This window comes from Microcoleus sp. K1-B1 (genome assembly GCF_036704705.1).
Taxonomy (GTDB): domain Bacteria; phylum Cyanobacteriota; class Cyanobacteriia; order Cyanobacteriales; family Microcoleaceae; genus Microcoleus.
In genome coordinates this window covers 1-57,671 of the sequence record NZ_JAUBSH010000024.1, presented here as the reverse complement: position 1 = coordinate 57,671, position 57,671 = coordinate 1, and the positions used below count along the sequence as shown (strand labels likewise).

The window sequence follows — 57,671 nt, the reverse complement described above, 5'->3', positions numbered from 1 at the left end:
ATCAGACTGTCAGCTTTCAATTTGACGTGGAAATCCCAGAAAAACCCGATCGCCTTTGTAGCTAAATCTCCCTTAAGTTTGAGTTTGAAAAACTTCATCTTGTCGTCATTCTTGCGGGGAGCTTGCTTGATTTTGACGATGACATATTTTTCTTCGTCTTGGGATTGATAAATCACCTCACCTCTAATCGAAAAATAGCCATCTTCAACATCAGGTTCCGAGGGCGACAAAGATGCGGTCGATGCTTCGCCACTAGCCTCAATCTCCGCTGCTTCCTGATTTTCCTCATCAGAGGACGGTTCGGGAGGTTTCTTGAGCGTTTCCGGCTCCCAAACCCCCATAATCTGGGCGTGCAAGTTGCCGTCTTCTTGCCTGGTGCGGGGATAGACCACCCACAAGTGTTCTTGTTCCAGCTCCAAGTGATTTTTGACTAAACTCATGACTCTACCCAGCAAAACTGCGTCGATGGCAGTTCCGTCGGCAGCTATCAGCATACCCCGGGTGAATTGCTCTTCTGATGGCGTGTAGCGGCCCCGCACCAAACCAACAGCTCGGTACTGTCTGGGTTCGCTGGGGGGGGGAATGGGATGTTGGCGCATGACGGAGGGTATGTCCTCAGTGGCCTGACTTTCGTTAGCGGCTGGCTCGGCGTTTGCCGGCGGTGCGACTGCTAGGGCTGGAGTATCGCTGACAGGTGTCGAGGACGCTGCTGGCGCCGGGGGTGCAGGAGCATTGCTAGGCTGGTCTTGTGGCTTTGTTTTGTCCTTGTCGGGGGCAGAACTGTAGCGTGGTCGTTGCAGCCTATCCTTAGACGCTGGGGCGTCTGTTGGCGTTGCCGGTTGATTTGGGTCAACAGGTGCAGCCAACGCCGAAGGCACCGAACTTTCGTCTGGTGTCTCAGGAATGGAATCTGTATCTTTAGGCGGATTGACGGCCAACTCGCTCGGCTGAGCCTTGCGATTTGAAGTAGATTTGGACGATTTGGAAGACCGGTTGGGAGAGGGGTTCATAAAAACTCCTTGCAGCGGAGACACATCCCTTAAGGGAAATTAGGAATAAACTGAAGAAACTGCTTTAAAAACTACTAGCACCTGACAGGCGGGCTTGCGCCCGGATGTCTGGTTGTGACCCGTCAACGCCAAGTTTCAACGCTACGAGTGCCGATCGGTTCGCTGGCTGCTAAAATCCTTGCGAGCAAGGACTTTGGCAGTTGCTGACCGATAGATCGCCGATCGCGCTGAGCTGGAGTTGCTGGCTAATAGCATTTAGGATATTCAGCTTGCCTATTTTACTTAATCCAATTACCTAACGGCCTGATCCGCCATATTTTCGGTAATTTTTAGCTTGACCAGACTAAATTGGACAGACACCGCAGTCCTTGGGGCTGCGGGTCTGAGTGTCCAAAATTGTTTAGCTAGCATGGAGTTGTGGGTCTGTTACCATATTAGCTGCAAGTAAAAGGCTGCTTTGTCCGTTGGGACTTTGAAGTTAAAAACGTTTACGGTTGCACCGATCGAGCTAAATGGCAGATGCCCCCGGCAATGCCTGAATTCTTAGAAAATAGTAGATTTTAAGCTGGGATAGTTGAATTATGGAAAAAGCAAACAAGCGTCGTGGGTTGATTACTGTGGTGGTGGTGCTGTCGCTCATCGCTTTTTTGGGATTTTCCCTTGTGCCAATTTTAAACAGTATTCTCCAGGCCAGCCAAGCGCAAAGTCAGTCAACTCCAACACCTACTCAGACGGCCCAGTCTGGGGAGAAGCAATCAGAGTTGCTGCAAGCTCAGGCTAGGGGATATGAATTGGTTTTGCAGCGGGAACCTGACAACGTAACGGCTTTGCGGGGATTGTTGCAGGTGCGACTGGAGTTGATCGGGCAAGGAGTCGGCGACATTAAGGATGCGATCGCTCCTTTGGAAAAGTTGGCTTCGCTGAATCCTGAGACTACTGAATACGGAATTTTGCTGGCTCAGGCTAAGGAACGCACGGGCGATCGCGAAGGGGCTGCTCAAGCTTACAGGTCAATTTTAGCGTCTAAGCCTGGGGAAATTAAGGCTTTGCAGGGGTTGGTGAATTTGCTGCTAGTGCAGCAGCGGCCCGAAGCTGCGATCGGACTGCTGCAAGATACGCTGAAGGCGGCTCCGGCTGCAAATCTGGCGAAACCGGAAAGTGTGGATGTAACTTCAGTGCAGTTGATTTTGGGGCAGGTTTATGCTGTGCAGAAGCGCTACGAGGAGGCGATCGCGATTTATGACGAATCTGCTAAGGCTAATCCCAAAGATTTTCGCCCGACTTTAGGAAAGGCGATCGTGCTGAAGGAACAGGGCAAAACAGATGAGGCAAAAACGCTGTTCGATCGAGCTACTGAGTTAGCTCCTCCTAACTATAAAGACCAAATTAATCAGTTAGCTAGTGGCACTCCTTCGCCTTCTCCTGCGGCTACGACGACTCCGGAACCGGCGGCTTCTCCTAGTCCTGAAGGTGCGCTACCGAAACCTTAAGGAAAGTTTTTAGTGAAAGAGTTGGGGGTCTTAAGTGAAAGAGTTTGAAGTAAAAAATTTAATAATTTAAACTCAAAACTACTCGCTTTATTCCTAATTACGCAGGACTTACGAAAAGAAATCCGGTTTCTACGATAAATCTTGGTTGAACGACGACAGATACAGGTCGAAACCGGGTTTCTAAGCCCTCGCACCCAGCGTTTTGTTACCGACTACCAATTACTAATTACCAATTATGTAAGACCTCGGAGGGAATTATTACTATTAGCGTTAACCGCGTTGTTCTACCTCCTGCTTTTCCAGACCACACTCAATTACCAGACTTCGACGGTACTTTTGTAAAAAATTTTCAGGAGCATCCGCAAAGTTTAATTTTAACTGATTCCCTCGGCCAGATTTTGCAGCAGCGCCATCCTGACGGACAATATGCGATCGGTCAAGACTGCGGCATTTACTGGCGAGAAACCGAGCCGCCGGAAAAAGGTGCAGAAGCTCCTGATTGGTTTTATGTTCCCAATGTACCTCCTAATTTAGACGGTCAAATTCGGCGTTCCTACGTGCTGTGGCGGGAACACATAGCACCGTTAATTGCGTTGGAATTTGCTAGCGGGAACGGGGATGAAGAGCGCGATTCCCTTCGGGATAGCTTCGCTTCACGTACTCCTTTATCGCGCTCAGATGAAGGGATGGTAACGAAACCGGGAAAGTTTTGGGTTTACGAGCGGGTGATGCGAATTCCCTATTACGGCATCTACCAAGTTAATAATGGCCGATTAGAAGTTTATCGGTTGATTGACGGGTATTATCAACTGTTAGAACTCAATCAGCGCGGTCATTTTCCCATTGCACCTTTAGGCGTAGAATTGGGACTTTGGCAAGGCAGTTATCAAAATCAAACCATGCTTTGGCTGCGCTGGTGGGACGAGGAAGGTAATTTGCTGTTGATTGGCGATGAAAGAGCAGAATTAGAGAGGTTGCGAGGGGATCAACAGCGGGAAAGGGCCGAACAAGAAAGGTTGCGAGCCGAGAGTGCAGAACAAGCACGACAAGCTGAATTTCAGGCAAGAAGGGATGCAATTCCCCGGTTGTTGGGAATGGGGTTGAGTGCCGAACAAGTGGCGGAGGCGTTAAGTTTATCTGTGGAGGAAGTGATGGAGAATGCTGGAGAGTGAGATAGTGAGAGAGAATTGGGGAAAAGGGCGATCGGTCTTAATAGACTTCATCATGAGAACCCATTTTGAGCAATAAAATAGCTTCCTCCTCATCTTCTGGATCGGTCACAAACTCAAATAAAATCCGATAATCATAATCTATTGAACACGACCAGATACCCGATAAATCTCCTGTCAGTTTGTGAGTTCGCAAGCTGGGGTTAAAGCAGTCTTCAGACAAAAGTTCAAGCGTAGCTTCAATTAAAAGGCGAAGCTGAGGATTTTTACGAACTAACTTTTTGAAACTACGAATAGATTTGGGAGTCCAACCAATTTTCATCAATCATCCAACTCCGCCATAAAATCGGCTACCGACCCAAATTTAACATTTCCCTCAGCATACTCTTGACGAACTTCTGCCACTTCCTTGAGTAATTCATTTCGTCGCTGTTGTCGCAGACGATTCTGAAGAATATCTAGAAGCAGGGCTTGATCTTCTAATGATAAAACTTCTACAGCTTCAAGAGCTTGCTGGAATTGAGATGTCTGTGTCGTTTTACTCATATAGCCTTTCTCAGAAAGATGAGGTACTCATGGGCATAGGGCATAGGGCATAGGGCATAGGGCATAGGGCATAAGGCATACCTCACTTTTTTGAGAACCGCTATATATTATTTTGAACAGTTTAGAAAATCGCTTATCGGTACGGTATAACTCTAAAAGATTCGGAATTATGCCCCATAAAATCAGTATAGCAATCCTAAATGATTATACTCGTTACCAGGCTCTTCCTGGTAACGCATATCCGGAGGAAGATCCTCCATAGTCTGGGCCGAGGCAGAGCCTCGCTTACATCGGTTCCCAGGCAGAGCTTGGGAACCAGTTAAACGGCAAACTCAGTAGATTGTGTTTACTTGAATTAGTAATTTTTGGCTGGTGGGGACGGGTTTTATAATTAGTTCGTGGGTGTTAAATATTTTGGTGAACCCGCCCTTACAGAAATTACTCTCGCTCAATATATTTCAAAAATCACAAATCCGATTTCTTTTCCCCCGTGCCTCAGTCATTTTTAACATGATTTTCAAATTAATTATAACTCATTTTAGGCGGCATCTCCGTCAATAAAACGCTAGTTTGCCAGGGATTAAAATCCCTGGATTTTTTCGATATATTAATACTTCCTCTCCTGCGGCTCAAACATCGTAATCGCTACTGGCATATAAGCCAAATCAATCCCCGCAGGCGAATAATAGGCCAGCGTATGTTTCAAAAAATTCCCATCATCGCGCTCAGTAAAATCTTCTCGCGAATGAGCTCCCCGACTTTCCTGTCGGTTCAAAGCTGAAGTTAAAATCATTTTCCCCACTATTATCAAACTCCGCAATTCCAAAGCTTCCACAATTTCCGTATTCCACAACTTGCCTTTATCGTCTAAGTAAACCTCCTCATATTGTCGTTCTAAATCCTCCAATTTCTTTAAACCTTCCTGCATCAATTCGGCGCTACGAAATACGCCACAATACTCAGTCATAGTATCTTGATACTGCTGCCGCACTTGATTGATGCGGTATTTTCCCGGACGTTCTAAAAGTGCCTGAATTTGCTCTTTTGCTTCCGTAATATAACGCTGTTCGTCTACGGCAGGTAACTTGCGATTTTGCACGAATTGTGCTATGGTGGCGCCAGTAACTTTGCCGTAAACGACGCATTCTAAAAGCGAATTGCTGCCCAAACGGTTGGCGCCATGAACAGACACGCAAGCTGCTTCCCCGGCTGCAAAGAAACCGTCTACCAAACTATCAGGACTGCTGCGAACTTGCCCGCTAACATTAGTAGGAATTCCCCCCATTGAATAGTGAACGGTAGGGCGGACGGGCATCGGCTGATTTACGGCATCAATTCCTAACAAACGGTGGGCTTCTTCCCAAGCAAAAGGAATTTTGCTCATAATTTTTTCGCGTCCCATGTGCCGCAAATCGAGGTAGATAAACGGGCCGCCGCCACTACCATCAACATTAATTCCTCGGCCGGCGCGAATTTCTATGGAAATTGACCGCGAGGTGATATCCCTAGGCGCTAATTCCATCCGCGACGGGGCATAATTTGCCATAAATCGATCGCCCTCTGAATTAATCAAATAAGCGCCTTCGCCCCGCACAGCCTCCGAAATCAACACTCCCACGGGATACAAACCCGTCGGGTGAAACTGCACGAATTCCATATCTTCCAGCGGCAATCCAGCTAAAGCCGTCATCGCCAAACCGTCTCCCGTCGAGGCGTAATCGTTCGACGTGGTATTGTAAACTCGGCCGTAACCCCCCGTAGCAAACATCACCGCCTTAGCACGGACAACCTCAATTTGACCGTCTAGAAGGCTGTACATAACTACGCCCTTGGCTTGGCCTTCTTCCAAAATCAGGCGCGTAACATACCACTCCTGATAGATGTGAACTCCGCAGCGGCGCAGATTGTTGACTAATTCGTGGAGGATGGCGTGACCGGTTTTGTCGGCGGCGTAGCAGGTGCGGCGGTGGGAATGTCCGCCGAAAGCGCGCTGGGCAATTCTGCCGTCTGGGAGGCGGGAAAAGAGGACTCCCATGTGTTCTAAATCTATGACTACACCGGGGGCTTCGCGGGTGAGGATTTCTACCGCGTCTTGGTCGGCTAAATAGTCTGAACCTTTTACTGTGTCGAAGGCGTGGGCTTTCCAACTGTCTTCGGGATCGACATTTTGTAAGCTGGAGGCCATGCCACCTTGGGCTGCGACGGAGTGCGATCGAATCGGGTGAGTTTTGGCGACGACAGCTACCTTTAAACTGGGGTCAGTCCGAGCAATTTCTACTGCGGCGCGGCAACCTGCTAAACCGCCGCCTACAATGATTACGTCGTGTTCTAGCATCTTTTTGAATTATTTTGAGTGTTCTGCTCAACTTATGGTGACGCAAAAAAAAACTTCCTACCACAAGAGTGGGAAGTTTTTTAACTTTTGATTTGAATGGAAAATCAAAAGTTAAATTTTCAAATTGGACTAGCCGGCGCTTTCGGCAGGGTTCTGAAGCGACTGATTTCCCGTTGCAGAAGGTTGAGGTTCCGTACCGGGTTCTACAGCAAGCACTTCAATGTTATTTAGCAGAGTTGTAACGAAAGCAAACAGCAAGAAGGGCAGAGACAGCACTAAAATCAAGCCGACAGTAGCCAAGGCGAAGATTTGGCGGGCGCTACTCCACAAGGCGAGTGCCGAGGCTAGACTTAGGAAGATGACTATCAGCCAAACAATGATTTGACCGTAAATGTCGCCAAAGGTGAGCGTACATCTAAGGCGATAGTTTTGGATGTTATTCATTTGATGCCTCGCGAGATTGCTATTACGACTTGTCCAAAAATACTTTGACAGTGCGTCAATGCCCACTGTAAATTTCTAAGTTTAGCTGCCGCAACTTGCTTTTGGGGCTGTTTTAAACATTCTTTATATAAGTTGCCACAACACTTGATAAATTTTTGCTTCTGACTGGGAAATGCTGTTGCAACAGTTAGCGATCGCCCTCCGACGCCTAGAAGCCGGGTTTTTTACTGTTTTGGCGGGCTGACTGGAAGTAAACGCAATAAACCAAGGTGATGACCGCCCGTGCGTCCAGGATTACGAAACCAAGGCATAAGGGGAAAGTCTACTTTTTGAGGGAGCCCCGACTTAGTAAAGTAATGTTAAGCTGCGTGGGAATGGAATCAACCTTTATAGCGTCGCACCTGTCTTTTCGCCCATGTCTTCAGAGAGCAAATTGCTGATTTCGCGCTGTTTCCTGGCTGGTTTGGGAACACAGATGTTTATGTACCGCGAAGACCGGATTCCCCAACAGAGCCCGGTGCTGGTGGTGAGCAATCACCGCAGTTTCTTAGATCCTGTGCTGCTGACGGCGGCTTTGGGTCGATCGATCCGCTTTGCTTGTCATCATTACATGGGTCAAGTTCCGGTGATGAGGGAAGTAGTCACGACTTTCGGCGCTTTCCCCTTAGAAGCACCGGAGCACCGACAGCAGCATTTTTTCTCTCAAGCGACAGCACTGCTGCAACGCGGGGAGATGGTGGGGGTGTTTCCAGAGGGTGCAGAACCGATGGTGAAGCTTACCGGGCCGAATACTGTGGGGAAGTTTCAGCGGGGATTTGCTCATTTGGCTTTGCGGGCACCGGTGCGGGATTTGGCGGTTTTGCCCGTGGCGATTAGTTCTTTTGAGGAACACTCGGTACGATCGGGTGTACCGCTCAAGTTGTTGAGTTTGTTTGATCCTTCGGAACCGCTGTTCGATCGATCTGGGTGGCATCCTGTGATAATTTATCAGCGAGTTAATGTTTTAATCGGCCAGCCTTACTGGATTACTGCCGAGAGACAGCAGCAATATCAAGGCAAAAAAGCCAAAGCAGTTGTCGCTGAACTCACAGACCACTGTCAGGGAGAAATTGCAGAATTACTCCAACGAGGTTGTTTGTAAGTTTGTTGACTGTTGACTGTGGACTGGTGTCAGATTTCCAATCTAAAATCTAAAATCTAAAATCTAAAATCGATTGACTTGAATCATGGCAAATGCTAACAATAAGGTTCGTTTCCTAACCCCCAAACCCCCGAAACCCGATCGCCCTTTATTTGTATTTCTGCCCGGTATGGATGGCAGCGGTTTGCTGCTGCGGCCGCAAATTGCTAAATTAGCAAATCATTTCGACATTCGCTGCTTAACTGTACCGGCTGACGACATGGCTAGTTGGGAGGTACTGGTTAGCGAAACAATTGCCTTAATTGAAGCAGAAAAGCAAGCGGGAAAGCCGAAGCGGCCGGTTTATCTGTGCGGCGAGTCATTTGGGGGCTGTTTAGCGATGAAAACTGTTTTAGAAGCTCCTCAATTGTGCGATCGATTAATTTTAGTCAATCCAGCTTCTTCATTCCGACAGCAGCCTTGGGTGCAGTGGGGATCGTATCTGACTCAGTGGCTGCCGGCCAACCTTTATCCGCTGTCGGTAATCGGTTTATTGCCGATATTAGCATCATTAGGAAAGATTGGGCGCGATGATCGGCGAGCTTTGCTAGAAGCGATGCAAGCAGTACCGCAAAACACGTCTGTGTGGAGATTGGCGTTAGTGCGATCGTTTAATGTTGACGAAAATCAGTTGCGTGGCATCAAACAGCCGACGCTAGTAATTGCTAGCGGTGCCGATCGCCTGCTGCCTTCCCTAGTAGAAGCGAAGCTTTTAGTCAAGGTAATTCCCAAAGCTGAAATGGTGCTGCTTGCTAACAGCGGTCATGCTTGTTTGTTAGAAACAGATGTTAACCTTTATGGGATTATGCAAGCTCGCAATTTTTTGACAAAATCCGAAGAAAATCGGTCATTAGTCAGCAGTCAATAGTCAATAGTCCTTGGGCATTGGGCATTGGGCATCTCCGAAAAACCATCTTATCGGCATCAGCAATTAGCAATTAAGTAGATGAGTGGGAAAATACATAAGTATGTCATAGCTGCATGAAACGAAGTGAAACGAAGCAATCGCAATGGTTCTGGCAGATTTAAATTCCGTTACATAGCGAGGTTTCTTTGCGCCTACCTACTTAATACCTCTTGGGTGTCGATGGTCAGGAAATGCAATAATAGCTTCAATTAAGTTCATTAGCGATACACCGAGTTAGGATAGTATTTGCGATCGGGTCTGACCCGATCGCAAATACTATGATACATTTAAGTAGATGAGTGGGAAAATACATAAGTATGTCATTGTTCGTTAAACGTCGCAATTCGCTTACGGTTCTAGCAGCTTTACATTCGGTTACACAGCAAGGTTTATGTGCGCCTAGCTACTTATCCTCTGACAATAAATCCACCCTGCTTTACTACTCGTGAAACATACTTAGTCTGGTCATATTCTGGCTTTTTAAAGCCTAGGCCTTGAGATGTGCGCTTCCTGACGTAATTCTTTATTCCTGCGTCGCACGTACACGAACAGATCGACTAAACTCAGGCCTATTTCTTTGCATATTTATTATCCTTACCGGATATATACCCATGCTTTTGGATATACATTGTTCTTTAGCGCTAGCCTGTAAATCTTCTATTTTTACGTCTATTCCGCCCCCCCTGTCGGTGATATAAAGCAATTTTAGGTTACCCACTAAGTTATCAGTTGTCTGGAAGCAAAGGGTTGTATTCCTCATATCTTTTGGCCTTAAGTCCAATGTCTCTTGAGGACCGAGAGTCTTCTCTCCTAATAAAATCGTTTCTGCTAAGGCTGTACCTGCGAAACCCAAAGAGATACCAGCCGCAGCAATTAAAACTGCTGGTAATTTTTTGACAAAACTCATACGACAATACCTCGTTTGTTGAAATTTACGTGGATTGGTGGTTTTTTCTTCCCACATCTTTTAGACGTTTCCCGATCCCCATTTAGTAATTTTTCGAGTTACGAGGAAATTTTCTCCCCCAAAAATCCCCCCTCAACCCCTAGAACCCTTTCTCCCCTTACCCTTCAACCGCAGCAAACTCTTCTCAACCTCCCCACGCGCTGGATACAACAACTGCTGACTCAAAGCACTTTCATAAGCCTGTATCGCTCCCAACGGATCTTTCAACCCCACCAAGGCTCTCCCTAACCAGTAGTCAGCCATAGCCCCGTTAAACGCTCTCAATTCCTGACATCCCTCACCGGCAACTTTCCACCAGCGCTGACTAGCCCCAACATCCCCCAGCACCTGGTAACTCTCCGCCAGCCACAGCGCCGTCGGCACGAATTGCAGAGAAATTCCCGCTGGTAACAACTTCCATCCTTTCTCCAACGCCTCCACCGCTTCTTGATGTTTAAGCGCCAAAGCCAACACCCGCCCATGACGAAACCAAGCATCAACTAACTGCGGCTGAAGTTTTGTGCCCTGCTCAGAAACACTACATCCTCGTTCAATCTCTTTGAAGTGTTCCACCAACACCCGCCCCGTAGTCCCCCAAACACTCCAACGTTCAGGAAATCGTTTCAGCATCTGTTCGACCACAAAACGCAATTCTTCCCAGCGTTTGGCAGCCGGTAAAATTTCACACAAGACCTGATAAATTGCACAATTATGGGGATACAGTTGATAAGCATTCGCCATCATCTGTGCTGCTTTTTGATATTCTCCCGTGTCGTATAAGCACCGGCCATAGTAATACCAACCATAAGGATAATTGGGGTGTTCGGTGGTAAACTCTGCTAACACCTCCACACCTTGCCGCCAATCTCCCCGGAAAATGTGATAATAGCCCAGAGAATTGTGAGCCTCAGCCCCATAAGGAGTTTGTAGCAGTAAAGAAGTAATCATTTTTTTCGTCAGTTTTCCCTCTTCACCAGAAACTAATCTCATCTGAAGACGTTGCTCAATTTGTCGTTGCAGTACCCTAAAATCATTCGGAAATAGAGCTATAAGCTTGCTCAACTGCTCTGTTGCGGCGCTCATATCCCCCACCGCTAGCAGCGCATCATGGCTGTAAATCAACGCCACAACATCATCTGGGTTGATTGCCAAAATTTGCTCCACAGCACTGAGCACGCCAAGATGATTTTCTATCTGCTGATACACCTGTGCCAAAGCCAGCGGATGAACTACTTTTTCACGTTCTAAATGAGTTGCTAAATTAAAGGCAATAATTGCTTTGTCACTCTCACCCCGACAAACTGCCATCAATCCCTTGATATGATGCTGAGTCGCTTCGTTTTCGGAACACGACAAGGCTTTTTCATAGACTTCTATTGCCTCTTTGTCTCGTTTCATTAGCTGCAATAGTTTCCCTAGTTGCAGCAGCACACCCATTAATTGCGCTTGTCGCTCAATCACTTGATGATATTCGGCAACCGCTTGTTGCCAGTCTCCCATCTGGTAAAGCAAATTAGCTAGCTCTAACCTTTTTTTCCATCCTTGGGGATATTTCTGAACATACTTACTTAAAGTGTTTAATTTCTGCTCTTGTCTAGTTGGCTTTTCTTCTAAGAAAAAGTGAACATTCATCTCTAGCCCAGAAGATTGGCAGAACTGCACCAATGATGTGGCAAAGTATCCAGACATAATTTAGATCGGCTATAGATAAGGGGAAATAGAATAATTTACGTTGCTCACATTATGTCTTAGTTACTCAAACTGAACAAGCCAAAAAAGATTAATTATTATCAAGGAAAATCAATGGCTCTCTAGTAAACAAAAAGCGATATCTACGACGGGCGTTGCCTACGCACTGCGAAAAAAAGCGATCGCGCCCTTCGTCGAGTGGGCCCTATCGCTTTTTCTTCAAGTTTTTGAACACTGAAATGGAGCCGCCCTAAGTTGGTAATGTCCCCAAAGTCAAAGAGATTTCACTCTCACGCATTATGGATTATTTTACCTTTACATTTTTCTGGCTTCATCAAATATATTGTCTAGCTCATCGGAGTCCTTACGGTTGGCAGATTCCCCTGTATCGTCTGCCCAAACTGTTAGCATTCTAAAACATAGCTTAACTGATAACACTTTTTGAGTGTTGCAGTAATCAAATAATCTTTTCTTCCTGTCTGCTGGATCCTTCCATATCTCGTCAAATGCTTTGAACGTGGCATATCCCCCAGGTACTTTACTCAGCATATCCCTGAACTGACCAGCAATTAAATAAGTATCTGGTGTTAAATTTAATTGCCTAGATGGAATACTTTCCACAGGAATTTTAACCGTGTCTGACTGAAACTTTTCAGAGGTAATCGAGTTGGTAGCAGCAAAACTGCTTATGGATGTAGATGACCACAGGAGACTTGCCACGAGTGCGATCTGGATTTTGTGGGATGTACTCATTTTTTGTTAAGAAAGATGTAACTAATGCCTGGACTCTAAGCGGTTTTATCTGACCGCTTATTTATTAGTTAGACGTTTTCCCACCCTAATTTGGGAATTTTTCGAGTTACGAGCAAATTTTCTCCCCCAAAATCCCCCCTCAACCCCTATAACCCTTGCTCCTCTTAGCGTTGAGCCGCTGCAATATCCTCTCAACTTCCCCAAAGGCGGGATAAACAACGGCTGACTCAACGCACTTTCATCTCCAGACTAGAAGAGTAGTAGAGATGTAGGAATGATGGGGTAAAGTTTCCAGACATAGTACGGTGACTTGATAGCTAATTTCTTCATCCTGGCTTTTTGGGGGAATTAGTGATTCCCAATTGCATTGGGGTTGAGACTTTTCTGGCAAAGGAATTACCAACTTTAAGGCGGGCGAGGAAGAATTTAGATGAGTATCATCTTCACCGGCCAGATATTTGGTTAAATGCCTTCGCAGAATTCGGCAGGCTTTGGTCACGCATTTGCGGACGTTTTCTTCAGAGAAGAGAAATAGCTTGGCAATATCTTGATAAGATTTATTTTGGTAGTGGTATAAGACAAAAGTATCGCGGAGTCTGGGAGGCAAGGAGTCAATTTGGTGGTAGATATATGCCTGCAATTCCAGGTCTATAAAATTAGGTTCAGTAAATCCTAAGTTAGAATAAAGTGCTGGATAATCTTCAAGTTTAATCTCGTCTATGTTTTTAATTATTAGTGCATCTCGTTTGCGTTTTCGATGCAAATCTATGCAGAAGTTATAGAGAATTTTAGTTAACCAAGCTTTAGGACATTTAATTTGACTTCCATAGTTTTGCCATTCATTCCAGGCTTTAAGCATTGCCTGACTCAATACTTCTTCGGCATCGATGGGGTTTGAGTTCATCCACTTGAGACAGCAATGGGAAAGATAATCTTGATGGGCCTGCCATTCTTCCCAAAAAATTGTATTTTTATCTTCAGTTTCATCCCACAGGATTGATGCAGCCACTGATTGAGAAGATGACCTGATTTTCTGAGTTCTCTGGCTATTGCTTTCCATTTACATTTACAGCAGATTCCACATTTATGAAGTACACCCGCCTATCGTGAGCTTCCCCGTAGGGATACTCCAAGATCCCGTTGGTGTCAACAATCGCCTGAAAGCCTGTGATAAATCTCGTTTTTACCTGAGTCCAGATCCCCCTAAATCCCCCTGATTTTTGGGGAGTAGGGGTTGACTTTGAGTAAGTTATTGTCCCCCCCTCTTCTTATCCCGAACTCCGGTTAATTAAGACTCAGCCATTTTTGAGCGTTAAGCCGCTGGACGACGCCAAACACCATGAGGTCTAGTGTTACCTTGCGCTCATCTATCAAAAAAGGCTCTAAAGTGCTTGTTTTGGTATTATTTTCAGCGCAGGAAAACGCCCTTTGACTTTGAATATTTTCTTGAGGAAAATATAGGTTAAATTGGCGCTGACCTTCTTGGAATTTTCCAATTACCTGCCAGCAATCTCCGGCGGAACTCATGCCGGCAACTGGGAGTTTTTGTTTTGCCAAACTCACCTCTAAATCCTTAACCCCCTGCTTAGTCAAAGCAGTTTGCAAAGCGGGCAAATAATCTTGTTGAATAAATTCCGCAAAGGGCTTGTCTTCAACAGCAGGTGCTTTTTCCTTTTTAGCTTTAGCTGGGGGCTTGTCGCCTTCGGCCTTGGCTGCGGGCTTTTTAGCAGCCGCTTGGGGCTTGTCAGTGCTGGGTAAGTCGCTTGTGTCGGGTCCGTCGGAACTTGGGGCGTTCTCGATCGCAGCACTGGGAGTTTCGGATTCGCCAGCGGTAGGATTTTTCGGTTCTTTCTTGGCTGCGGGCTTTTTAGCAGCCCGCTGAGGCTTGTCAGTGCTGGGCAAGTCGGTTGTCTCTGCTGTGTCGGAACTCGGGGCGTGATCGATCGAAGCACTGGGAGTTTCCGATTCTCCAGCGGTAGGATTTTGGGGTTCTTCTGGCATTAACGCTTCCTGTTAAAAGTGATCGGTAAAAGGAGTTGTGAGTGCAAGTGGGGGCGATCGACTTTTTTGATCGCGCACACTTTTTATCGAAAACCAACCTGAGAAAATTGGGATTCAAAAAAATTTGAACTCAAAACATTCTCAGAGGGCGATCGCCCGCCAATATCACAACTCCTTTGGTTATTCTAAATCTCAGCGACAGCTCGTTCAATCAAACGGCGGGCGAGAGTTTGAACACCGGTGTGTTCGTAGTAGTTGGTAGTCATATCGAGGAATGCGCCCACGTAGTCCACCTTGTCTGCTGAAATATCTACAAAATTCTGCAAGTGGCCGAGTACGTTTTGGGGAGTCAAACCTCGATCGCTCACAAAAGAGCTCATCCAGCCGGAAACCGAGTTAAAGCTTTCCCCGATAAAGCCGAGTTGGCCCGCGGGAGAACCCCCAGGAATCATGCCGCCGATCGCATTAAATGACGGATTGGATTGCAAATCGCTAGGAGACAGCTTTTGAATCCAAGACTGAGTTGCCATGATAAAGTCCGGGCCCAGGGGAATCAAACCGTCAAAACAAACCAAAGCGGCCATCCGCATCAGGGATTCGCCGCCGTAGTCGCCCAAGGATGCGGCAAAATCGCCGATGCTGTCGCCGGGAATGCCGTTGATTTGGCAAAAAGCCAGCAACTCAGTGACTAACTTCAGAGAAAGGTCGATCGTTTGAGCTTTTTCCGGCTTGGGAGTGAGATTGCCTAGCATGGACAAAAACGGGACATTTTGGGAGACTTTGTTAGCCAGGGCGGCAGTGCCCAAAGCCTTGTCGGCACTGTCAATAGTTTGGTAGAGCCAGAGAGCGCGCTGGTAGCCCTGAGATTTATCGTTGTAGAGGTAGATCGCGCGCTCGCCAATTTGCTGAATCAGTTCTTCGTCTGTTTCGCCAGTAACGGTGCGAATGGTATTTTCAAAGCCAACTAAATTGTTCCACTCACCGGGAACCACAAAGTCAAGCGCTCGGAGGGCTTTGACAGTCATGTTGTCTTGAGGCAGTTGATCGACTAATTCAAAGACTGTTTTGCTCACAAAAAACTCCTTTTGCTGGAACTGGAATCAAAGGTATTACTTTTGGCAGATGGCAAGAACTTCACAATCTCATTGTGGCAGACTTAGTTCTAATAGCGCCAGACTGGAGTCGGGCGCGGATTGTGACAAAAGACATTGCTACTTGACGCGGGCGAGGCCACCGAGGTTAAATTTTGACAGCCAAGCTTCGCGATCGCTGGCGGTAAAAGAGGGATCGCGGGATTGAACTTTCACCTGATAGCGATTTGCCACTAAAACAGCAGTGATATTAGCACCCTGATTAATGGCGGGATAGCCGCTGATTTGCTTGGTACTTTGCTTAAATTTTGCACCTGCGCTGGGATTGCCGGCGATGTCGTTAATCGAGAGTACCGCGACATTTTTACCGGCTTTGTTCAATTTAGCTTCAGCAAAACCGGATTTTTCTTGAGCAAAAACGCGATCGAATCCGCCGCCAGAAGACGGGAAGTATTTATTTAACTTACCGCCTGCAACTGCCTTCTTAGGCAGGTTTTGATTACTAGCACTTGATTTATCAGCAGTTGTCTGCTGTGCTTTACCAGGTTTTTGGGTGCTTTCCTGCTGAGCTTTGTCCCAGCGTGATGGTGCTTGGGTTTGACCGCAGGCGGTCACTAACAGCAGTACCGAGATCAGGAATGGAGCTAAGATGCGGCGTGCGGGGAAAAATTGCATCGCTGTCTCCTCATTAGTAGGTTTCCATAACAATTGTGGCTTAGAATTTGGCAATTTGTGTGCTCTGAGCGGATAATTTGTCTTCTGTGCAAAAAAATCCTCTGCCTGCAGGCAGAGGATTTTTTTGCAATTACGAGTTTTGAAGGAAGAAAACTGAAAGATTGCTCCACAGATAAATTCTGGGGATGGGGTTAAAGAAACTAAGTTTTCTGATAGCCAGCAATCTCAAAACAATTTTTGCTGATTTTCGCTAGATTTATCTAGAAATTTCACAGCAATTGTTCGTCAATCATCTTACTTCGGCTTTCCAACTTAGCTCTTACTTTAGGGGTAAGGATCAGGCGTCGCTTTCAATGTAGATAAACAACAAACCCATTACCACCACCGGCATCACCCAGGTAATTAGGGGAATCAAAATCCAAGGCAAGAAAGAGGCAGCGTAGGAACCTGTCATATCAAATTCTCCAAACTAAAGTTAGTGTGTTCCAACAGGGATATTTGGGAGTCAAGTCTAATTGTTGACTAAACCCCGGAAAATGGCATCAACGCCGTTAAAGTTTTCGAGTAAGAAGTAGGCAACAAAGACACCACCCATTCCACCAATGAAGAAACCCCCGGTAAGCTGGCTCCACCCCTCAGCATTTCTGAGGGAATCAGGGGTCATGGGATTAGCGCTAGGGTAGCTGGTGTTGTCTTGTTTGAAAGAGACTAAACCGTAAGCAGACATACCTAGTGTGCCAAGCAGAACTAAGACGAGGGCTGTATATAATCCGCCGAGATTAGCTGCTTCTGGATAATCCCGCAGGGGCCCGAAAACGATTTCGGGGCCGACGAGGAAATAACCGTGTGCCAAACCGATTTCTAGGCCTCGAATTAGGGGCGAGAGTCCTTTGCGGTAGGCGGGCAAGTTCCCAATGAATGCTTTTGTGAAATCAGAAGCACTGATGGGAGTTGCTAGATGACCCGTGAACGGGTCGCCGTTAAAGGGTTTAATAAGCTCTGCATCTCTGGGATCTGCCATATTCTGTTTGTCCTCGCAGTTTAAAAAGTTGAGGCGTTCAAGTCATATTTTACGCAGGGACGTGTTTCCTATTTACATAATTAACGGCGAGCTTTAGAAAAGTTCACTATTCTTTAGTTTTTGGAAGAATTTTTCTTTTGCCTCTTATACCAGAAAGCGAGTCGATCGGGCGACACTCCCAGGAAATAAGCGATGATTACTATTTGATTGATGGCGGTGGTTTTGATGATCCCAAGCTGCTGCCAGCGGCGGGCGGATGTCAGCACAGGGTGGGGTACTATTTCGATGCGGCCTTGTTTTTTCAATCGGCGCACGAATTCAAAGTCTTCCATCAGGGGCAAGTCGGGAAAACCGCCAATTTTGTCAAAAGTAGCTGCGTTGAGGAAAATGGCTTGATCGCCGTAGGGCATTTGCAGAAAGTTCGATCGCCAGTTTACCCCTGTTTCTACCAGCCGCAGGCTGAGACTGTGGGCGTCAATCTGAAGTTGAAAGGCCCCCGCTACTGCGGACGGGTTAGCTAGTACCCGACGCGCGCCAGAGTCGTACCCGCGAGGCAACAGAGTGTCTGCGTGGAGAAACAGCAGGATATCTCCAGTAGCGGCGGCGGCACCTGCATTCATTTGGGTGGCGCGGCCTGGGGCGGTGGAGATAACTCGGACGCCAAAAGATTTTGCTATATCTGTAGTACCGTCGCTGCTGCCACCGTCGGCGACAATTATTTCGACATTTTGGGCCTCAAGGGCGGTGGAGATGACTGAGGCAATTGTAGGTGCTTCGTTTAAGACTGGAATGATAATGGAAATTTTGAGATTGGGATTTTCTGGCGACATACAGAATTAAGCAGCCCGTTAGAGAGAGCGGGTTTTGTACAAAGCTGATTTTGCCCATTTCTGACCCCTGGCTCGCCCCTACATTTTGCCTTAACCTGGGAGAGTTTGGCAAAAAAACAAGCTATTAGTTGCTCATTTTTTACAATAGCCTCGCGCCTACATTGGGCTTTCCTGTGGCAGGGCGGGTTTTGTACAAAGCTGATCTGTTAGTTGCTTAGTTGCTAATTTTTGGTTTTTTCTAGCGCCTGGGACTATTGTCCCAAGCGCTGTCTAACTGCTACTGAGATTCAGCATTTGGTTAGACAAATACAATTACTATATTATGACGTTCTGGTTTCAGAATCAAGTATTTTTCTCAAACTATATATGATAATTTCTAATATTTGAAAGAGTTGAAATAGAGTTTAGTTATTTCAATATATTAATATCTAAACCGAGGAGATCTTCGGGTCGATCGATATCTGCAAGAGTGGGAAGATAAGCAATATTGAGATCGAGCTTTTGGGCGATCGCCCGCGTACAAGCCAATACTTGACTGGTTCCCCAGTGAATGCCACCGAACAATTCCGGTATCGATCGCCGCAGCCCGATCAGATAATAACCTCCGTCTTTTGCCGGGCCCAAAACTAAATCGTGCTGGCTCAATTCCTCAAAAGCTTGTGCCATGATTTCTGCTTTCAAACCCGGACAATCAGTGCCGATAATTGCAGTTTTCTCAACCCCTGAATTAAAAGACTTTTGAAACGCTGCTGTCATTCTCGCGCCCAAATCTCCGTCTATTTGATTTTCACAAAAAATATCATTTCCTAGCCACTCTTGCATCAGTTGTTGGCTGCCGCCGGCTCGATGAATTTCTACCGATAAGCGGCGGGATTTTTGGAGAGAGAGAGCGCAGGCGATCGTCCGTTGGGCCATCAAGCGGTGAAGGTTGGCAGCGCCTGTTTTTCCCAGCACCGGAATTAGTCGAGTTTTGGTTGTTCCCGGTTCGGGATAGCGGGTGAAAACAATCAGTTTTTCGGGTATCATTTATTGTTGATGAATTTTAAAGGAATGAACCGCAGATGATGAGAAAGATTTAACCACTGCTTCACAAATTGCCGAGTTGGTGGGTTAGGCAATGACTTAATTTAATCGCCGCGCCCAACCCAGCCTACAATGTATTTACTGAAAAATAGCCAGCAGCTAGCTCATTTCTAGCATTCGTTGGATGGGCTGCAAAGCTGCTAGTTGAATATCTAGGGGCATGGTAATTTCAGGGGTTTGATTTTTCAGAGCTAGATACAATTTTTCCAAGGTATTTAATCTCATGTGCGGGCATTCGTTGCAAGCGCAGTTATTATTGGTTGAAGGAGCAGGAATAAAGCGTTTGTGCGGAGCTTGCTTTTGCATTTGGTGAATGATTCCCGGTTCAGTCGCGACAATAAAAGCTTGGCTGGAACTAGCTTGAGAATATTTGAGCAAAGCAGTGGTAGAGCCTATGTAATTAGCGTGGCGCAGCACGGGAGGTTCGCATTCGGGGTGGGCAATTATTTCGGCTTCGGGATTCTCGATTTTGAGTTGAACTATCTTTTTTTCTGAGAAGTTTTCGTGGACGATGCAAGCTCCTTGCCAGATCTCCATGTTTCTGCCAGTTTGTTCCATGACGTAGCGACCGAGATTGCGATCTGGCCCAAAAATTATCGGCTGATTTTCGGGAATTTGGTTAACAATTTTAACAGCATTAGAACTGGTGCAAATTATATCGCTCATTGCCTTAATGGCGGCGGTACAATTAATGTAAGAAATTACTAAATGTCCTGGTCGATCGGCTTTGAAAGCTGCAAAGGCTTCGGGAGGGCAACTGTCGGCGAGGGAACACCCAGCATTTAAGTCTGGCAACAATACTAATTTGTCGGGATTGAGAATTTTTGCGGTTTCGGCCATGAAATGAACTCCGGCAAAAACTATGACATCGGCGCTGGTGTTGGCGGCTTTGCGGGCAAGTTCTAGGGAGTCGCCAATGAAGTCTGCGATGTCTTGAATCTCGGAGTCTTGGTAATAGTGGGCGAGAATGACAGCGTTTAACTCTTGTTTGAGGGCGTTAATGGCTGCAAACAAGTCGTCGGGCAGTCGGGTTTGAGTAAAGTTCGGAGCAGGTGCGGTGGTAAACACAGTTAGAATATTCCGGGGAAGGTGGCGAAGACAGCTAAAGTGTATTTTGAATTATAGTTGAATTCACCAAAAAGTGCTGGCTGTTCACTGGAACCCATCTAAATCTAAAATCTAAAATCTAAAATTGCCTGGGGGAGGGTGCAAAAATTGGTCGCTGTTTCTTATGCTGATAAGAAGGGGCTAGGGATCGATCGCACATAACAAATGAAATGAACAAAGCTAAATCTATCAAAATTGCGGTGGTGGGGGACGTTCACGATCGCTGGGAACCTGAAGACGGCGAAGCCCTGAAGCATCTGGGCGTTGATTTGGTGCTGTTTGTGGGGGATTTTGGCAATGAGTCGGTGGAGGTGGTGCGGGCGATCGCCCAATTGGACATTCCGAAAGCAGCGGTGTTTGGGAACCACGACGCTTGGTACACCGCGACAGAGTGGGGCCGCAGTCAGTGCCCTTACGATCGCACTCAAGAAAATTGGGTGAAACAGCAGTTAGATTTAATGGGGGAAGCTCACGTCGGTTACGGGAAAAGGGATTTTCCCGAATTGGGCGTAACTGTGGTGGGAAGCCGCCCGTTTACTTGGGGGGGATCTGAGTGGAAGTACGGGGATTTTTACTCGGAATGGTTTGGGGTAGAAAGTTTTGAAGAGTCGGCGCGGCGCATTGCAGAAGCTGCGGCAGATGCCGATTGCGAAAATGTGATTTTTTTGGGTCACACGGGCCCGACGGGGCTAGGAGAGGCTCCTGAAGACCCCTGCGGGCGAGATTGGAAGCCGTTGGGAGGGGATTGGGGCGACCCGGATTTTGCGGAGGCGATCGATCGAACTCGGAGTTCTGGGAAGCACATACCTCTGGTAACTTTTGGTCATATGCACCACAAACTGCGCCACACGAAGCACGAGTTGCGGAAGTCGCTGGAGGTGAGTGCGGAGGGTACAGTTTATTTGAATGCGGCCAGCGTACCGCGAATTGTCGAGAGAGAGTGCTCGAAATTGCGGAATTTCTCGATCGTCCTGCTGGAAAATGGAGCTGTGTCGGAAGTTTCTCTGGTATGGGTAGGCGAAGATTTCGCGGTAGAAAGAGAACAAATTCTTTATCGGCGCGCTGAATCTGCAGCTATTTGTAGTTAGAGACATTTGCTGGTATGATAAAATTTATGCGCCAGGAGAGGTGGCAGAGTGGTCGAATGCGCTCGGCTTGAAACCGAGTGTGGCAGTGATGTCACCGTGGGTTCAAATCCCACCCTCTCCGTTTTTGAGAAAATGTCTAATTTGTGGGCGATCGCAGCTTGGTCAGACACACCCGATTTCAATTGACAGCCGTAAAGGCCGAGAGTCGATCGCTCAAACTCCCCTCCACTCAAATAACTCCCATTGCTGGAACTCTCTTAGGGTTCCCAGGCTCACCCACCAACGCGGATGATTTTCCCTGTCTTCCAACAGGCTCCTCGGGCGTACTTTTATCCTGTTTCCGAGGGACTCTCGGTACAGCATCCAAATAGATTCCCAGTCCATCCAGACCGCGCTTCAAAATAACTTTTGCAGCATCCACATCGGCATCCTCATGATGGCCGCATTCTTCACAGAGAAACTTCTCCCCATCTCGATTTGTGGGACTGACATACCCGCACTCGCTGCATTCCTGAGAGCTAAAGTGAGGCACCGCTTCATAAACCAGAACGCCCGCCCTTTCGGACAAAATCTTGACTTTCTGTTTTAAGGAACCCCAAGCAGCATCAGCAATGACTTTGTTCAGTCCAGATTTAGCAGACTGACCGTTAGGCAGATACTTTCCGTTTTCATCCTGCTTTGGTTTGCAGCGTGCCATCATGCCTTGAATATTAAGATTCTCGAACACAATCAGGTCAAACTGCTTGACCAAGCTATTAGCTATCTTCCATTGGTAATCCTCTCGTCGATTAGCAACTTTTTGTTCCAGTCTTGCTAAGCGCTGGCACGCTTTTCTTCTGCGGCGGGAACCTAAAATCTTGCGGCTGACAGCACGGTTTAGTTGCGATCGCGGACGCTCCATCTGTTGATAAAATCTGGGATTGGCAATGGTTTGTCCCGTACTGAGAGACATTAACTTATTGATACCCAGATCTACTCCTACTGCTGTTTTAACTTTATTCGCTGCTGGAACATCTGGAACCGACTCATCTTGCAACAGAACAGAGATATAAAAGCCATCTGCTTTTTTCCGCACAGTGACGGAACGAATGCTGAAACCATTAAGAAACGGTCGGGACTGAAAAAAGGAAATCCAGCCAATACCGGGAAGTCGGACTTTATTCCCTTTAAAGGCGACATCTCCCGGCGGGTAGGTGAAAGAGCGAAATTTACCCTGTCGCTTTGTTTTCGGATATTTGCCCAATCCTCGGAAAAAGCGCCCAAAAGCAGCATCAACCTGTTTCAGCATTTGTTGCAAAACATGGTGATAGATTTCTCTATACCAAGGACGCTCCTGCTTCAGGTCAACCAAATTGGCATCTTGTTGAGCGAGCGGAGTCCTTTTCTTGCCTTTTGCTGTCCAAGGATTGCCGTACAAAGCACCTTTGCTTAACGAGCAAGCAAGGGGGCAACACTCGGCTTGAGTTTCGATGAAGCAGTAGTTCCCCATAACAGGGAATCTTGCTTGCTCGTAGGCTTCTGTCCGCTCTCTGATTCTGAAGTTGTACTGCAAGCGAAGCAAATGAATCCACCGCTCGATTGTTTGAGCTTGTTTGGGCGATGGATTCAGCTTGTAAACGTAAGCAAGCAGCATGGTGTACTGTCTTAAGTTAACGGGGCTAATGATTTAGCAGATGAGCCACTTCCTCGGCTGTAGAATAGGAGATGCTAGCACATAAGCTTGCAGTATCAGGGTTAAGAGTGTTGATACGCTTAGCAATGAGAACTTTGGCAAAATCTGTACCAGCCAGCTCCACAATACTCATACCATCTTTGCAGTTTTCTCGTTCTGCTGCTAGTCCTCCAGAAAAAAAACACCCCCGTAGGGGTGCTGTTGCTTACCAGGTAATTTTTGTAGCCAACTGACTTAACTAAACCCTTCCTCATCCGCCGGGTCGCCGTAGGGGTCTTCGCTGGCCGGACGCACGTTGCCGAACATTCCAGCATCCGCTACGTAGTCTGCGGGGTCGCCGTAGGGGTCTTCGCTGGCCGGAGTCAGGTTGCCGAACTGTCCGTAGTCGGTACCAGCGTAGTCTGCGGGGTCGCCGTAGGGGTCTTGGCTGGCTGGAGTCACGTTGCCGTACTCTCCGTACTCAGCCGGGTCGCCGTAGGGGTCTTGGCTGGCTGGAGTCACGTTGCCGTACTGTCCGGGATTTGAGGCATCTTGGTAATTGCCGTCAGGATCGAATTGCTCGCTGTCTGGCCCAACGATCGCATCTTTTAACTTCCGCAAAAATCCGTCTACCATGATAAAGTTCCTCTTTTTTATGTGTTGAAAAACGACTGTTTTAGATTGGGAATCCCACATTTAATTGAAAGTCAGGGAACCTGCAATCTAAAATCTCAAATGCTTAGACTACTGTGCCGGAACAGGACTTGTAGCTTCCGGCAAGCTAGTAAGGTCTCGACCGGTATTTTGGTTGTTGTACCCCTGGAAATCGCGGTAACGCACTGCCTCCGACTCCGGAACTGTAATTCCTCCCGGCGGGGGCGTTACCCAGACCGCGCGATTCTGGGCATCGCGGTAGTAAACGCGACCGTTTTTGGAAAGGTAATGTTTTCCCTGCGGCCCCTTTTCTTGTTTATTTTTGTACTGATTGTAGATGTAGTAAAGGGCGGCTGCTCCTGCTAAAGTAATCCCTACTTTTTGAGCCGTGTTCAGTCCTTTTTTCGCTTGTGGGGAAGGAGTGGGGGCGCGATTAGTTTGCACTCCTCCAGCGCGAGTGTTGTCAACAGGAGGCGGGGGAGCGTAAGTTCGCTCGTCAGAACCGCAAGCACTCACAAAGGGAAAGGTCAACAGCGTTGTCAGCAGCAGAGCCATGAAGCGCGATTTTTGGGGTTCGGGTTTGATTGTGTTCATTACCGCTCCGAATTGTCGGGATTATAGGTAGGGTGTATTCTGGCGAGGTTTAGGAACCTGAGCTGCTGCTAACAGTGTTTAGAGTAAATTAATTTCTCAAAGCAATGGTGACAAAAGTAGTTGCTGAGAATTTATCAACAGCGCAGGTACGGTATTGCGTTTCTATTTAATCATGCTGTAATCTCTTGATGATTGACTCATTCCAGGGATATAAATAAAGTTTCTTTTATTTCAGTCTGGAGGTATATGCAAATGCGCGCCTTCGGGTAAGAATAAATTCCGTTTGTGGACTGCTCAAAGCAAAGTGAAGCAGACGGAGGGGGCGAGTCCGAAACTCAAAGCAGCACTGGCGAAGGAAAGGAGGGGGGATGTATAAGTTTGGCGGTGTTTAACTGGGTTGGACTACTGCTGGGAGATGCCTGTATTTTTTTGTGGGAATTGTGGAGAGGTCGATCGCACTATTGTAAAAATGTATTAAGCGCGATAGAAAGCCCCCGAAGCTTTTCGGATATTTATGAAATTAAAGAATTTATTTACTGCTGGATTGTCCATCGCAGTTGTATTTACTGCGGCAAAATATCTAACTTTTTCCAATCAACAAAACAAAGTCAAGGAATTGCTGCAAACCAAACAGTGCCCCGAATGCAATTTCAGCAATGTTAACCTAAAAGGATTAGACTTGCAAGGAGTCAACTTGCAGGGAGCCAACCTAGAAGGTGCTAACTTATCAGGAGCCAAGTTGACCAATGCCAACCTCAAAAATGCCAACTTAAATAGAGCCAACTTGACCGGAGCTGATTTGGGATGTAGCGGCATCACTTTCAACCTTGATGCTAATAGTCAAGGAGCAAATATGGATGTTAACGTCACTGCTGTTCCTGAAAAAAATAACCCAGAAAATGCAGTAGTTGGCTTAAATATGAAAGCAACGGAGCGGGGAGCGACAGTTCGCTTAAATTTGCCGGGATGCGCCGACTTCGAGAATGCTAGCTTGCAAGAAACTAAAATGCCCGATGGCAAAATTCATCCTTAATTGCAGCAAATACAGCAATCTGCTGTGTCATCATTTGTCAACTTCTTTTGATTTTTTCCGCTCTCTCTTTCTCTTTCTCTGTGTCCTCTGTGGCCTCTGTGGTTCATAAAAAAAAACCGCCGCCTGTCAGTCAGGCGGCGGTTTTTTTAAGCAACTAACAATCGCCTAAAATTAGTGAGCAGAACCGTTACCGTGATACTTGTCAGTATCGTAGAATCCGTTTTTTGTACCGAAGAACAGACAGCAAACGGTGAAAACTGCTGTCAACACTGCTAAAACTAACTTAACGTCCATAATTTACCTGCTGTTGTTGAGTGAGTGCAAATACTCAGATTGTAGAATCTTTTTGGCTGGCGCGGCCATCTACCAGCGTAGCGCCAGATTTGCTGGGCTGTACTCTGGTGCGGCAGTTTCCTGACGGCGAGACGATTCGGGGAATGATTGTCGAAACCGAAGCTTACGGCCCGGGAGATCCCGCTTGTCACGCTTACCGACAGCGAACTCCTCGCAATGAGGTGATGTTCGGGCCTCCGGGTATGAGCTACGTTTACTTAATCTACGGGATGTATCACTGTTTTAACGTAGTGACGGATGCAGAGGGAGTTGCTAGTGCTGTGCTGATTCGAGCTTTGCAGGTAGATGTGGTTCCCAAAGAATTCGCTGGAATTCCTGAGAAGAAGCGATCGCGCCTCGCCGCCGGGCCTGGGAAACTGTGTAAGGTGCTGGATATCGATCGAACTTTAAGCGGTTTTCCCTTGGGTGCAGGCCAACCGCTGCGATTGGAACACCGGAGCGAGCACTTTCAGCAAGCTGTGGAGGAGGGTACAATAAATTTTGTGCAAACTACGCGGATCGGGATTTCTCAAGGAATGGATTTGCCTTGGCGGTGGTATTTAGGGAACTCTACCGCTGTGTCACAACTCTAGTAATGTCAAAGGTATCAGTGTAAATTTTGTCGCTTATCTTAGTGAAATTATGGCTTACTCTTCTGAAAACCCGATCGTCCAACTCAAAAAATGCCTAAGCCTGGTTCAGGATGTTAGCACTCACACCGAAGCCAACCGGGCCTTCGAGCAATTGTGCGGGATTATCGATGCTGAAAATCCAATGGCGGCGCAACTTTTGGAGATGCTGTGGGAAGAAGCAATTATGGCGAGGCGATCGGCTTTATTTTGGCAGCAAATGAGCGATGTTGAGAAAGATATGGCTAATAGAATGATGGAAAATATGACGCAGATGCGGCAGAATTACTTGCGGCTGATGCAGGAAATGTAGGAGTTGGTAATGGGGAATTGGGCATCGGGCATGGGGAAATAGAGACTCAACTCTGACGGAGTGACAATCCCGTTCAGCTTGAGCATCTTTTCCCCTGTTTTTTCTAGCTGAGCGAGGAATCAAGGGATAAAAATAGATTGTCTTCGATGTGCGATCAGACTTCCAGGGAGACATTGCTAATAGCTAGACATTATTTTAGCTGCTGGCAGTCTATTTGCAAAATCGGGATGATCCCATGAATGAAAAAGCGAGGCAACAGGGAATTCTATAACAGCCTTCTATTTCCACTTTGCAATACTCCGGACAGTTTTTGGAACGATACTACAAGCTTTACAGGGCAAGGATAATAAAAAAGTCGAATTAAATGTAAGTCCGGCGTGGAGCTGACATTGATTTAATTATCCATAGGGGCTGCGAAGTCAAGCGAGCATAAGCCATTGGGCCCTATAAAAACTGTCCGGACTATTGACTTTGGTCATGTAATTTTACCTAAGTGCAAGGACAGGGTGACCGCGAGTCTCATAGAAAAACAAGCTGCTAACTAGATGCAAAAGTTGGTTCAAAGCCCTAATAGCTCTGCATCTTAACTGAGTACATCTAGCGGAATACCGGGCAAGCTTTGCTTGAGAGATATAATAATTCCCAATCTTAACAGTGTGTGTCTAGCGAGATACCTTATTCTAATTCAGATAACTATGTCAAATCCATTCAATGTTGGTAAGCCAGTTCCCCCAGAGCAATTTGTGGGACGAAGCTATGAAATTGCGGCTGCATTCGACCAAATCTATAATCGCGCTCACTTGGCGCTTTGGGGTGGTTCAGGAATGGGTAAGACCTCCTTTTTGGAGTTACTGGCGTCGCCTCAAGCCTGGAACCAGAACGGACTAGATCCGTCCCAGGCTGCGATCGTTCTACTTAATTGCGAGAGTATCATTCCTTTCACTCCCTCTGGTTTTTGGCGGGAAGTCTTGAGCTTAATGAAGGATAATTTGGGCAGCGAACCTGGATTGCAGGGTGAAATTGAGACATTGTTGCAAACAGATAAAACCACCAAAGATAGCCTACGCCAGGTATTGGGGAAGCTTGGGCAAAAAAACAAATTCTTGGTGCTGCTGGTAGATGACTATGATGCAGCTCTGCGCCCAAACGAGCAATACAATGAAGCTGAAATGGAACAATTCGTCACCGAATGCCGTAGTTTTGCTGTTCACTGTCCGGAGAGAAAATATCTCTCGATGATTGTCGCTTCCCTCAAACGCCTGAATGAACTGGGTCCGCAGCTACGACCAAATGCTTCACCTTGGTATAACCACTATCTGTTCCAGTCGCTGAAGCCATTTAATAAAAAGGAAATTGCTCAACTACTGGGGGGCATCCCAATGAAACCAGAATTACGGGATGCCATTGATGAAATTGCTAGTGGACACCCACGTTTTCTACAGATGGCTGGTTTTTTTATTTACAGAGAACTGCGAACAGGAAAAAGACCTGATGTTCAAGCTTTTATTACGGATTTTGAAAGGGATACCCAGCCATTTTTCCACAGTATTTGGGCTAGGTGTTATGAACAAGAGCAGACTCTGTTGATGCTGATGGCTCTGTCTCATTTAAAAGGTCGTCTGCATCCTAAAAGACAGTTTGATCTGAGAGGCATGGAGCTCATTTTTACTCAAAAAGAGCGAGAGTTAACCAAACTAGAAGAAGCAGGTGTAATTACCCGCATTCCCGAAGGAATAGTACCATACTCCTTCACTTCATCAATCATGGAGCGCTGGGTAATTCAAGAGATTTGGAATTCGGATAAGGTTTTCCTTCAAGAACGACAAAAAGTGTTTTTCAACCTCATGAGTCATGCTCAAGTCAAAAAATTCCAAACAGCAATTAACTGGCTATGGACGAATAAAAATGAAGTGCCGTCTACTCTTGAATGGTTCGCTAAGTTAGTAGCCGCGTTTAACGGATTCATAAGTTGAGAGGTGAGAAACCGGGATTGTTCAAAAAAATCTAATTTCTCAATAGCTTAAACCTATCAAATTAACCTTAACGCAATACCATTGGTAACAAGTTAAGCTAAGAAAGCATTTGTCAATCAGCAATTATGCTCAACATTTACTGGGATTTTGGGCATAAAACTGAGATTTGGGCGATCGAGGAATCATGAGGAATCATGCCGAGGGTGATATTTATACCTACTCCCTCTCAAATCGTGAATTTTCCACTCCTAAAAAAGCAGTTTTTTTGAGTAATATTACTGATTGACAAATGCAATTAAGTCTTAACTTGTCACCAATGACGCAATACTGGGAACCTGTGGACAGAGAGAATATGGTTGGGAACAAAAAGCAGAAAAATCCTTACATTGTCGGTACTCCTATCGAGGAACCGGAAAAGTTTTTTGGTCGAGAAAGTCTGTTCAGCTTTATTGATGACAATCTAAGGCAGAATGTACAAGTTATCTTGTTGCACGGTCAACGACGGATCGGCAAATCGTCTGTACTCAAACAGATTCCCAACTTTGTTGGGAATAATGAGTTTATTTTTGTTCGTTTTGATTTGCAAGACCAAGGTCAGTCAAATCTGAGTAGTATACTGCATTACCTAGCTAGGGAGATTGTCGATCACCTTCTGCTAGAAGGTCAAGTGCAACCGCCGAATCTTGAAGACTTAGAAGCATATACAAACATATTCTCTGATAATTTTTTACCCTCAGTTTATCAGGCAATCGGTGATAGGAATCTGGTGCTGTTACTGGATGAGTTTGATGTTTTGGATCAAAACAACGACATAGTAAATAAGGGTGCTGGTTTTTTTAATTATTTAAACTCCCTGACTAGCGAACAGAAAAGATTATTTATCATTCCGGTAGTGGGACGGCATTTGAACGATCTGGAAAATCTGCGTAGTTTGTTTAGAGGTGCGCCTTACCAAGAAATAGGTTTCCTGGATTATGTAAGTGCTCAACGGCTGATTGTTAACCCGGCTAACAATGTGCTGCAATATGAACTAGATGCGATAAAAGCAATTCTGGAACTGTCGGGCGGGCATCCCTATTTTACGCAAGTAATCTGCTTTGCTATTTTTGGCACAGCGCGGGATCTAAATAACTGGACAGTCACTCGTGCAGATGTTGAGAGTATTGTAGGCAAGGCAATTGAAAGTGCTGAAGCTGGCTTGGCCTGGTTCTGGGAGGGACTGTCTATCTCAGAGCAAGCAATTTTCTCAGCGGTAGCAGAGGCTCAAAAGATAGCTAGTGAGCAAGGACAACTCTTGCCGGAAGGACCTTTAACGCTACTCAAAAGCTACGGAGTTATCGAAACAGATTCCCTGGTGGAAGCAGCTAGAAAACTAGCTGAGAAGGGTTTCTTGGATGATACGGGACGTAGAGTGAAAGTTGAATTAGTTCGCCGCTGGTTGGTGAAATGCCACCCACTGCAAGAAATATCGCAACTGAAGCCACCTGCTCCAAAAAACGGTATCCAGATTCAGCGTAAACGAGTTTTGATAGGCTTAATAGCGGCAGTAGCAACGATCGCCACCGTGGGTTTCGGCGCTTATCGAGTGGCAACTCCTTGTCCACCAGGTCAACAGAAAGCATTATTAGGTATTGGATGTGAACCAGATACGAGAAGGATTAGTCGTGGCGATCGCACTTTATTTCCTAATATTAAAAACTCCAATCGCGAGCGTGGTATTTCAGCATTCAAACAAGGCAATTACTCCCAAGCCGAGCAATTTTTTAAAAACGCTGTAGCAGGCGATCGCAACGACCCAGAAGTGCTAATTTACTACAACAATGCACTAGCAAAGGAAAAGGGTTCTCCTGTAACTTGGGCAGCAGTTGTGCCAGCAGATAACCAAGAACCAATAGCTAAAGAAATTTTACGCGGTGTGGCACAGGCACAAAATCAGTTCAATCAAAAAGGGGGATTAAACGGTCGATTGTTGGAAATTGTCATTGGTAACGATGCTAACGAACCGGAACAAGCTAAACAAATAGCTGCTGAGTTGGTGAAAGACAAATCTGTACTGGGAGTAATCGGACACTACTCTAGCGATGCTACCAAACCGGCGCTAGATGAATACAACAAAACTGAACTAGCCATCATCTCTCCCACCAGCACCAGTACATCTTTGCAGGGTAATAATTTCTTTCGGACAGTGCCTTCTGATGCAGATGCTGGCAAAGAATTAGCAGAATATGCCAGAAAACCCCTTAACTTAAACTCAGTTGTGATTTTCTACAATCCCGATAGTACCTACAGCGACAGTCTCAGAGAGGAATTTACAAAGAACTTTGAAAAACTAGGAGGTAGCGTAGTTCGGAGGATTAATTTGACCGAACCGAAATTCGATCCAGAAACAGAAGTTGCAAAGAGTCTGTGGAGAGATAAAGCACAAGCAGTTGTGTTATTTCCGGACACTCAAAACACTGATGTAGCCCTAAAAATTGTCACAGCTAACGCCCAGCAGACGGCTAGGCTAAAGACTAACCCCCAAAATCCACAGAGGCAAGGGCTAAAGTTGTTAGGTGGGGATACTTTGTATAGTAAGACAACCTTGAACGAAGATGGTCAATCCGTTGAAGGCTTGATTCTAGCTGTATCTTGGTTTAGGGAAGCACCACAAGCAAAAAACTTTGCCATAGCAGCAGTGCAGCAATGGGGAGGATCCGTTAGCGGGCGCACAGCTACTAGCTATGATGCGACTCAGGCTTTTATTAAAGCTTTGTCACCCAATCCCACTCGCGCTACAGTTCTGCGAGGACTCAAAAATATCAATCTTCCAGACAGTCAAACGTCAGGGTATCCACTCAAATTTACTTCGGAAGGGGAGAGACAAAGTGAATCCATCCTTGTTAAGGTTGAGGGAGGTAAATTCACACTCCTGCCATAGAGGTGAGCTATTATAGGAGATTGGATGACACATTCACCGGCTCCCGGAAATACTAACATTAATGGTGTTCCAATTTATGAGATATTCACCGGCTCGCAGAAATCCTTACATTATCGGTCGTCCAATCAATGAACCGGAATTATTTGTTGGGCGAGAAAGTATATTCCGCTTTGTTGAGGATAATTTGAGGCGGGGTGAAAAAGTGATCTTGTTGGACGGTCAGCGACGTATCGGTAAGTCGTCTGTACTCCGTAATATTCCTAAGTTTGTTGCATTAGATGAATTTGTCTTTGTTCCTTTCGACCTTCAAGACTACAACCAAAAACAGCTCAGCAGTATCTTAGTAGCCCTCGCTAAAGAAATTATCGAACACCTAGAACTAGATGCAGCTAAGATAAGGCTACCTTCAATCGCCGAGTTAGAAACAGAACCATATATTTTCTCTAGCAAATTTTTGCCCCAAGTTTATGAGGCATTGGGAGAGAAAAATATAGTTTTGTTGTTTGACGAATTTGATGTCTTAGATAGTGACTATTTAGTGGCAGTATTTGAAGATTTTTTACCCTATTTACAGTCTGTTATAGAGCTAGATAATAAACTCTTCACCGTTCTATTTTTAGGACGGGAATCGCCAGATATGCCGAATTTCCTCAGTTTATTTAAAGATGCCCCCTACCAAGAAATTGGTTTGCTAGATGAGGTAAGCGTTAAGCGTCTGATTACTCAACCATCTAAGGGGATTCTTGAATACGAACCAGATGCGATAAAAGCAATTCTGGAACTGTCGGGCGGGCATCCCTATTTTACGCAAGTAATCTGCTTTGCTATTTTTGGCACAGCGCGGGATCTAGATAACTGGACAGTCACTCGTGCAGATGTTGAGAGTATTGTAGACAAGGCAATTGAAAGTGCTGAAGCTGGCTTGGCCTGGTTCTGGGATGGACTATCTGTTCCGGAAAAAGTAGTTTTTTCAGCAGCAGCAGAAGCTCAAAAAATAGCTAGTGAAAAAGCAGATAAATTTCCCGAAAATCTATTAAAGCTGCTCAAAAGCTATGGAGTTTCCCGAACAGAATCCCTCGTTCAAGCAGCAGAACAACTGGTTAAAAGGGGTTTTTGGGATGATAAGACACGCAAAGTAAAAATAGAATTAGTCCACCGCTGGTTGGTGAAACGTCACCCACTAGAGCAAGAGGTAGATGAATTAAAAAAGCGAGAGAAGGTTGAACTAAAAACAGTTAATAGCAGCTCCATTAACTGGCAATTATCAGCCCAAGAACAAGAGCTAGCAATTACAGTTAGTCCTTCCAATACCCTGGCTATAAAAAAGCGATTTCTGTTAGGAACGGTGGCAGCAATAGGATTAATCTCTGTTGCTGTGTGGTTGGGGGTTTATCGCTTGGTAATGTCCTGCCCAGTAGGTGAAAATAAAGAGTTAGGTTTTTTCTGTATAGCAGATACCAGTATTAATATTAGTCGCGGTGATCGCACGTTATTTCCTATTACTGGTAACACCAATCGCGAGCGTGGTATTTCAGCATTCAAACAAGGTAATTACTCCCAAGCCGAGCAATTTTTTAAAAACGCTGTAGCAGGCGATCGCAACGACCCAGAAGTGCTAATTTACTACAACAATGCACTAGCAAAGGAAAAGGGTTCTCCTGTAACTTTGGCAGCAGTTGTGCCAGCAGATAACCAAGAACCAATAGCTAAAGAAATTTTACGCGGTGTGGCACAGGCACAAAATAAGTTTAATCAGAAAGGAGGATTAAACGGTCGATTATTGGAAATTGTCATCGCCAACGATGCTAACAAACCGGAACAAGCTAAACAAATAGCTGCTGAGTTGGTGAAAGACCTATCTGTACTGGGAGTGATTGAACACGACTCTAGCGATGCTACCAAACAGGCGCTAGATGAATACAAACTAGCTGAAGTAGCCCTTATCTCTCCCACTAGTACCAGTACATCTTTGCAGGGTGATAATTTCTTTAGGACAGTGCCTTCTGATGCTGCTGCTGGAAAACAGTTAGCTGAATATGCCAGAAAATCCCTAGACTTGAACGCAGTTGTGATTTTCTACAATCCTAATATTCCCTACAGCGACAGTATCAGGGAGGAATTTACAAAGAACTTTGAAAAACTAGGAGGTAGCATAGTTCGGAAGATTGATTTGACCGAACCGAAATTCGATCCAGAAACAGAAGTTGCAAAGAGTCTGTGGAGAGATAAAGCACAAGCAGTTGTGTTGTTTCCGGACACGCAAAACACCGATGTGGCGCTGAAAATTGCCACAGCTAACGCCCAGCAGACAGCTAGGCTAAAGACTAGCCCCCAAAATCCACAGAGGCAAGGGCTAAAGTTGTTAGGTGGGGATACTTTGTATAGTCAGACCACCTTGAACGGAGGCGGTCAAGACGTTGAAGGCTTGATTCTAGCTGTACCCTGGTTTAGAGAAGCACCACAAGCAAAAAACTTTGCCATAGCAGCAGCCCAGCAATGGGGAGGGCCGGTTAGCTGGCGCACAGCTAGTAGCTATGATGCGACTCAGGCTTTTATTCAAGCTTTGTCACCCAATCTCACTCGCGCTACAGTTCTGCAAAGATTGCAAGAGGTACAGCTTTCGCCTAGTGAAACGTCAGGGTATCCACTCCAGTTTACTTCGGAAGGGGAGCGCCAGAGTGAAGCCATTTTGGTTAAGGTTGTTGGAGATAAGTTTGTGTTAGTGGAGTCGCAAAAATGACTGGGAGATCGATCGGGGTGAAGCGCAATTACGAAGGTTGCGATCGCATTCCTAAATCTCAGTCACTTAGTATCACCCAGTTGTCCATTCTGGAAGATAGACATGACGACACCAGTAAAACTTGAGTTGGTTAAAATTGCGCTCGTTACGAACCAAGTTGATGACCTCGCAGTAACAGGAACCAAGGTCAAAATGCGTTAATTGCGATCGCCATTATAGCCAATCATCGCCCAAAAATAGTGTAAAATTGCGATCGACCGCCATGAGTGATGGACTGCTATGAGCGATCGCTCGCCAGATATCAAATGGGTTCTATGCAGGCACACTATATATAGTGTGCCTGCATAAATACGAATGCTAATAATTGATCCAAGCTATTTGCCCGATCGCAATTACCAACTTTTCCTACTTCATTAAAGCAGCGCCGCGGTTGTAAAGTTCCCGCGCGTAATCAGTCCAAGTTCCCTGTCCCCAATAGCGGAAACAGCTTGTTTGCACCAACAAATTGTAAAGCAAAGCTTGCTGGTATTCAAACTGCTTAGTAACGGTCGCATCTTGCTGTAACAGCGGGTCGTATTTTTTGTGGAATGCAGCGCTTAGTAGATTCATCGGTTCCAAGACATTTTCGTAGCCCTTCACCCAACTCAAATCGTTAGTCCAAGAAGCACCATCCATGTGAAAATTATGGTCGGTTTGCTTGAGTTGGGCGATCGCACTTTCGACTTTTTCCGGTGTCGCACTATCAGGATCGACTAGGTGCCAGATTTTGTGCTGGTTAATGCCCTGACAAACAGGATAATCATCAGGATTAACCCCCGCCGCCTCAATTATCTCCAAATATTCAGTGCCGTTTAAACCAACAACACCGGATTTTCCGCCCCCTTGTGCGCGGTTTTCGTGCCAAGCTTTGAAAAAGGCGCTGGGAAATTCATTCATCATCACGCCGCCATTTTCGCCGTCAGCAATCTGAGTAACTAAAGAAGGAACTGTGACATTGCCAATTTGCTGCTTATTGCGTCCTTTTGCTTCGTAATACGGCTGCATTTGGCCGACTAATTTCGTATCCGAACCTTGGGTTTTAATCAAAGCCGTGATGCTGATTGTTTCGCCGTGAGAATTGCGGGCAACTAAACGGTTGGGAATATATTTTTGGTCTTGTGACAATCCCGAACCGTCGGGATTTTCTACAGAATGTTCTTGCACCATCAACCACCGATAGCCGCATTCTTTCAAAGCTTTGATGTATTCATAAAGTGTATCTGGGTGATTGGGAAAGTGCATTTCTGGGGGCGAAAAACCTTTAACGCGCTTCAGGGCATCAATGCCAAAAATGGCTGCAAAATGATGTTGCCATGCTTGAATTTGGAGTTTGATGTCGGGAATTGGAGTTGAGGGAATGACGGCGTGACTCCACATTGTCCCCAGCCATTCTACGTGAGGTTGATATTGAGGATCGCAGGTAATCCGCTTGAGATTATCAAAGATATCGTCGCGTCCCATTTGGCGCAATCCCCACAATAAATTGCCCGAATAGTCGAGCATAATTCGCGGGTTGCAGCCTTCGGCAATCAGTTGGGGAATAAATTCTCCCATGCGGGAATAGCACCAAGCAAACACTCCGGCGTTGTGGTTATCTCCTTGGTTGGGATGTTCAAACATATTCTGGAGATTGCTGATCAGTTCGCCGTTTGCACCGGCAGGAATGGTGGGTTGGTGCATATGCAGGGCGCAGGCGAATCCGGCTTGAATATTTTCCAGGCGCAGATTTGTGGTAGGTAGAAAGATTGGTTCGTTGCTATTGGCTGCGGCATTAATTTCTGCTTCGGAGCCGCAAATATTGGGCAATCCTGAGTTGATTTCTTGTAAAATGGGTAAATTGGGAGATTGTGCGATCGCAGGCATAAATTTTTCTCAACCATTGTGGAGGGGCGCTGTCTGCTATTGCTAAGATAGCTAGATACTTTAACAGTAGCAGAGGATCTCTGCAAAAGTTATCTTTCACAAGATAAGTCCGGGAGCGCGGCAGCTCCTAATCTTGGGTAAAATTTTTAACACATTTCACGTAAATAGGCGAGGTTAATTATGAAATACGAAATCAAGGTTTTGGAACCAACGGATTTGTGGTACGTCCAAAATAACATCAATCCTGAAACCAATAAGTTTTACCATCCCACTAAAAATATTCCGTTGGTTCAGCAAGCGGAAATTAACTTGAACAATTCGGGAGTGATTATTCAAAAAGGTGCGCTGCATTGGTGTATGGGGAAATTGACTTCCGGTGTTTATAAAACGGATAACCGTTTGAAAGATATGTGGGTATCTTTGACAACGGAAATGGACTACAACGCTCCTGTATATCAAGGGACTGGTACGGTGAAACTGGAACCGAGACAAAAAGGCAATTTCCTGCATTATACGCCGATCGCTCTGTCGGATGGGGAGCAGTGGGAATTTGATGATGGTGTATTTCAGTTTTGTTCGGACAATGTAGTTATCGGTGCTAAAAAACTGAAAGTCCGACAAGTGGCTGCTTCTAATGACGGTAGGTGGAGAATTGCTGTTACAGCTTTGCGCGAGCAAAAAGCTATAGTTGTAGCTGCTACAAATTCACCGGGTAAGATTGTCGAACTCAAGCAAGGTGAAACTTTGATAGCTGATTGCGATTTGGTTAAAGGATTTACCAAGGGGATTGAAGAAGATTATCGAAAATTAGGTCATTTTGGCAAAGGCGGTGGAGAGGGTTATGTTTGGTTTTATCAGGGGAAAGGTAAATTATTAGTATGTGAAAATGATGCTATGGGTTTGGGATAAGTTGTTGCATTTTTGTCGAGCGGTATGAGAATTATGAGTGGTATTTATGTAAGATAAGGAGGAAGAAACATCGCACACAAATTTGCAGGCATGAAAGTGTCTGAGATTCTCAAAGGTAAAAAAGGTAGTATAAAACAAGCACAGCTTCCAGCAAATTCGCCAAGTTGGGAAGAATTTAGCGAAATGATATGGGAGCAAATAGAAAGAGGTGCTGAAGAAAATATCCCAGGCTTTAAGATGGTTCGCAAATTGTTGAGCGATCGGAGATTTGATAGATGAAAAATAATGGATTTGACCAAGTAATATTATTTTTGCAAAAATTGCAAAAACAGGCTATCGATTACAGTTTAGCGCATCATCGCGATGAAGCTCTGATGGTAATTGTAGCTGTACCTGGGGAACGGTGGGAAATTGAATTTTTGAGTGATGGTTCGGTGGAGGTAGAGAAGTTTGTCAGTAATGGAGAAATTGTTGGAGAAGAAGCTTTGAGTGAGTTATTCGATCGCTATTCGGAACTAGACGAGACAAATGGCGATTTGACTCAAAAGATTGAGTTGACAAATGCGAGAAGATGAGTTATGTTTTGCGGAATTTGCGATCGAGTTGCAGCAATGCCGAAACGATATCGCCGATCGCAACCGCCGCAAATTCGGCTTCTGGGAGCCTGATCGCCCTGTATTCCCAATGGCCGACTTGCTTATCTGCCTAGAAATCATATACTTTGTCAAGTTAAGAAAATATTTTTTTGATTCATCCAGGAGCGAGAAAAAAAAATGTACATAGTACAAATTGCCTCGGAGTGCGCCCCCGTCATCAAAGCAGGGGGTTTGGGCGACGTAGTTTACGGTTTGAGTCGGGAGTTGCAGAATTCCGGTCACTGCGTCGAGATTATTTTACCGAAGTACGACTGCATGAGGTACGACCACATTTGGGGACTTCACGAGGCATACCGGGATTTGGCTGTGCCTTGGTACGGCGGCGAAATCCTCTGCGATGTCTTGTGCGGCTGGGTGCACGGGCAGTTGTGTTTTTTCATCGAACCTCGCTCTCAAGATAACTTTTTTAATCGCGGCTGTTATTACGGGTGCAATGACGACAATATGCGCTTTGCATTTTTCAGCAAAGCCGCGTTGGAATTTTTGCTCAGAAGCAACAAGCGTCCCGATGTGATTCACTGTCACGATTGGCAAACTGGTTTGGTTCCAGTCTTGCTGTTTGAAATTTACAAATACAATTGGATGGAATATCAGCGAGTCTGCTATACCATTCACAATTTCAAACATCAAGGCATGGGAGGTAGCGATATTTTGCAAGCAACGGGTTTGCACAGACCGGATTATTATTTTGATTACGATCGCCTCCGAGATAACTTTAACCCTTTTGCCCTCAACTTTATGAAAGGTGGGATTGTTTACTCGAACTTTGTCACCACGGTTTCGCCACACCACGCTTGGGAAGCTCACCTGGGCGAGTTTGGCTACGGTTTGGGCCACACTTTGCATTTGTATCAAGAGAAGTTTCGCGGGGTGCTCAACGGCATTGATTATGATGTTTGGAATCCTGAGAGCGATCGCTATATTCCGCACCACTACAATCAGGAGGATTTGGCAGGAAAAGCCAAAACAAAAAAAGCTTTGCGCGATCGGCTGTTACTGCGCGATGCTGACAAGCCTATTATTACCTTTATCGGTCGTTTGGACGACCAAAAAGGCGTTCATCTCGTCCACCATGCAATTTATTACTCTCTGAGTAAGGGAGCACAATTCGTGCTTTTGGGTTCCGCGACGGAAGCGGGAATTAATGCTCATTTCCAGCACGAAAGATACTTTTTAAATGATAATCCAGACTGCCATTTAGAACTAGGTTTTAATGAGGAACTGTCGCACTTAATTTACGCCGGTGGGGATATGATTGTGGTTCCCAGTAATTACGAACCCTGCGGACTGACTCAGATGATTGGGTTGAGGTACGGTACTGTTCCTGTGGTGCGGGGAGTTGGCGGTTTGGTGAATACTGTGTTCGATCGAGATTACGACACCCGCCACCTGCCGGAAGAACGCAACGGTTACGTGTTTTACCAAACAGACTACTCGGCTTTAGAGTCGGCGCTCGATCGGGCGATCGGATTGTGGTATGACTATCATGATGAATTTGAAAAACTCATGCTTCAAGGCATGAATTGTGACAATTCGTGGAAATATCCAGCTAAAGACTATGTGGAAATTTACGAGTTAATTCGACACAAATAATCCGTAGGATCTGAGATGCTGCACCATTGTCAAGAACGGACTCTCCGGCCCGTTCCACAAGAAAACTCATTCTTTGTGGAACAGGCCGGAAAGCCTGTTCCTAAACAAGTAATTGAGAATGGTGCAAGATCTCAGTATGATGCCAGTGTGCAACTTACTAACTGTAGGTGTGGACTGGTAGGCCGCGTCTTGGTGGCTGTTGAGCCTGGTTGAGAATTCGGGAAGTTGATACCTAGTCAGCCAAAATCTTTGTCATAACTACAGTGCTGGACGCATCAAGACCTTAGCCCGCAAATTTTTTACCTAATTTGCGGGCTAAGGAATGAGAATTAAATAACTTACAATGCGTGATGGTTCTTGTGGGATGGGCGTCCCGCCCTTTCTGGACGGGCGGGACGCCCGCCCGAAAAATAAAACGCAAGATTCCTGACAGCTTATAACAAAGTCTTTTCGGAAAAAAACTGCCGGTTGAGCGAAGTCGAGACCGGACTTGTGACCAGCAGTGCGTCACCCCTAAAATAGTTACGCTTTCGATCATCAAATAAGAATTACTTGCATTAATATAGTAAAGCACTGACTATAGATGGCTGTAGAGAGACCATCATGTCAATTACCAGATGAAAAAATCTATCATTATAGAACAATGAGCATTTCTCGGCGTATTTTTCTTGCCAGTGGTACAGCAATGGCTGTCGTGGCCGTGGGGGAACTAAGCAAAAAAGCCCCTGTCGCAGCCCAAACCGGTACTCTCAACCTTTATTCAGCACGTCACTACGACACTGATAATGAGTTGTACCAAAGCTTCACCAAAAAAACTGGGATTAAGGTTAACCTCGTTGAGGCGGATGCTGACCAACTAATTGAACGGATCAGAAGTGAAGGTGCAAATAGCCCCGCTGATGTTTTGATCACGGTGGATGGTGGGCGTTTGTGGCGGGCAAAACAAGCAGGTATTCTACAACCTGTTTCTTCAACAGTCCTGACATCGGCAATTCCAGCAAGTTTGCGAGATCCTCAAGGTTTCTGGTTTGGTCTCTCGCGCCGGGCACGGGTGATTGTTTATAACAAAAGCAAGGTGAACCCTACCCTGTTGTCAACCTATGAGGCGCTGACAGAACCTCGGTGGAAAGGTAAAATTTTAGTGCGATCGTCCACTAATATCTATAATCAGTCTCTGGTTGGGGCTATGTTAGCAGCTCATGGAGCTCAAAAAACAGAAGCTTGGGCGCGAGGATTGGTGGCTAATTTTGCACGTCCTCCAGAGGGAAATGATACGGCACAAATCAAGGCTGTTGCTGATGGGGTAGGCGATATTGCCCTGGTTAATACCTATTATGTAGCTCGCTTAATGAAATCGAAAGATCCAGCAGAAAAGGCGATCGCGGCGAAAGTAGGTGTATTTTTCCCCAACCAGCGCGATCGCGGTACTCACGTCAATATTTGTGGTGCTGGTGTAGTCAAAACCTCCCGTAACAAAGCAGGCGCGATCAAATTCTTGGAACACTTAGCCAGTCGCGAAGCGCAACAAATTTTTGCTAGGAGTAATAACGAATACCCTGTGATTTCAGGTGTGGCGATCGATCCTGCAGTTGCCAGTTTTGGTACATTCAAATCTGACCCTCTCAACCCTGATGTGTTTGGGAAAAATAACCCTGAAGCTTTAAAGATTTCCGATCGCGCAGGATGGAAATAGAGGCTTTTTGAACAAGAAGCTACTCTTGGTGATTCGGCGGTTTCAACCGCCGAATCCCATCAACTTTAATTTTTAATTTTACCATCTGGCATTATAGCGCCTTTCAGGTTTGCCCCTTGCAGGTTTGCCCCAGTCAAATCAGCACTATTTAAGTCAGTTTCACTTAAATCGGCATTACTAAGATTGGCATTATTCAGTTTTGCACCTCGCAAAAAAGCCCCCTTGAGATTTGCATTACTCAAATCAGCATTTGTGAGATCGGCCGAAAATAAACCTGCTTTTTCCAGAGAAGCACCTTTTAAATTTGCACCTTTGAGATTGACGCTATCGAGTAAGGCTTCATTAAGTTTGACCTTTTCTAGCATTGCACCTTCCAACTTAGCACCATTGAGATTAGCGCTGGTTAAATCCATGTCACTTAACTTGGTATCAGTCAGGTCACATCCTGGACATTGCTTAGTTTTTTGTAATGTTTCGAGGGGACCAGCCACCTGTTTTTGGCATCCAAAGGTGACAAAAATAGTAAGTAGTAAGAAAGAGATTGTGCCAGTAGTGCGGGTAAACATTGGTGAAATTTTATTAATCATCTTGATTTATGAAGGAAAAAAGAAGAGGAAAGAAGGGTTGATACATTCTCCTGAAACCCGCCAGGGAATAAATTCCCCCTCTTATAGCTAAAGTCGGTTGAAACCGACTGAAATCCTAGCTTTATAGTCGTCTTCAGACGACTTTCGCTATGAGACAGGGGTTTCAACCCCTGTCGGACTATAGCTTTAAAAGAAGCAATCAGCTCTGCAACCAGGAAATAGATTTGGGGGTTATACTGTTGAAGACTTGCGCGATCGCGCAATTTTCCAACTTAATAAAATAACCGGTAACATCCCCACTAAAACAATTGCCAATGCTGGGCCAGAAGCTTCGGCCAATCGCTCATCAGAGGCAAGTTGATAAGTTCGCACAGCCAAGGTATCAAAGTTAAACGGTCTAATAATTATAGTAGCAGGTAACTCTTTCATTACATCAACGAATACTAACATCATGGCAGTTAGTAAACCTCCGGTCATCATTGGTGTATGAACTGTAACTAAAGTTTGCATCGGGCTATAACCCAAACTTCTCGCCGCATCATCTAAATTAGGCTTAATTTTGCTCAAACTTGACTCTACCGCATTTAAAGAAACAGCTAGGAAGCGAACTATATAGGCAAATACCAAAGCTGCGATCGTACCACTTAACAACAAGCCTGTAGAAATTCCCCAGTTTTCACGCATCCAACTATCAAATAGATTGTCAAATTTTCCAATGGGAACCATAATCCCCACTGCAATCACAGATCCAGGTACAGCATAGCCCATTGCCGCAACTCTAGTTCCTAACTGCACTCCTAAATTAGGATATAACCGTAAGCCATAAGCCATGATCAAGGCAATAATGACGGCTAAAATTGCTGTCAGGGTGGCCAAAATTAAACTATGACGGGCAAAAATCCAAAAGCGTTCATCTAAGGTTAGTTGCCAATTAGCTAAGGTCAACTTGAGTAAAAAACCCGCTGGCAATAAAAAACCAAAAAACAGCGGCAGGAAACAAGCCATTACCGCTAAAATTTCCCTAATTCCTTTAAGTTGATAAGTTTGTAGTTGGCGATAGCGGCTGCTAGCTTGATAATATTTAGTCCGACTGCGCGACCAGCGTTCTAGTAAAATTAAACCGAGAACAAATAATAATAGCATCGCCGCTAATTGATTGGCTGCAATTCGTTCTCCCATGCCAAACCAAGTCCGATAAATACCTGTGGTGAATGTATCAACTCCAAAATACTGAACAGTACCATAATCGTTGAGAGTTTCCATCAAAGCCAGTGCTAAACCTGCAACAATTGCAGGTCTTGCCATTGGTAAGGCAACGGTAATAAAACTCCGCCAAGGGCTACAGCCAAGTATTCTACTAGCTTCTAGGGTACAAGTGGATTGCTCCAAAAAAGCAACTCTTGTTAATAGGTAGACGTAGGGATATAAAACTAAGATTAGCATTAAGATTGCTCCAGGGAGCGATCGCACGTTAGGAAACCAATAGTCTCCATAACTCCAGCCAAATATAGAACGCAAAGCACTTTGAACTGGGCCGGAAAATTCTAAAAAGTCTGTATAAGTATAAGCTAGGACATAAGCTGGGGCCGCTAAGGGTAACAGTAATGCCCATTCAAATACGCGACTGGCCCGAAAGCGACACATTGTTACTAGCCACGCACATCCTACGCCAATCACGACAACACCAAAGCCTACACCGATCATTAACAATAAAGAGTTGACGATATAACGGGTTAAAACTGTATCGGTTAAATGTTGCCATGTATCTTTAGCTTCAAAAAAGATACTGGATAAGACACTGATGACTGGTATGGCGATCGGCAATGCTAAAGCGATAACCGCAAGTGTCCACCCACTAGCGGATAAACCGCGTAAGGTTGATAGCCATTGGATTGTCCTGATTCCTGTTTGCTGTAGTGATTTTTGGGAATTTTTCATTGCTAGTAAAAAGTCTAGCTTGCTATTTTATCAGTAGGTGTAAACATTTGTCAAGCCTTTATGATAATTAATCTCACTAAACTGGTATGTTGTAGAATAGTAAGTTGTTGATTATTTATAGCAATAATGGCTCGACCGATAATTCTGCATTTGGATGGTGTAACAAAACAGTATTCCCAAGCTGCATCACCGGCGGTGGCATCTGTCACCCTGACTTTACATCAAGGAGATATACTGGGGTTGTTGGGGCCATCGGGTTGTGGGAAAACAACGTTGCTGCGGTTAATTGCTGGTTTTGAACAGCTACAAGCAGGGACGATCGCCCTAGCAGGAAAAACTGTAGCCAGTGTTAATATGTCAGTCGCGCCGGAACAGCGAGACATTGGTATGGTGTTTCAAGACTATGCACTCTTCCCCCATTTGACAGTCGCGAAAAATGTAGCTTTTGGCTTGACGCATCAAGGAAAAGAGTCAAAGCATAATATTCAGAAAGGTGTCACCGAAGCATTAGCGTTGGTGGGATTAGAAGGATTGGAAAACCGTTATCCCCATGAATTATCCGGGGGTCAGCAACAGCGAGTGGCGCTGGCCCGTGCGTTAGCGCCTAGACCTGCGATTATTTTACTAGATGAACCATTGAGTAATTTAGATGTACAAGTACGGTTAAGATTGCGTCAGGAAGTCCGCGAGATTCTCAAAGCAACGGGAACCTCTGGTGTATTTGTCACCCACGATCGCGAAGAAGCACTTTCGATTTCAGATTGGGTAGCCGTGATGCGTCAAGGCAAATTAGAACAGTTTGGCACTCCAGAGGAAGTTTATCAAGAACCAGCATCTAGATTTGTGGCTGAGTTTGTGACTCAAGCTAATTTTGTTTCTGCATCGCTAAAGCAGGATTTTTGGGAAACAGAAGTAGGTTGTTTTGCTGTTAAAGGAGATTCATTTGTAAAAGTTCCTTGTGATGTTTCTACTGAAGGAGAATTGATGATCCGGCAGGAAGATTTAAGTTTATACTTAGATGAAGATTCGGCTGTTGTGATTTGCGATCGCCAATTTTTAGGTAGAGAAAATCGTTATTGTTTAAAAACACCTTCGGGCGAAAAGTTATATGCACTCACAACCACAGGAAATGTTTTTCCTATTGGTTCTAAAGTTCGGTTATCTTGTGGTGATAATTCTCCCTTAGCTTTCTTTGTTGGTAAGCCTAAGCCATAGCTAATGCCTAATGCCTAATTCCTAATGAGGAAAAAATCCTCCCACTCTCCCCCACTCTCCCCCTCTTCCCTCTTCCTTAATAATTAAATTCTCTCTTTCACCATGTCTCAGCAGTCTGGCTAGGGTGTCTGAGGTGTTATTTCGCAAACGTTCCTTGACCTGGGAGATGATTCGGAAGTTGAATCAAGAACTGGGGATTCCCCCTGAAATTCTCATCCAACCCTATGAGTCGGTACAAATCCCCGCGTAACAATGACAGGATAACAGATGTGCAATCGATTTGTGTAAAAAGGGCGATCGGCATGAGGATACTTGTCCTCCAGCGCCAAGGGCAGATACACCGAACATACTCAGTCTAAAAGTTGCTTGAACTTGGGTTCGGTGATGAAATAAACGAAAAGTTTCCGCCTCTCCAAGAAAATAGCTATGTTCCACGCATAAGTTTTCCGTATATTTACTTAAATCCGGTAACTCATTTGCACTTTTTATGTTTATTTGGTATAATCCGCTATGTGAATCAATTCATAATTAACAAAATCACTACTAAAATGGAATTATCTGTACTAGCTTTACAAGCAGCAACTATTGCACTTTGGGTAATTGATAAAGTTTCGGGTGGGGCTTTAGAGAAGGCTGGAGCAAATCTTCTAGATTTCTTAGAAAAACGATTTCAAGACAAACTCCAGATCAAGGGTTCTGAACCAAAACTTTTAGAAGCTGCGATCCTAAGTGAAGCTGAGTGCGACAAGAAGTTTCAAGAAGATCTCGAAAGACTTGTAACTCAGTATCAACAAATACAAAAAACACAAATTACCTCCTATGTTTCTCAGAGAAATCAATCAGGCGTAAACCTTAATGTTGACAAAAATTCGGGAACAGTCATTGGGCAAAACATAGAAAAGCAATTTTTTCGTTGAGAATTATCTTGACCTTCAAAACATAGACTTAGAGCCAAACAATAATTTTTTCATAAGGCTTTTAAACTACATTAAAGTAGTTTTATTTCTTATATCTACTATATTTTTTTGGCTCTTATTTGGTTGGTTAGCTGACTACTCTTTTCCCTTTGGTCAAGCTTTAGATTTAATGCTTGCTTGTTTCAAAGGTACTATTTCAGCCAGGATTAATACCCTACAGCAGCAATTCCAAAAAACAGATGTAGTTCCCCAGCCGGAAAACAAGCAGCAAGTTCCAAAACTAAATAACTTAGAGTCTCAAGCATGGTTATATGAGGGTATATTAGAACGTCTTGGTGCAGATCCTTCTGCAAATCATGAAAGAATTGCAAGAACACTTGAGGCATTGGAGTATAAAAGAAGTGAACTTCTACAAGAACTAGAGCCTCGAAGACCTCGAAAATATCGGATATTAACCGGAATACAAGATGCTGCTCGTGTTCTTTTAGCTAGTCAGGCTGAGAAAGATTATGAGCAGCTTCAGAAAATTGTAACTAATCTGGTTATTTTTACCAGAAGCAGGGAACCGTCACAAATCATTCTTTCAGAAGCAATCACCAAATTAGCTGCAGAGATAGGACAAAATGCTAATCAAATTAGCCCTTATCGTCTTCGTCTTGCTTATAAAATAGAGGAATTAATCAGGGTTTTATCAGCAAAGCTAGTTTTAGGTGATGATACCTCTATAGCTAATATTAACAATCAATCAATTATTAATGAGCTGCAATCTCGTATCAATCTTTTATCCAAAGAGTTTAACAAGTTACTTAGAGCAAAACAAGAAAATACAAATGAGATAAACGGACGCATAACAGAAATTTACAAGCTTACAAAAACTATTTCTGATTTGTATAGAGACATATCAAATCGTGATGCAGATATAGTTGCTTTGCAAAAAAATATTCAAAATTTAACGGAATCTCTCCAAGAAAAGCAGGCTAATATAAACAGCCTGCAAAATTCCCTATCTGAATTGCAAAGAGATTTTGAAGATTCCCAAATTACGCCAGAAGAATATGAGAAAATCGACAATAAAAGTGATTATGTGTTTGTTAAAGCCCACGACAGAAAAAATGGGTCGCACGTCACAGCACATTACAGAAAACGACCAAATAAATAAACACCCAGCAGCCTAATAACCAGCTTGGAGCGGACTGCCGAGAGATATTGGTAGGAATACAAAGGTTACTAGCAGTCGCTCCACTCAACCGATCGCACGCACACCGATTCCCCTAATTCCCGTCCTCTTTTCGCCGTAAGATCGATCGCCCCCTATCCCTCTCCTCAAAAAATACAGCCACCAGCAAGGTTCAAATCTGATCCGGATCGATCGCCTGCGATCGCCAATATGCCACCAACCCCGTCAGCAAACAATTCCCCTCGCTATCGCACCAGCGTCACCATTTCTGAGTCTGATTTTGCTCACGGCCTTCCCATAGGCCCAATTGTACTGCAATGAGTTCGATCGGAGAGTCAAGGAAACAATATTACAAAATAAAAGCCTTTCATCCCGGTGACTTTAGTCTGGGGATGAAAGGCTTTTGCACGTTTTGACCAGCCTTCAATCTTGTTGGTTTGACAGATTTAAGCTAATTTTATTCAAATGAAAGTATGTTAATTTTCGGACTTCTGTCCTTGCGATTCTCGCACAGCAACTTCTGAATCCGGCTGATTCAGAGCCATTTCTAGAGATTTGGCAATCTCGACTGGCTCAGGAGTACGCTTAGAAAATCCCCAGACAAACATCAAGACGATACTGGAAACTAGCAGCCATTGCGGAGGAACTAAATCGGGATTAATTACTTTCACCAACAACCGCATTCCCACGAACCCAACTGTGATGTAACCAGCACTTTCTAGGTGAACGAACTCATCCAGCCAGCGGATGAACAACCCGGCCATGAATCGCAGGGCAATAATTCCAATAGTAGCGCCTGTTACGACGATAAAAGTGTTGTCAGAAACAGCAATCGCAGTAGTAACGCTATCCAATGAAAACGCTAAATCCGTAAAAGCAATCATGGGAATTGCTTGCCACACAGACGCAAATCTGGGCCCGTGATGTTCTCCTTCGGAGTCTGTCTCTGAAGTAAAATGTTGGAAAACAAGCCACAGCAGGTAGAGAGCACCAAGCAGTTCAAACTGCCAGTATTGGATCACCCAAGTAGCCGTTAAAATTAGAGCTATCCGCAGTACAAAAGCAATTATCAAACCCAAGTTGAGAGCCTTTTGCTGTTCCTTGGCATCTTCCAAACCTTTAGAAATAGACGCCAGGGCGATCGCGTTGTCAGCCGAAAGTACAGCCTCCAAAGCCACCAAAACCAACAATAATAAAAAGCCGTCAACTCCAAAATTGGGTGAAGCGTCGAGAAATTGATCTAGCATTAACTATTTTGTGCACCTAAGATTGGCAAGGGTCGAGCGCAGCGCAAATTACCCGCTCTGTCTAACATTAGTGTCACCTTCACTTAAATCTTAACCTAACGCGGTAATTCTGTGGGAGGCGATCGTCCGAACAACGTCCGAAGGAAGCAGTCCCAGGAAACCAGGAAAAATTCTCCCCCTCCGACACTCAAAAACGGCGCCACTGCGTCACTGCGCCACTGCGCCACTCCTCCCCGGACGCACCATTTGTGTTGCAAGTTGTAACAAATGATTCCCAAAAGCGCCAATTTGTCTCAAATTGGTGAAAGCTCGTGCCCGCGAAAAGGAGTTTTGCGAATATGTCTTTAACAGATACCCAAGTCTACGTAGCGCTCGTAATTGCTTTGATTCCCGGAATCTTGGCTTTCCGGCTGTCAACTGAACTGTACAAATAGTTTCCAGACAACAGTTGCGAACCGCAAAACGCCTGCCTGAGCAGTTAAATCTCTCGCATTACAGATACAGACAATTGCTGCCCCAGTGCAGTAGATTGTTTGTGTTCAGCAAGACGAGACTGCAAGGGCAGGCATTTTTATGGGAAAATTCCGTCTTCAGGCGTCACCTTTGTCTCAACAATTTTGGCTGTCAGTACCCTGACAAACAGCGGCGAGTGTGCGTTAAGCTCAGAATTTGCTCTGTTGAACTCTAAAACGTCAGTCTCAGGTATTTGAAAAAAAATTATGCAAGCGATTCAACCCACCGTTACCCCACTGCGTCCTGTAAAAAACTCCCCTCGGGTTACTCCTCGTCGCAGCAGCAGCCGCCAGCGTTCCTACCCTCACCAAACCCTCGCGGCCGAAACAGGCGTCAAGTTGGCAGTCAACATGGTACTTTCAGTCTGTGCCACTTCTGCTTTGCTTCAGCTTTGGCCTCACTACCGGGCGGTTCAAGAAAAATTGCACGAAATCCAAGCTGAAGTCAATCTTACCCAAGGGCGAGTAAATCAGTCGCGATCGAACTTTAACCGCTACTTTGACCCTAGTCTTGCTAAAACTGTGATGCAAGAGCAAAGCAACCAAGCTGACCCGCAACAGCGTCCGGTGATTTTGCAAGAAGCCGAGGTACCTGACGCCGAAGAATCAACCCCCCAACCTTAAGGGAACGGGTGTTTTGGGTTTGGAGATCACGTCCGGTTTGCATCATTCTTGTATGTCATTGCTTCGCACAGCGAACAATGACAGATGAATCTGTCGGACGTGATATCCCTTTTGAATAAAAGAGTTTTTAGGATGATTCTTGTCTGTCGTGGCGAAGCAAACGCAGAGACAGACAGACCTGCGTATTGTCACCTATTGCAAGCTCAAAACTTCAAACTCAGACTTATACTGACTTGGCCAGCACGGTTTTTTCTTTCAGTAGTTGCAGTGCAGCTTGATATTGCAAGTCTGCTGCGGTGCCGATTTGATCGCGCGCGATGGGTTCCAAAGGTACTACGCGATCGGGCGAAATCCCCAGCTTGTTAATATCTTTATGGTTAGGCGTCTCGTACTTAGCAACAGTCACAGCCAACCCGGAACCGTCAGACAAATCAAACAGTGACTGAATCAGTCCTTTGCCAAAAGTCTTTTCGCCTACCAGTTGAGCTCTGCCGTTATCTTGCAGCGCACCCGCCAAAATTTCGCTAGCACTGGCAGTTCCCTTGTTCACCAAAACAATCAGCGGATCGTTAGTTAGGGCTTGTCCATAGGCTTCAAAACTGCCGAGAATGCCTTGTCTGTTCACCGTGTAGACGATCGTCCCGGAATCGAGCCACAAGCGGGCAATTTCAATCCCTGCTTGCAACAGTCCGCCCGGGTTGTTCCGCAAATCGAGAATGTAGGCGGCGGCTCCTTGTTTTTCCAAGCGGTCGATCGCGTGAGCGACTTCCTCAGTAGCGTTAGCGCTGAATTGACTCAAGCGAATGTAGCCCACCGGCAAATTTTCCGACCCCGACTGCAATTCGGCGTAAACCGGATTCAGAGCAATGCGATCGCGCACTAGCTCAATGTCCTCAGCAGCGTCCCTTCCCTCGCGCCCCAAGGTCAAGGTAACGGCAGTGCCGATGCGGCCGCGCATTCGAGTTGCAGCCTCGTCTAGGCTCAATTCTGAGGTAGGAGTGCCGTCAATTTTCAGAATGCGATCGAGGGGTTGGATGCCAGCTTTATCTGCAGGTGAGCCGGCCAAAGGAGCCACCACTGTCAGGGTATTTGTCTGGGGGTCGATCGCAATTTGCAGCCCCACACCCGTCAATTCTCCCGAAGTGTTAACCTGCAAGCTGCGGTACTGTTCGGGTTTCAGCAGTCGAGTGAACGGGTCGTCGAGATTCGCCAGCATCCCCTGAATCGCCGTGTAAGTCTGCTGTCTGTCGTTGAGCGGTTGCTTGACAGCTTTTTCGCGAATCGACCACCAATTGTGATTGTTGAATTTGTCATCCACATAAGAGCGATTGACAATTCGCCAAGCTTCGCTCAATAGCTGCTGTTCAGGAGTCAGCGCCGCCGCAGGCTGCGCCCACCCACCTAGAACTAGGACGACTTGGAGGAAAAGTAAAATAGCAATCTGGAAAACTCGTCTGTGCATGATTGTTCTGTAAAATACCAGTAAGTATTACATTTTATGTATTTTACGTTTGTACGCTGGAAACGCTGTTGCAGATTTAACTCGCCTCTTGAACGATCGCGAGCGTCCCGCTGGCACTTGTAAATAAATATAAGCGATCGGTCGTCGATGATATTACGCGATCGTCTCAGGAATAGGGCGCGATTCGCTTGCGCCCTGGGCTGGCGCGACCCGCGAGGGATTGCTTCAAAACCTGGTTCGACTCTCCGCAGAGATACTAAAGCACCACCTGACTATCTCGATTAGTCTTGGACGCATCGGAGCTGAGAAACCGGGTTTGATCTAGGAAAATACTTTGTTCTCACCTGCAGATTCGGTAAAAAAGCCGATTTGTGAGTATCGGAGTGCGTCCAGGAGTGTCTGTCTGGATGCAACAAGATTTACTGGCATCCGTACATCATCGATACGTTAAAAATCAATGATTATATAGTTGGTTAAGTTATCAAAAGTTATATTAATTTTTGATAACTTAAGTGGGAAAAACAAATATTTTTTGGATAGCTGCTAAACAAAAACATAAGTCATAGGATATCCTAATATTTTATTTTAATTTTAGCAGGTGTGTCATGTTAGAATCACTACCTCCACTTTCCCCAAAAGCGATCGCATTTATCGATGCTGCCGTCCCCGACCCTCAAATCTTAATCGACGGCGTTATCCCTGAAACCGAAGTAGTTAAATTAGAGTCAAACCGCAACGGCGTGGAACAAATTGCCGAAGCTTTGCAGGGAGAGAAGTTTTCAATAATTCACATTATTGCCCACGGGCAACCCGGTAGCGTGCAACTGGGGAACGTTGAATTGAGTTGGGAAAAGTTGAGAGATCGCGCCGACAATTTCGTGCAAGCAGTCCAAGGATGGGCGCGATCGCTGACACCAAATGCCGAAATTATGATCTACGGCTGTAATGTTGCCAAAGGAAATATAGGCAAAGCATTTGTACAGCGTTTGAGTCAACTAACAGGGGCAAGTGTTGCTGCTTCTGAGAATCTGACAGGTTGTGCAGAAGGTGGCGGCGACTGGGAATTAACAGTGACAGCGGGGACAATTAAAGCTGGCATTGCATTTCTCCCAGAAGTGATCGCAGCTTACGACCACGTTCTGAATACGTTTAGTTCTGCTAATAATTTTAATGCGGGAACCAGTCCATCCTTTCTTGCGGCTGGCGATTTCAATAACGATGGCCTCTTAGATTTAGCTGTTGCTAACCCCACCTCGAATAGGGTTTCTATTTTACTGGGAAACGGTCAAGGAGGATTTAACTCTGGAACTGATTTGACTTCGGTATTGGGTCCTACCGCGATCGCAGTTGGCAATTTTAACGGCGATAACTTTTCCGACTTAGCGATAACTTCCGCACAAGGTGCGGAATTTAGCAGCATTTATATCTTTTTAGGATCGGGTAATGGCAACTTTAACAGTCCGGGATTTTTGGATGCCCTCGAAAAGCCTAGCGCGATCGCTGTCGGCAATTTTAATGCTGATGATTTACTCGACATTGCCATTACTCAATCCAGTGGCAATGCTTTTGTACCTGAAGGCAATGTTGGCATTTATTTGGGAACGGGACAAGGCGATTTTTCCACTCCTGTTACTGTGAATGTCGGGCAAAATCCCAGCGCGATCGCTGCGGGAGATTTTAACGGCGACAATTTTCTCGATCTCGCCGTCGCCAACCAAAATTCTAATAATATTACCATATTATCGGCAAATGGTCAAGGTAGTTTTGGCAATCCAACTAATATTAATGTCGGTCAAAGTCCGAGTGCGATCGCAGTTGGAGATTTTAACGCTGACGGTAGATCCGATCTGGCTGTAGCCAATACAGGCAGTCAGAACGTATCAATTTTATCAGGAACAGGTCAAGGAACTTTTAGCAATCCTGCTAACTTTAATGTTGGGGTAGATCCTAGTGATATTGCCGTTGGTGATTTCAACGCTGACGGTCAACCCGATTTAGCTGTAGCGAACGCCGGTTCTAATGATGTTTCAATTTTAACTGGAACCGGTCAAGGAACGTTTAACGGGCCGTTTAATTATAATAGTGGGGGAACCAATCCGATCGCGATCGCGGTTGGAGATTTTAACTCGGATACCAGACCAGATATTGCTGCTGCGAATACTGGCAGCAACAGAGTTACAATTCTGGCGAATGTACTCTTGCAACCAAATTTTGACGGCGTACCACTCAGCGTCGCGGAAGGAGACACCGACACAACAGTTAATCTTCCTATAACTCTCGAAGAGGGGTTGCTATTTGCAGATCAGATTGTTACCATATTAACTGCACCTAATTTTGTTACTTCGACAGCTACAGCTACTCAAGGTGTTGACTATAATCTTTCTAATAATACTCTTACTTTCCCTGCTGGTAGTAGCAGTTCAAGCCAAAATCTTGCACTCACAATCAAAGCAGACCATTTGGCAGAAGAAGACGAAGCAATTGTATTGACTAGTACAATTTTCCCTACTTTCGTAGTCTTTTAATCCCTGGTAACGATCCGATTATTTACACAGTTGGTGCTAGTGCTGGTAATGTTCTTGAAGGCAACTCCGGCACAAATCCGCTGATATTTACTGTTAGTCGCAGTGGCGGTACTGATTCAGCAGGGACTGTCGATTATGCGCTCGCCGGAACTGCTACAAACGTCAGCGATTACAACAATATCGGCGGCACTTCCGGGGCAACTGACGTTAATGGTACGGTTAATTTTGCTGCGGGCGAGACATCGAAAACGATTACTTTGGACGTTTTGGGCGACAGTGCGATCGAACCGGATGAAACTATTACTGTCACCTTATCAAATCCGATCGCACCAGGCCCGACTCCAACAATTACAACTGCTAGTGCGACAACTACTATTACTAATGACGATACTGCTTCTGTTGTAGTCAATCCCGATAGCGGATTAACTACAACAGAAGCAGGAGGAACAGCAACATTTACTGTCCAACTCAACTCTGAACCAAGTGCTAACGTGACTGTTGGCTTAAGCAGTTCCAATGTTGCCGAGGGAACAGTTTCTATACCCTCGCTGACATTCACTCCCGCCAATTGGAGTGCGCCGCAAACTGTAACGGTAACAGGCGTTGATGACAATATTGCCGACGGCAATCAAACTTACACTATTTTCACTGCTGCGGCTGTTAGTACAGACAGCAATTACAGCAATTTCAATCCCTCTGATATCAGCGTTACGAATAGCGACAACGAAACTCCCGGCATTACCGTTAATCCCACAGCAGGATTAACTACGACAGAAGCGGGAGGTACGGCTAATTTCAGTGTTGTCCTCAACACTCAACCTACGGCACCTGTTACTGTCGTTTTAAGCAGTTCTAATCCTGCAGAAGGAACAATTTCTACTAATACCTTAAGTTTCACTCCTAATAACTGGAATCAGGCGCAGACGGTAACGGTGACAGGTGTTGGTGACAATATCGCTGACGGCGATATTGCTTACACTATTGTTACTGAGGCTGCTGTTAGTACCGGCAGCAATTACAGCAATTTTAATCCCTCCGATGTCAGCGTTACTAACAGCGACAGCGATACAGTCGGCGTTACCGTTAATCCGGCCAGTACCACAGCAGTAGAAGGCGGTGCAACGGGAAGTTATACACTTCAGCTAAATTCGCAGCCAACAGCGCCCGTAACAGTCAGCTTTGACGGGGGAAATCAAATAAGTACGATCGCCCCGATCGCCTTCGATGCCGCTAATTGGAATATTGCCCAAACTATAACTGTAATTGCGACGGACGATACAGTTGTTGAAGGTACTCACAATGGCACAATTAATCATTCAGTAACAAGTACCGATGCGACATATAACGGAAGTGCGATCGGGCCTGTCACTGTCGCCATTACTGATAATGACACGCCAACACCAACGCCGACACCAACATCGCCAACACCAACATCGCCAACACCAACACCGCCAATAATTACATCGCCAACACCGACACCGCCAATAATTACATCGCCAACACCAACGCCAACACCGACACCGCCAATAATTACATCGCCAACACCAACACCGCCAATAATTACATCGCCAACACCAACACCGCCAATAATTACATCGCCAACACCAACGCCAACACCGACACCGCCCACACCGCCAATAATTACATCGCCCACACCAACACCGCCAATAATTACATCGCCCACACCAACACCGCCAATTACACCGACACCAACACCGCCAATCACACCGACGCCAACACCGCCAATCACACCGACGCCAACACCGCCAATTACACCGACGCCAGCCCAAATCATCATGCCGCCGGCGAAATCGGCTGGGATTACGGTGAGTTTGACATCGGGATTAACCACTACAGAATCGGGAGACAAAGCAACCTTTACCGTCAAACTAGATAGTCCGCCAACTGCTGATGTCAAAATTGATTTAGCAAGTTCCAATACAACAGAAGGAATCATTTCCCCAGTCTCGCTTACTTTCAATTCAACTAACTGGAATTCACCGCAAACGGTAACAGTAACAGGTGTTGATGACCTTGTAGCCGACGGGAATAAAACTTACAGCATTGTTACGACACCTGCTATTAGCAATGACAGCAACTATTCTGGGTTAAACGCAGCCGATGTTACCGTTACCAATAGCGACAGCGAAACCGACAACAATACAGGATTTCCCGTAGATAGCGCAACTGGCGTAGCATATAAACCGGGTGAACTTTTGGTCAAATTGAAACTAGGTGCAGGGAACGAAGCAATCCAGAGTGCTTTTGAGGTTAATGAAGCAATCTCGATCGAAAATCTAGTACCGCCCAGCCAACAGTTAAGCTCAGCGCCTCGCCGATTAGCTCAGTGGCGAGTTGTCAACTTTGCCGCAGACGCAGACTTGTTGCAAGTACAGACAACGTTGGCGAACGATCCCAGAATAGAAGCCGTGCAACTGAACTATCTGGAATCTATCAACGCGGTGCCCGATGATACCCAGTTCAGCGAACTTTGGGGTTTGAATAATACAGGAGCCAGTGGCGGAACCTCAGATGCCGATATTGATGCGCCGGAAGCTTGGGACACCGCAACAGGTAGCAGCAGTGTCATCGTCGCCGTTGTGGACAGTGGCGTGGACTACAATCACGAAGACCTGGCTGCCAATATGTGGACTAACTCCGGGGAAATTGCCGGCAATGGTATTGATGATGATGGCAACGGCTACACAGATGATGTGCGCGGCTACGACTTTGCTAACAACGACAGCGATCCGATGGATGACAACGGCCACGGCAGTCACGTTGCCGGCACGATTGGTGCTGTTGGCAATAACAATCTCGGCGTAGCAGGCGTCAATCACACCGTCAGAATCGTGCCTTTGAAATTTATCAGTGCGGGTGGCACAGGTTCGGTAGCCAATGCTGCCAGAGCCATCCGCTACGCTACTGATAAGGGCGCGGACGTAATCAACTACAGTGCCGGCGGTTATCGTCCTTCTGATTTCGACCCGCGTAGCGATGTTCGGTATGATGCGATCGCAGATGCCCATGATGCTGGAGTTCTTTTCGTCGCAGCAGCAGGTAACGATGCTAATGATAATGACACCAATCCCCTTTACCCCGCCAGCTTCGATCTGCCCAATGTCGTCTCTGTCGCAGCAACTAACCGTAATGATGGTTTATGGAGTTCCTCCAATTTTGGGGCTACTACCGTAGACTTAGGCGCGCCCGGAAGCAGCATTTTGAGCACAGTTCCCGGTAATAACTACGCTGTCTATAGCGGAACTTCAATGGCCGCACCCCACGTAGCAGGTACGGCGGCACTACTATTAGCTCAAGATCCGACCCTGAGTGTCACCCAACTGAAAAATTCTATTCTGTCAAATGTTGACCTGCTTCCTTCACTGGCAGGAAGGACTGCTACCGGAGGACGTTTAAATCTTCGCAAGGCTTTCAATCGTCCGCCGGTTGTGAATCGTTCAGTGTTTTCGCAAAGTGCGGCGCTGGGTTTTTCTCAAGCTGGAAATACCTTTACTTTAGCTGCCAATACTGACACAGATCCCGATGCGGGTGACAGCATTAATTATTCGATCGCCCTCGCAAATTTTAGCGAAAGTTTCTCTGCATTTACCTGGAGAACCGATCTCAATGGCGGTTCTTATCGCCAACCAATTGCTGGTTCGAGTTTCCCGGAAATTCCGTTACCTTCCTGGCTGACTTTTAATTCTGCAACTCGCACGATTAATTTAGGCCCAACTCGCCCGTCAACTTTTGACTATTGGTTAAAGGTAACGGGAACTGATGAATCGGGCGCGAGTGTTAGCGAGGTAATTCGGTTCAAGAGTTATGGCCTCGCCGGTTTTGTTATTGACGGTTATATCGCTGGTGCTACTGTCTTTTTCGATGCCAACAAAAACGGTGTACTTGATGCTAGCGAACCTTCTGCTACTACTGCGGATAACGGGGAATTCGATCTCGATCTCGACTCGAACATTTTCGACAAAAATCAAAATGGCGAACTCGATCCAGAGGAAGGCAATATTGTTGCTTTCGGCGGCATTGATACGGCAACTGGTTTGCCTTTGGAAACGCCTGTCACTGCCCCGCCTTACGCTACTGTTGTCACCTTGTTAACCAGTTTAGTAGCAGATTTAATTGACAAAGGAATTGACAGCGATCGCGCCGAATCTCTCGTCAAATCTTCTCTTTCCATTCCCCCGAATGTTGACATAACTAGCTTAGATCCGATCGCAGCTACCGAAAATGCGATCGCGGGTGGAGTAGAAACTTTGACTGCAATGGTCAAGGTACAAAACGTCATTACCCAAACTGCTGCTTTAATAGACGGTGCGTCGATTCTGGACAATACCGACAGCGTAAAAGCAGTTGTAAGTGCGATCGTTCAACAAATTCAATCGGGGACAACTCTCAATCTCAGCGATCCCAACCAGTTAGGGACTACCAAATAAAAAACTCGTCCAAAATCAAGCAGTACTGTAAACAATATCTATAAACCACTTACCGAGATTG

51 protein-coding genes and 1 tRNA gene (1 of these 52 running past the window's edge) are annotated in these 57,671 nt (G+C 45.7%); 26 read left to right on the top strand and 26 right to left on the bottom strand.

Annotated features, from left to right (window positions below; all coding sequences use genetic code 11):
• Positions 1 to 1,010: the 5' portion of a hypothetical protein gene (locus tag QUA83_RS11735; protein WP_333293332.1), read on the bottom strand. Its footprint begins 235 nt before the window's first position; 1,010 of the gene's 1,245 nt are visible here — the first part of the coding sequence; its start codon is at positions 1,008 to 1,010; the stop codon falls past the left edge of the window.
• Positions 1,011 to 1,591: 581 nt separating this feature from the next.
• Between QUA83_RS11735 and QUA83_RS11730 the strand changes: the two genes are divergently transcribed.
• A complete protein-coding gene (locus tag QUA83_RS11730; protein WP_333293331.1) occupies positions 1,592 to 2,500 on the top strand; it encodes a tetratricopeptide repeat protein in 909 nt (302 codons plus the stop codon).
• A 257-nt stretch (positions 2,501 to 2,757) separates the two neighbouring features.
• Positions 2,758 to 3,672 (top strand): Uma2 family endonuclease, encoded by a 915-nt coding sequence (locus QUA83_RS11725; protein ID WP_333293344.1) that lies wholly within the window; start codon positions 2,758 to 2,760, stop codon positions 3,670 to 3,672.
• Positions 3,673 to 3,709: 37 nt separating this feature from the next.
• On the opposite strand, the gene QUA83_RS11720 is transcribed toward QUA83_RS11725, so the two are convergent.
• The 4 genes from QUA83_RS11720 to QUA83_RS11705 form a co-directional block, all read right to left on the bottom strand.
• Entirely contained in the window at positions 3,710 to 3,991 is a 282-nt protein-coding gene (locus QUA83_RS11720) for a type II toxin-antitoxin system mRNA interferase toxin, RelE/StbE family (protein ID WP_333293330.1), read from the bottom strand.
• Positions 3,991 to 4,215, bottom strand: coding sequence for a hypothetical protein (locus QUA83_RS11715; protein ID WP_333234642.1), 225 nt, complete (start codon positions 4,213 to 4,215; stop codon positions 3,991 to 3,993). The genes QUA83_RS11720 and QUA83_RS11715 overlap by 1 nt, the downstream gene beginning before the upstream one ends.
• A 607-nt stretch (positions 4,216 to 4,822) precedes the next feature.
• Positions 4,823 to 6,550: a succinate dehydrogenase/fumarate reductase flavoprotein subunit gene (locus QUA83_RS11710; protein ID WP_333293329.1), complete on the bottom strand. Its 1,728-nt coding sequence runs from the start codon at positions 6,548 to 6,550 to the stop codon at positions 4,823 to 4,825.
• 129 nt (positions 6,551 to 6,679) lie between these two features.
• Positions 6,680 to 6,994: a hypothetical protein gene (locus QUA83_RS11705; RefSeq protein WP_190741078.1), complete on the bottom strand. Its 315-nt coding sequence runs from the start codon at positions 6,992 to 6,994 to the stop codon at positions 6,680 to 6,682.
• A gap of 415 nt (positions 6,995 to 7,409) precedes the next feature.
• Here QUA83_RS11705 and QUA83_RS11700 point away from each other — a divergent pair, with 415 nt between their 5' ends.
• Together QUA83_RS11700 and QUA83_RS11695 are read left to right on the top strand one after the other, a co-directional pair.
• A complete protein-coding gene (locus QUA83_RS11700) occupies positions 7,410 to 8,135 on the top strand; it encodes a lysophospholipid acyltransferase family protein (protein WP_333293328.1) in 726 nt (241 codons plus the stop codon).
• An 85-nt stretch (positions 8,136 to 8,220) separates the two neighbouring features.
• Positions 8,221 to 9,042, top strand: coding sequence for an alpha/beta hydrolase (locus QUA83_RS11695; protein ID WP_333293327.1), 822 nt, complete (start codon positions 8,221 to 8,223; stop codon positions 9,040 to 9,042).
• Between the two features lie 562 nt (positions 9,043 to 9,604).
• Here the strand turns inward: QUA83_RS11695 and QUA83_RS11690 are convergent.
• From QUA83_RS11690 to nadA, 12 genes are all read right to left on the bottom strand, one after another.
• Positions 9,605 to 10,045 carry a hypothetical protein gene (locus QUA83_RS11690; RefSeq protein ID WP_333293326.1) on the bottom strand — a complete coding sequence of 147 codons (441 nt, stop codon included), beginning with the start codon at positions 10,043 to 10,045 and terminating at the stop codon, positions 9,605 to 9,607.
• 75 nt (positions 10,046 to 10,120) lie between these two features.
• A complete protein-coding gene (locus QUA83_RS11685) occupies positions 10,121 to 11,716 on the bottom strand; it encodes a tetratricopeptide repeat protein (protein ID WP_333293325.1) in 1,596 nt (531 codons plus the stop codon).
• A 315-nt stretch (positions 11,717 to 12,031) separates the two neighbouring features.
• Positions 12,032 to 12,469, bottom strand: a complete 438-nt coding sequence (locus QUA83_RS11680) for a hypothetical protein (protein ID WP_333293324.1) — start codon at positions 12,467 to 12,469, stop codon at positions 12,032 to 12,034.
• Positions 12,470 to 12,707: 238 nt separating this feature from the next.
• On the bottom strand, positions 12,708 to 13,529 hold the full coding sequence (locus QUA83_RS11675; protein WP_333293323.1) for a sigma-70 family RNA polymerase sigma factor: 822 nt from the start codon (positions 13,527 to 13,529) through the stop codon (positions 12,708 to 12,710).
• Positions 13,530 to 13,753: 224 nt separating this feature from the next.
• Positions 13,754 to 14,470, bottom strand: a complete 717-nt coding sequence (locus QUA83_RS11670; RefSeq protein ID WP_333293322.1) for a DUF2996 domain-containing protein — start codon at positions 14,468 to 14,470, stop codon at positions 13,754 to 13,756.
• A 185-nt stretch (positions 14,471 to 14,655) separates the two neighbouring features.
• Complete coding sequence (locus QUA83_RS11665) at positions 14,656 to 15,543, bottom strand: hypothetical protein (protein ID WP_333293321.1); 888 nt, start codon at positions 15,541 to 15,543, stop codon at positions 14,656 to 14,658.
• Positions 15,544 to 15,681: 138 nt separating this feature from the next.
• Positions 15,682 to 16,236: a hypothetical protein gene (locus tag QUA83_RS11660; RefSeq protein ID WP_333293320.1), complete on the bottom strand. Its 555-nt coding sequence runs from the start codon at positions 16,234 to 16,236 to the stop codon at positions 15,682 to 15,684.
• A 337-nt stretch (positions 16,237 to 16,573) separates the two neighbouring features.
• Positions 16,574 to 16,690: a photosystem I reaction center subunit VIII gene (locus QUA83_RS11655; RefSeq protein WP_333042098.1), complete on the bottom strand. Its 117-nt coding sequence runs from the start codon at positions 16,688 to 16,690 to the stop codon at positions 16,574 to 16,576.
• Between the two features lie 57 nt (positions 16,691 to 16,747).
• A complete protein-coding gene (locus tag QUA83_RS11650; protein WP_333042100.1) occupies positions 16,748 to 17,257 on the bottom strand; it encodes a photosystem I reaction center protein subunit XI in 510 nt (169 codons plus the stop codon).
• A gap of 113 nt (positions 17,258 to 17,370) precedes the next feature.
• Positions 17,371 to 18,087 carry a TIGR04283 family arsenosugar biosynthesis glycosyltransferase gene (locus QUA83_RS11645; RefSeq protein WP_333293319.1) on the bottom strand — a complete coding sequence of 239 codons (717 nt, stop codon included), beginning with the start codon at positions 18,085 to 18,087 and terminating at the stop codon, positions 17,371 to 17,373.
• A gap of 408 nt (positions 18,088 to 18,495) precedes the next feature.
• Positions 18,496 to 19,113, bottom strand: coding sequence for a TIGR04282 family arsenosugar biosynthesis glycosyltransferase (locus tag QUA83_RS11640; RefSeq protein ID WP_333293318.1), 618 nt, complete (start codon positions 19,111 to 19,113; stop codon positions 18,496 to 18,498).
• Between the two features lie 156 nt (positions 19,114 to 19,269).
• Positions 19,270 to 20,238: a quinolinate synthase NadA gene (gene nadA / locus QUA83_RS11635; RefSeq protein WP_333293317.1), complete on the bottom strand. Its 969-nt coding sequence runs from the start codon at positions 20,236 to 20,238 to the stop codon at positions 19,270 to 19,272.
• 209 nt (positions 20,239 to 20,447) lie between these two features.
• Between nadA and QUA83_RS11630 the strand changes: the two genes are divergently transcribed.
• Entirely contained in the window at positions 20,448 to 21,365 is a 918-nt protein-coding gene (locus QUA83_RS11630; protein ID WP_333293316.1) for a TIGR04168 family protein, read from the top strand.
• A 34-nt stretch (positions 21,366 to 21,399) separates the two neighbouring features.
• A tRNA-Ser gene (locus tag QUA83_RS11625) sits at positions 21,400 to 21,486 on the top strand.
• Positions 21,487 to 21,594: 108 nt separating this feature from the next.
• Here QUA83_RS11625 and QUA83_RS11620 read toward each other — a convergent pair.
• The 3 genes from QUA83_RS11620 to QUA83_RS11610 all read right to left on the bottom strand — a co-directional run bounded on the left by QUA83_RS11620 (position 21,595) and on the right by QUA83_RS11610 (position 24,264).
• Positions 21,595 to 22,998, bottom strand: a complete 1,404-nt coding sequence (locus QUA83_RS11620) for a transposase (RefSeq protein ID WP_333293315.1) — start codon at positions 22,996 to 22,998, stop codon at positions 21,595 to 21,597.
• A gap of 273 nt (positions 22,999 to 23,271) precedes the next feature.
• Entirely contained in the window at positions 23,272 to 23,652 is a 381-nt protein-coding gene (locus tag QUA83_RS11615; RefSeq protein ID WP_333293314.1) for a translation initiation factor, read from the bottom strand.
• Positions 23,653 to 23,760: 108 nt separating this feature from the next.
• Entirely contained in the window at positions 23,761 to 24,264 is a 504-nt protein-coding gene (locus QUA83_RS11610) for a hypothetical protein (protein WP_333293313.1), read from the bottom strand.
• 514 nt (positions 24,265 to 24,778) lie between these two features.
• Here QUA83_RS11610 and QUA83_RS11605 point away from each other — a divergent pair.
• On the top strand, positions 24,779 to 25,297 hold the full coding sequence (locus QUA83_RS11605) for a pentapeptide repeat-containing protein (protein WP_333293312.1): 519 nt from the start codon (positions 24,779 to 24,781) through the stop codon (positions 25,295 to 25,297).
• 171 nt (positions 25,298 to 25,468) lie between these two features.
• Here QUA83_RS11605 and QUA83_RS11600 read toward each other — a convergent pair whose 3' ends face one another.
• Positions 25,469 to 25,591 (bottom strand): hypothetical protein, encoded by a 123-nt coding sequence (locus QUA83_RS11600; protein ID WP_006633228.1) that lies wholly within the window; start codon positions 25,589 to 25,591, stop codon positions 25,469 to 25,471.
• 20 nt (positions 25,592 to 25,611) lie between these two features.
• On the opposite strand from QUA83_RS11600, the gene QUA83_RS11595 reads away from it, so the two are divergent.
• From QUA83_RS11595 to QUA83_RS11570, 6 genes are all read left to right on the top strand, one after another.
• Positions 25,612 to 26,223, top strand: coding sequence for a DNA-3-methyladenine glycosylase (locus tag QUA83_RS11595; protein ID WP_333293311.1), 612 nt, complete (start codon positions 25,612 to 25,614; stop codon positions 26,221 to 26,223).
• Positions 26,224 to 26,272: 49 nt separating this feature from the next.
• Entirely contained in the window at positions 26,273 to 26,572 is a 300-nt protein-coding gene (locus QUA83_RS11590; RefSeq protein ID WP_006633230.1) for a hypothetical protein, read from the top strand.
• A gap of 695 nt (positions 26,573 to 27,267) precedes the next feature.
• The gene (locus QUA83_RS11585) at positions 27,268 to 28,545 is read left to right on the top strand and encodes an ATP-binding protein (protein WP_333293310.1); all 1,278 of its coding nucleotides are present in this window, start codon (positions 27,268 to 27,270) and stop codon (positions 28,543 to 28,545) included.
• A 289-nt stretch (positions 28,546 to 28,834) separates the two neighbouring features.
• Positions 28,835 to 31,465: an ABC transporter substrate-binding protein gene (locus QUA83_RS11580; protein ID WP_333293309.1), complete on the top strand. Its 2,631-nt coding sequence runs from the start codon at positions 28,835 to 28,837 to the stop codon at positions 31,463 to 31,465.
• 76 nt (positions 31,466 to 31,541) lie between these two features.
• Positions 31,542 to 34,205 (top strand): ABC transporter substrate-binding protein, encoded by a 2,664-nt coding sequence (locus QUA83_RS11575; RefSeq protein WP_333293308.1) that lies wholly within the window; start codon positions 31,542 to 31,544, stop codon positions 34,203 to 34,205.
• Entirely contained in the window at positions 34,202 to 34,330 is a 129-nt protein-coding gene (locus tag QUA83_RS11570) for a hypothetical protein (RefSeq protein WP_333293307.1), read from the top strand. Before QUA83_RS11575 ends, QUA83_RS11570 begins: the two co-directional genes overlap by 4 nt.
• A 280-nt stretch (positions 34,331 to 34,610) precedes the next feature.
• Here the strand turns inward: QUA83_RS11570 and QUA83_RS11565 are convergent, their stop codons facing one another.
• Complete coding sequence (locus QUA83_RS11565) at positions 34,611 to 36,107, bottom strand: glycosyl hydrolase family 57 (RefSeq protein WP_333293306.1); 1,497 nt, start codon at positions 36,105 to 36,107, stop codon at positions 34,611 to 34,613.
• A 180-nt stretch (positions 36,108 to 36,287) separates the two neighbouring features.
• On the opposite strand from QUA83_RS11565, the gene QUA83_RS11560 reads away from it, so the two are divergent.
• The 6 genes from QUA83_RS11560 to QUA83_RS11535 all read left to right on the top strand — a co-directional run bounded on the left by QUA83_RS11560 (position 36,288) and on the right by QUA83_RS11535 (position 40,958).
• Entirely contained in the window at positions 36,288 to 37,016 is a 729-nt protein-coding gene (locus QUA83_RS11560; RefSeq protein WP_333293305.1) for an AIM24 family protein, read from the top strand.
• A 90-nt stretch (positions 37,017 to 37,106) separates the two neighbouring features.
• On the top strand, positions 37,107 to 37,295 hold the full coding sequence (locus QUA83_RS11555) for a hypothetical protein (RefSeq protein ID WP_333209858.1): 189 nt from the start codon (positions 37,107 to 37,109) through the stop codon (positions 37,293 to 37,295).
• Entirely contained in the window at positions 37,292 to 37,591 is a 300-nt protein-coding gene (locus QUA83_RS11550; protein WP_333051746.1) for a hypothetical protein, read from the top strand. The genes QUA83_RS11555 and QUA83_RS11550 overlap by 4 nt, the downstream gene beginning before the upstream one ends.
• Positions 37,588 to 37,725 (top strand): hypothetical protein, encoded by a 138-nt coding sequence (locus QUA83_RS11545; RefSeq protein ID WP_333293304.1) that lies wholly within the window; start codon positions 37,588 to 37,590, stop codon positions 37,723 to 37,725. Before QUA83_RS11550 ends, QUA83_RS11545 begins: the two co-directional genes overlap by 4 nt.
• Before the next feature lie 64 nt (positions 37,726 to 37,789).
• Entirely contained in the window at positions 37,790 to 39,265 is a 1,476-nt protein-coding gene (gene glgA, locus QUA83_RS11540) for a glycogen synthase GlgA (protein ID WP_333293303.1), read from the top strand.
• Positions 39,266 to 39,908: 643 nt separating this feature from the next.
• Positions 39,909 to 40,958 (top strand): Fe(3+) ABC transporter substrate-binding protein, encoded by a 1,050-nt coding sequence (locus tag QUA83_RS11535; protein WP_333293302.1) that lies wholly within the window; start codon positions 39,909 to 39,911, stop codon positions 40,956 to 40,958.
• Positions 40,959 to 41,023: 65 nt separating this feature from the next.
• On the opposite strand, the gene QUA83_RS11530 is transcribed toward QUA83_RS11535, so the two are convergent.
• Together QUA83_RS11530 and QUA83_RS11525 are read right to left on the bottom strand one after the other, a co-directional pair.
• Positions 41,024 to 41,545 carry a pentapeptide repeat-containing protein gene (locus QUA83_RS11530; RefSeq protein ID WP_333293301.1) on the bottom strand — a complete coding sequence of 174 codons (522 nt, stop codon included), beginning with the start codon at positions 41,543 to 41,545 and terminating at the stop codon, positions 41,024 to 41,026.
• 231 nt (positions 41,546 to 41,776) lie between these two features.
• Entirely contained in the window at positions 41,777 to 43,483 is a 1,707-nt protein-coding gene (locus QUA83_RS11525; RefSeq protein ID WP_333293300.1) for an iron ABC transporter permease, read from the bottom strand.
• Between the two features lie 126 nt (positions 43,484 to 43,609).
• Between QUA83_RS11525 and QUA83_RS11520 the strand changes: the two genes are divergently transcribed.
• The 3 genes from QUA83_RS11520 to QUA83_RS11510 all read left to right on the top strand — a co-directional run bounded on the left by QUA83_RS11520 (position 43,610) and on the right by QUA83_RS11510 (position 46,774).
• Positions 43,610 to 44,698 carry an ABC transporter ATP-binding protein gene (locus QUA83_RS11520; RefSeq protein ID WP_333293299.1) on the top strand — a complete coding sequence of 363 codons (1,089 nt, stop codon included), beginning with the start codon at positions 43,610 to 43,612 and terminating at the stop codon, positions 44,696 to 44,698.
• A 362-nt stretch (positions 44,699 to 45,060) separates the two neighbouring features.
• Positions 45,061 to 45,615 carry a hypothetical protein gene (locus QUA83_RS11515; RefSeq protein ID WP_333293298.1) on the top strand — a complete coding sequence of 185 codons (555 nt, stop codon included), beginning with the start codon at positions 45,061 to 45,063 and terminating at the stop codon, positions 45,613 to 45,615.
• A 169-nt stretch (positions 45,616 to 45,784) separates the two neighbouring features.
• The gene (locus QUA83_RS11510; RefSeq protein ID WP_333293297.1) at positions 45,785 to 46,774 is read left to right on the top strand and encodes a hypothetical protein; all 990 of its coding nucleotides are present in this window, start codon (positions 45,785 to 45,787) and stop codon (positions 46,772 to 46,774) included.
• Between the two features lie 494 nt (positions 46,775 to 47,268).
• On the opposite strand, the gene QUA83_RS11505 is transcribed toward QUA83_RS11510, so the two are convergent.
• Entirely contained in the window at positions 47,269 to 48,039 is a 771-nt protein-coding gene (locus QUA83_RS11505; RefSeq protein ID WP_333293296.1) for a TerC family protein, read from the bottom strand.
• A 338-nt stretch (positions 48,040 to 48,377) separates the two neighbouring features.
• On the opposite strand from QUA83_RS11505, the gene psaM reads away from it, so the two are divergent.
• Both psaM and QUA83_RS11495 read left to right on the top strand, forming a co-directional pair.
• Positions 48,378 to 48,473, top strand: a complete 96-nt coding sequence (gene psaM / locus QUA83_RS11500) for a photosystem I reaction center subunit XII (RefSeq protein ID WP_015174804.1) — start codon at positions 48,378 to 48,380, stop codon at positions 48,471 to 48,473.
• 285 nt (positions 48,474 to 48,758) lie between these two features.
• The gene (locus tag QUA83_RS11495) at positions 48,759 to 49,175 is read left to right on the top strand and encodes a slr1601 family putative cell division protein (RefSeq protein ID WP_333293295.1); all 417 of its coding nucleotides are present in this window, start codon (positions 48,759 to 48,761) and stop codon (positions 49,173 to 49,175) included.
• Positions 49,176 to 49,398: 223 nt separating this feature from the next.
• On the opposite strand, the gene ctpA is transcribed toward QUA83_RS11495, so the two are convergent.
• Entirely contained in the window at positions 49,399 to 50,637 is a 1,239-nt protein-coding gene (gene ctpA, locus QUA83_RS11490; RefSeq protein ID WP_333293294.1) for a carboxyl-terminal processing protease CtpA, read from the bottom strand.
• 605 nt (positions 50,638 to 51,242) lie between these two features.
• Here ctpA and QUA83_RS11485 point away from each other — a divergent pair.
• Entirely contained in the window at positions 51,243 to 53,162 is a 1,920-nt protein-coding gene (locus tag QUA83_RS11485) for a DUF4347 domain-containing protein (RefSeq protein WP_333293293.1), read from the top strand.
• Positions 53,162 to 57,610, top strand: coding sequence for a S8 family serine peptidase (locus QUA83_RS11475; protein WP_445301769.1), 4,449 nt, complete (start codon positions 53,162 to 53,164; stop codon positions 57,608 to 57,610). Before QUA83_RS11485 ends, QUA83_RS11475 begins: the two co-directional genes overlap by 1 nt.
• Positions 57,611 to 57,671: the final 61 nt, after the last annotated feature.

Bases quoted from the DNA above. Each gene is read 5' to 3' on its own strand.
- QUA83_RS11565 (WP_333293306.1), bottom strand. From the start codon at position 36,107: ATGCCTGCGATCGCACAATCTCCCAATTTACCCATTTTACAAGAAATC.
- QUA83_RS11700 (WP_333293328.1), top strand. From the start codon at position 7,410: ATGTCTTCAGAGAGCAAATTGCTGATTTCGCGCTGTTTCCTGGCTGGT.
- QUA83_RS11525 (WP_333293300.1), bottom strand. From the start codon at position 43,483: ATGAAAAATTCCCAAAAATCACTACAGCAAACAGGAATCAGGACAATC.
- QUA83_RS11590 (WP_006633230.1), top strand. From the start codon at position 26,273: ATGGCTTACTCTTCTGAAAACCCGATCGTCCAACTCAAAAAATGCCTA.
- QUA83_RS11570 (WP_333293307.1), top strand. From the start codon at position 34,202: ATGACTGGGAGATCGATCGGGGTGAAGCGCAATTACGAAGGTTGCGAT.
- psaM (WP_015174804.1), top strand. From the start codon at position 48,378: ATGTCTTTAACAGATACCCAAGTCTACGTAGCGCTCGTAATTGCTTTG.
- QUA83_RS11675 (WP_333293323.1), bottom strand. From the start codon at position 13,529: ATGGAAAGCAATAGCCAGAGAACTCAGAAAATCAGGTCATCTTCTCAA.
- QUA83_RS11605 (WP_333293312.1), top strand. From the start codon at position 24,779: ATGAAATTAAAGAATTTATTTACTGCTGGATTGTCCATCGCAGTTGTA.
- QUA83_RS11650 (WP_333042100.1), bottom strand. From the start codon at position 17,257: ATGGCAGATCCCAGAGATGCAGAGCTTATTAAACCCTTTAACGGCGAC.
- QUA83_RS11640 (WP_333293318.1), bottom strand. From the start codon at position 19,113: ATGATACCCGAAAAACTGATTGTTTTCACCCGCTATCCCGAACCGGGA.
- QUA83_RS11645 (WP_333293319.1), bottom strand. From the start codon at position 18,087: ATGTCGCCAGAAAATCCCAATCTCAAAATTTCCATTATCATTCCAGTC.
- QUA83_RS11660 (WP_333293320.1), bottom strand. From the start codon at position 16,236: ATGCAATTTTTCCCCGCACGCCGCATCTTAGCTCCATTCCTGATCTCG.
- QUA83_RS11585 (WP_333293310.1), top strand. From the start codon at position 27,268: ATGTCAAATCCATTCAATGTTGGTAAGCCAGTTCCCCCAGAGCAATTT.
- glgA (WP_333293303.1), top strand. From the start codon at position 37,790: ATGTACATAGTACAAATTGCCTCGGAGTGCGCCCCCGTCATCAAAGCA.
- QUA83_RS11630 (WP_333293316.1), top strand. From the start codon at position 20,448: ATGAACAAAGCTAAATCTATCAAAATTGCGGTGGTGGGGGACGTTCAC.
- QUA83_RS11690 (WP_333293326.1), bottom strand. From the start codon at position 10,045: ATGTGGGAAGAAAAAACCACCAATCCACGTAAATTTCAACAAACGAGG.
- QUA83_RS11560 (WP_333293305.1), top strand. From the start codon at position 36,288: ATGAAATACGAAATCAAGGTTTTGGAACCAACGGATTTGTGGTACGTC.
- QUA83_RS11685 (WP_333293325.1), bottom strand. From the start codon at position 11,716: ATGTCTGGATACTTTGCCACATCATTGGTGCAGTTCTGCCAATCTTCT.
- ctpA (WP_333293294.1), bottom strand. From the start codon at position 50,637: ATGCACAGACGAGTTTTCCAGATTGCTATTTTACTTTTCCTCCAAGTC.
- QUA83_RS11550 (WP_333051746.1), top strand. From the start codon at position 37,292: ATGAAAAATAATGGATTTGACCAAGTAATATTATTTTTGCAAAAATTG.
- QUA83_RS11710 (WP_333293329.1), bottom strand. From the start codon at position 6,550: ATGCTAGAACACGACGTAATCATTGTAGGCGGCGGTTTAGCAGGTTGC.
- QUA83_RS11535 (WP_333293302.1), top strand. From the start codon at position 39,909: ATGAGCATTTCTCGGCGTATTTTTCTTGCCAGTGGTACAGCAATGGCT.
- QUA83_RS11655 (WP_333042098.1), bottom strand. From the start codon at position 16,690: ATGACAGGTTCCTACGCTGCCTCTTTCTTGCCTTGGATTTTGATTCCC.
- QUA83_RS11575 (WP_333293308.1), top strand. From the start codon at position 31,542: ATGAGATATTCACCGGCTCGCAGAAATCCTTACATTATCGGTCGTCCA.
- QUA83_RS11505 (WP_333293296.1), bottom strand. From the start codon at position 48,039: ATGCTAGATCAATTTCTCGACGCTTCACCCAATTTTGGAGTTGACGGC.
- QUA83_RS11520 (WP_333293299.1), top strand. From the start codon at position 43,610: ATGGCTCGACCGATAATTCTGCATTTGGATGGTGTAACAAAACAGTAT.
- QUA83_RS11715 (WP_333234642.1), bottom strand. From the start codon at position 4,215: ATGAGTAAAACGACACAGACATCTCAATTCCAGCAAGCTCTTGAAGCT.
- QUA83_RS11555 (WP_333209858.1), top strand. From the start codon at position 37,107: ATGAAAGTGTCTGAGATTCTCAAAGGTAAAAAAGGTAGTATAAAACAA.
- QUA83_RS11495 (WP_333293295.1), top strand. From the start codon at position 48,759: ATGCAAGCGATTCAACCCACCGTTACCCCACTGCGTCCTGTAAAAAAC.
- QUA83_RS11610 (WP_333293313.1), bottom strand. From the start codon at position 24,264: ATGAACACAATCAAACCCGAACCCCAAAAATCGCGCTTCATGGCTCTG.
- QUA83_RS11670 (WP_333293322.1), bottom strand. From the start codon at position 14,470: ATGCCAGAAGAACCCCAAAATCCTACCGCTGGAGAATCGGAAACTCCC.
- QUA83_RS11730 (WP_333293331.1), top strand. From the start codon at position 1,592: ATGGAAAAAGCAAACAAGCGTCGTGGGTTGATTACTGTGGTGGTGGTG.
- QUA83_RS11615 (WP_333293314.1), bottom strand. From the start codon at position 23,652: ATGGTAGACGGATTTTTGCGGAAGTTAAAAGATGCGATCGTTGGGCCA.
- QUA83_RS11580 (WP_333293309.1), top strand. From the start codon at position 28,835: ATGCAATTAAGTCTTAACTTGTCACCAATGACGCAATACTGGGAACCT.
- QUA83_RS11705 (WP_190741078.1), bottom strand. From the start codon at position 6,994: ATGAATAACATCCAAAACTATCGCCTTAGATGTACGCTCACCTTTGGC.
- QUA83_RS11485 (WP_333293293.1), top strand. From the start codon at position 51,243: ATGTTAGAATCACTACCTCCACTTTCCCCAAAAGCGATCGCATTTATC.
- QUA83_RS11545 (WP_333293304.1), top strand. From the start codon at position 37,588: ATGAGTTATGTTTTGCGGAATTTGCGATCGAGTTGCAGCAATGCCGAA.
- QUA83_RS11530 (WP_333293301.1), bottom strand. From the start codon at position 41,545: ATGATTAATAAAATTTCACCAATGTTTACCCGCACTACTGGCACAATC.
- QUA83_RS11695 (WP_333293327.1), top strand. From the start codon at position 8,221: ATGGCAAATGCTAACAATAAGGTTCGTTTCCTAACCCCCAAACCCCCG.
- QUA83_RS11720 (WP_333293330.1), bottom strand. From the start codon at position 3,991: ATGAAAATTGGTTGGACTCCCAAATCTATTCGTAGTTTCAAAAAGTTA.
- QUA83_RS11510 (WP_333293297.1), top strand. From the start codon at position 45,785: ATGCTTGCTTGTTTCAAAGGTACTATTTCAGCCAGGATTAATACCCTA.
- QUA83_RS11680 (WP_333293324.1), bottom strand. From the start codon at position 12,469: ATGAGTACATCCCACAAAATCCAGATCGCACTCGTGGCAAGTCTCCTG.
- QUA83_RS11600 (WP_006633228.1), bottom strand. From the start codon at position 25,591: ATGGACGTTAAGTTAGTTTTAGCAGTGTTGACAGCAGTTTTCACCGTT.
- QUA83_RS11620 (WP_333293315.1), bottom strand. From the start codon at position 22,998: ATGCTGCTTGCTTACGTTTACAAGCTGAATCCATCGCCCAAACAAGCT.